This window comes from Micromonospora rubida (assembly GCF_009908295.1).
GTDB classification, from domain to species: Bacteria; Actinomycetota; Actinomycetes; order Mycobacteriales; family Micromonosporaceae; genus Micromonospora; species Micromonospora rubida.
In genome coordinates, this window is record NZ_JAAALO010000001.1 from 979,343 (window position 1) to 1,037,013 (window position 57,671).

The window sequence follows — 57,671 nt, forward strand, 5'->3', positions numbered from 1 at the left end:
CTCGGCAGCCGCCACCTGCTGCCCGTCCCCGGTCCCGGCCTGCTCGACAGCCCGAACCCGCCGCTCGACAGCCTCCTTCTTCTCCCGCACCTGCTTCCGCAGCTCCGGCAGCTCATCCACCCGGCTGGCGCGCGTCGCCTCGGCTGCGCTGAACTGGGTTCCCGCCTCTCGGAGTCCGGCCTCCGCAGCAGCCACCCGGACCGCCGCGCCCGCGTGTGCCTGCTCGACGGTCCCGAGGCGCTGACGTGCCTGATCGAGGGCGTCATGAGCCCGCTGGAGTTCACGGGCGGCCTGCTGCTGCCGCTGCCGCGCATCCTGCCGACCCGTGCCCTCCACACCCGAATCGGTAACCGCCGACGCCGGCGAGTAGAGCCGATCGGCGAAGTGGCGTAGCGCCGCGCCGGGGGCGGGGGCCGTGCCGGCTCCGAGCTCCCGGATCGCCCCGGCCCACCGCTCCCGCTGGGTCATGGGCTGCTCTCGCACCTCGCGCACCAGGGCAGTGACGGCGGCGTCGTCCACGGTGAGGCCGGCGAGCATGTTGCCGGTCAGACGCAGAATCCGCGCGTCGATGGCGGCCGCCGGGCCCGGCACGGAGCCCGCCAGGTTCGCCAACGCCGCCACCGCGGCGGGTTCGGCCAACTCCGGGCTGGTGAGCAGGTCCGTCAGCAGCCGATCCCGCCCGGTGAGCCCGTCCTCGGCCGTGGCCGGCGCGTCGGGCCGGGCCGGACCCCGCAGATACCGGTACGCGTCGTCCAACCGACCGTAACGGGCCAGGGTGAGCAACGCGTCCAAGGCCGCGAGGTGGGACTCGCCGGGCCGCCCGAGGCTCCTGCTCCCAAGCTCGTCGCGGGTACGGTCGGACAACAGCTCCCGCCCGTGGGTGTTCAGGAACTCACGCGACCGCCCCCAGTCGACGATCCCGCTCCAGCCGTCGAGCGCACCGAACATCGGAGGCATCGCATGATGCGGGACGACGGAGGGGTGGCCCGCCGAGGTCCCCGCGCTGGCTGACGCCGGCCCGGACCGCAGGGCCGCGATCAGGCCCGCAGCGTCGGAGACTTCTGCCCAACGCGCGGCCAGGTCAGCGGCGGTCAACCCGCCTGCGGCCGCCTCCAGCTCGGCCAGGGCACCGGGGGCGCGCGCGATCTCTCCGATCAGTCCGGCGATGCGGTGGTAGTCCATCTTCTTGACGACGTCGAGTGCCTCGCGCAGCAGCGCCACGTCCCCGGCCCGCTGTTCTGGCACCTCGTCGTGGAGGCTGGCCAGGGCTCGACTCCAGCCCCGCAGCCAGTCCTGCCCACGGCCGGGGTACGCGGCGGTCTCGACGGCCCGGAACGTCGCCACGGGACCGACCGTCGGGTCGAGGATGTCCGCCACGGCCCGCAGCATGCCGACGTCGTGGGAAGCGATCCACTGCGCCGAGGTCGCAGTGCCGGGCGGGGCGGCCTCCGCGAGGTCGGCCAGCGCACGCAGGGCAGCCGGGGACGGCAGGTCGCTCACCGCCGCGACGAGGAGATCGTGCCGGTTTCCCCGATCGCCCTCCTGGAGGTAGCGGTAGGCCGCCTCCGACTGGTCGGCGCGAATCGCGTCGAGCAGCGCTCGGTGCAGGTTCAGCACCGGGGCGTCGAGGCCGGACCGCGCCAGATCGGTTCCGTCGGCGCGCAGCACCGCCAGGTTGTCCATCGCGAACTGGCGCGAGGCCGCCCAGGCGCCGTCGTGCAGCAGCCAACTCGTGAACACGTCCGGCTCGACAAGGGTGACAGCGCCCGCGCCGGCAAACTCGCCGTGGAACTCCTCAGCGGTCAACGACCGCGTCGACGAACCCAACGGATCATGCACCAGGAAACCACCGTCGACCTGGACCCGCGCCGCGACAGCACCCTGCTCACGAGCGATCCACACCCCGGTCCCCGGCCGCAACACAGGCGGCACCCCGGGCAACGGCCCCACCGTGGCCCAACCGGCCCGCAACCCCCCGGCCCGCAAACCGTCGGCCAGACCCCGCCGCGCCCGACCGGCCCGGCCGTCGGCCGTGCCGCTGTCGTGCCGCCCCACGGAAGAAGCCGCACCCGCCCCGCCGGGCAGACCCTGGGCAAGCCACTGGACGGCGCCATCGTCGGCCTCCTCGCGCGCCCGGCGGATTCGCTCCTCCAGTTCGGGGGGCAGCACCGCAGCCGCCTCGAACTGCAGCGGAGTGCGCGCGAGCAACTCCTCGTAGATCCGCACCCGCTCCGCCCCGTCGATCGCGGCCGCGTCGGCACGCCGCACCAGCTCGGGGTCGAGCGCCCCGACCACCTGCTCCGAGGTGACCGGGGTGCGAGACGCGCCATCCTGCCGCAGCTGCACCACCCGTCCCAGCGGGTCGATCCGGTACCGGTTGACCGTGGGGCCGTCGGTGACCTCCAGGTCGAGGTGGGTGTTCAGCTCGAACGCCACGCCCCGGGCCACGGTGACCGGATCCTGGCCGAGCATCTCCAGTTCCTCGGTCGGCCCGAGGGGCGCCGAGCCGGGTGGGTGCGCCCGAGCAACCTGGGCGATGATCGCGGGGACGGCGGCCTCGAACTGACGCACGGTCGCGTCGGGCAGTGGGACGCCCGCTGCGGGCCGTGCGCGGTGCTGGGCGACCAGCCCGTCGTGATCCGCTACGGCCCGCTGCCCGTCGGACAGCGACTCAAGGTGGCCGATCGCCCAGCCCCGCACGGTCTCCAGGCGCTGCCGGGCCTGTTCGGCGGTGCTGGCGGTGAGCTGGATCGGGCCGACCGGGTCGTAGCGGTTGCCCAGCTCGTCGCGGATGAGCAGGGCCGTGTGCGCGGCCGCCTGGCCGGGGTCGAAGTCGCCGGCCTGGATCGTCTGGCCCGCCACCGGGCCCCTGGCCATCTCCACGGGCGTGGTCCGGACCAGTAGCCCTTCCAGGCCGAACGAGCGCGCGGTCGGTCCCGGCGCGGGCCAGGCGGACGGCGGCTGGCCGGTCCACTGATCCGACGCGGTCAGCCGGCGCTGAACCTCGTGCACCTCGTCGGCGAACATCTCCACGTACACGTCACCGGGAACCCAGCCGGTGCTGGGGACGCCGGCGCCGAACCGTTCCGGCCCCATCGAGGACAGCCCCCGGTCCGGCAGAAACGCGCGGTGGCGGTGCGCGACTCCGTCGAGCCTGAACCGGCCGCGCACCCGGACCAGGTAGACCGGGCCCTGCATCTTCAGCTGGTTCTCGCCGCGCCTGCTGTCCTCGTAGCTGGCACCGTAACTCATCGGCGCGGACCGGTTGCCGCCGGTGGTGATCTTGACCGTGGCGGTCCGGTCCCCCTGCGGACCGGTGCTGGGGCTGCCGATCTTCTTCGCGCCGTACGACAGCTCCGCGTCGACGTTTGGCCGCCACCGGTCGCGCGACTGGATGGCGGAGGTGAAGACCTGGAACTTCGCGTACCGCCCGGTGCCGGTGCTGTTGACGATCTTGCTGATGATCTCCAGGGAGTGCAGCGACGCGTACAGCCGCATGGCGACCCGGCTGTTCGACAGGCCGGCGGTGAAGAGGTGGGAACCGAGCAGGTACCCGTCCGCCGGTAGCGCGTTCGGCAGGTGGCTGTCGACGTTGACCCGGGACAGCAGCCCGGACAGCGCCATGCTGCCCCGATAGGCCGGGTCGTTGGCGGTCGCGCTGAGCAGGCGGGCCATGAGCGCGCGGGCGGCCGGGAAGAGGGCGTCGGCCAGCACCCCGCTGACGTAGGCGTCGTTGGGCAGGGACGGCAACGCACGTAGGTCCAGCTCCGTCGAGCGGGGCATCGGGACGGCCTCCGCCAGCCCCTTGGGCACCTTGAACTCGATCTGTGCCCGGTGCTCGGTCCGCGACTCGATCGGGGCGGGGGGCCCTCCGGCGACATAGGCGTTCAGCGCGTCCGACACGTCGACGAAGAAGTTGTTGATGGGCCGGCCCGCCATCTTCACCCGCCTGGCCTCCACCGTGACCATGGCGTCGGTGATCGCGCGGTAGTGGCCGCTCCAGTCGTAGACGGCCTGGTAGTCGGTTCCCTGCCTGGCATCCTTGACGCTGCGCCCCCGCTGCGGGGCGAACGAGAGCGAGGCGTGGCCCGGGACCGGCTTGCCGTCGCCCGTGTACCCGACGTCGGCCAGCACGGCGCTCAGACCCAGGGACCTGCCGAGGATGGTCGCGAAGGCCCTGATGGCCATCTTGTAGTTCTCGATGCCGTACTCGGCCACCCAGTCGGTGTAGCGCGGCCAACCTGTCAGGGTGGCCGACAGCTTCACCTCCACGATCTCGGCGGTGAGTGCGTCCCGGCGGCGGGCGAAGTAGAACATCACGCCGTTGTGCTGGTGCAGCATGTCGTTCACGAGGGCGTTGGCGCGCTGCCCCGCCATGGTGGCCTGGAGCGCGTCCGCGCCGCCCGGCAGGACGCCGATGGGCTGCCGGGCGGACGAGAACATCAGGATGCCCTGGTCGGCCCCCTCCGCGGGCCAGTCCTGGTGCCTGGGACTGAACATTCCCGGGGCGACCGCGTCGACCTGGGTGCGGACCGCGTCGAGCAGCGTCGTGGTGGACCTCGGCCCGCTGTCCGCCGCGGGCGCGTCGGTGAACAGGGTCATCTCGTCGATGCCCGCGTGACCCAGGGTCCGGTCCCCGGTGCGGGTCAGGTACGGGGGCAGGGTCAATTTGGCGAACGGGTTGACGTCGGGGGCCAGGTCGAGCCGGAAGTCCGTGACGAACCGCTCCCGACGCTGCGAGTCGAGCACGGCACCCCGCTGCTCCGGGTCGGCGTGCCGGACGGCGAGCGTCCGCGCCCACCTCTGGATCCGGTGCAGGGCCAGATGGGTGTCGAGGTCGAGGGGATCGGAGGCCAGACGATCGGTCACGTCCTGCCGCCACCGGCTCAGCAGCCCGGCCACCGTGTTGCCGCTGAGCGTCAGCTCCCCCCGGGCCCACCGGCCCAACGCATCCGTCAGCTGGACGTCGCTGACCGGCAGCCGGGTCGCGGCGTACTGCGCCAGCGCCTCGGGCTCGGGCAGCAGGAAGACCATGGTGCGCCCGGCGACCCGGTCGGCAGCCGGCACCTGAGACCGTTCCCAGACGAACCCGACTTCCTTCTTGCGCCCGCCGCGCATGCCGAAGTCGACCTGCGCCTCGAAGGCGTACGCGCGGCCGAAGGCCAGCTTGATCATTTCCAGGCCGCCCGCGCGCTTGGTCTCCGCGGTGGCGGACCTGCCCGCCTTCACGGACAACGACTCGCTGTAGCTGATGGTCCACTTGCCGGCCTTCCAGGCCAGGCTGATACCCGGCAGCTTGCCGGAGAACGAAGCCGACCAGTTGGCGGCGTTCACGATCTCCGCCTGGTACAGCTCGATCAGGCCGGTGACGTACTTGTCCACGGTCGCGCCGACGAACCGCGTGCCGTGGATGCGCTCCACGTTGATCGACAGGGCCGCCCTGGTCTGGGTGAGGAAGTTGGACTCGAAGAGGCTGTCGGTGCTGTACTCGCCGCGCAGCGCCTCCTTGAAGTGCGACTGGACGGCGATCGGGTTGGTCAGGCTCGCCAGCGGCTCGGCCATCGCCTGGCCGGCCCCGGCCAGGTCGGGGAACTGGCGCTGGGCCGCGGCGTGCAACCCGCTGGCGTCGAGGAAGTACAGCACGCTCTGGTTGAGCACGGCCGCATCGGTATCGGTGGTATCGGCCCGGCTGAACGTGGACGGGTCGGTGTTGAGGCTCAGCAGCGCGGCGCGCACGGTGCCGGCTATCGGCTCCGACCGGCTCACCCGGACGACGGGAACGGGGTTGCCGGCGGCGACGACGGAGCGGACGGCGCCGGCGACGGCCTCGGTGAAGCTGTCGGCGCGGGTGTAGCTGACGTCGTAACTGAATTTGTACGGCAGGGTGAACAACTGCACCCGGCCCGGGTACTCCAGCAGCTCGGGACGGTTCACGACACGGGTGACCCGTTCGGAGGCACCGATGTTGTGGCTCGCCGAGACACCGAAGATGTCGACCGCACGGAGCTTATCCACCGACGGCGGCGTGTTGACCTTCACACCGAACTCCGCCGACACGCCCTGGTTGCCGCTCGCGCCCTGACCGGCGATGCCGATGCCCATGCTCAGGTTGACCACGTGGTATTCGTCGGTCATCCGGTCGTAGTACGGCGAGTTGCCGTACTGACCGGTCCCGGGGGCATCCGGGATGTCCAGCTCCGCCCGGACGGCCACCTTCGCGGTCGACATCTTCCCGTTCACCCAGGCGTGCAGGGTGAAGGTCATCCCGTCCTGAGTCAGGGTGTCGAAGTGCGACTCCAGCCCTTCGTTGGAGACCATCTTGCGGAACAGGTCGAAGTTGTCGATCGCGGCGGTACGGTCGCGGCCGGTGACGACCTTCGCCCCGTGACGCGCCCGCTCGTTGAGCAGGGGCTGCCGCTCGTCGTCGTCCGAGGACGGTGGATCGTCGTCCTCGATGCGCGCCCACGGCCGGTTCCCGTCCGTGGTCAGGAACCCGTTCTCACTCAGCTCCCGCTGCAGGTCCGCCCTGAGTCGGGCCACCACGTCGCGCTCCACGTCGACCAGGCTCTGTCCCAGGCCGCGCCCCTCCAGCACGTGCCGGGGCACCTGGTTTCCGCCCACGTCCTCCGGATGCCGTCCGGTGTTGCGCAGGCGGTCACGCCACTGCTGGTACGGCACGGTCCCGGTCTGCTCGGTGGCGGCCGGCGCGGTCGTGGGGTCGGTGGCCGGGCGGAAGGCGTCGGCGTCGACGCCGAACCCGTGGTCGAACGCGTCCGGCTCGGCCAGCCGAATGACGGCCGATCCGTCGACCGAGTTGGTGCGCTCCGGTCCCTCCAGCGGGCTGAGGGAGGTCGCCACGTCCGCGGACAGCGTGAACTGGACCTCGTGGCCGCCGGTCATGCCGGTGTATCGGGACACCATCACGTTCAGGGACGGTTGGGCGAAGCCACCGCCGTCGTTGCTGGTCACGGCCGCCCCCACCCGGCCACTCAAGCCGACGGCGGCCTTCTTCCTGTACGTCTCCGGGTCCTTCTTGTCGCCCAGCGGCACACTGCCGCCGGGGCTGAAGCTCAGCCCGGTGGACTGCTGGAGGGTGAACTCCCCGCCGTGCCCCACGATCGCGGTACGCACCTTCTCGATGTGCGCCTTGTCGCTCGTGGAGCCCACCCGCGCGGATCCGGCGCGGTCGGCGTACACCTGGATGACGGCCGCCGCCGCCCCGTCGTGATGGAGCGTGAACCGGTAGCCCATGGTGTCCACGGGTTGCTGCTCGGGATCGGCCTCGGGCCGGTGGTTCATCGCCTCGTCGAGATGGGAGTCGAGGTTCCACAGCTTGCGGTGAAGTTCCCGGCGCATCGGATCGCCGACGGACCGCACGTTGTCGAACCCGTCAGCCACCAGTCGCCGCAGAACGTGATCGTAGAGCTGCGTCAGTCCGGTCATGTTGCTGGCGAAGAAGGTCGCCGGCAGCTTGGCCCGGTTGGCCGACAGGTCGTCCGGCAGCTCTGCGGTCACCTGCGCGCCGGGCGCGGTCAGCAGGCTCTTGGGGACTGCGACGACCAACCGGGCGTTCTCCTGTCCCGTGGTCGGCGCGGACAGTTCCGCCGCCGTCCACCCCCACCCGTCCACGCGTGTCTCCAGGGACCACCCGGGAAGGTAGGAGTAGAGCATCGAGTCCTCGCGGTTGTCGATCACCCGGCCCTTCTCCGCGTCGAGGATGTGCGTGGTCTTCTGGTCGGACCGGTTGATGGTCGCGGTGCCCTTGAGCCCGAGCTGCCCGGTCGGGGTCCACGGCAGGTCGAAGGTCCCGTCGAGGCGCAGGCGGGTGGCGCGCATCGTGCTGCCCTCGGTCTGGCTGTGCGCGCCGACCTGGAAGTTGCCCTGGGTGAACTGGTTGGCGTGGAAGCGACCGTCCTCGACGGTGGCGTGCCCCTCCTCGGTGTCGTCGACCGACGCCCCGGGCGCGACCGTGTCGTACGAACCGGCGGGATTCTCCACCCGACGCGGGTCCACGGGGTTCAGGTGGATCCGCACCTCCATGCCACCCAGCGGGAACAGGTGCCCGTCCTGGCCGACCATGAACTGGTAGTTCTCGAACAGGGTCTCCCGCAGCAGGTCCCACTCGTTCGGTGGCACCTCGATTCCCTGGCGCGTCGCCTCGGCCCGCAGCGTCGCCTCGATCCGCGCGACGTCCGGCAGCTCGGCCTTCAGCCCGGCCATCGGAAGAGTCCGCGGGTCCGGAACGGCCGTCGGCGACGGCTCGGCAGGCACAGCCGGGGTTTCCGGGCCGATGCTCTCCGAGCTGCCGAACACCCGCACGACCTGATCATCGGCGGGCACCCCGGACAACACGTCCGCGACCAGGCCCGCGACCTCACGCGGAACCGGCCCACCAGCGGACTGCACCACTACCACGACCTTGTCCGACTCCACCGCCAGCGCATCCGCCGGCAACGTCGCCGCAGTCGTGCCGTCCTCGGCGAAGAGGATCACCCCGTCGCGCGACTCGACCGTCCAACCGCGCCCCACCCCGTAGGCGCCGGTGGGAGTCGGCCGCAGGCCCAGCGGTGCGGGCAGCGGGAACGCCGCACCGACCGGCACCCGGTAGGTGTGCGCGGCGGCCGGGAACGTCTGACGACCCCGCGCATCGACCGGCACCAACCCATCCACGCCTCCCGCCGGCCGCCCCAGCACGGCAGCCGGCAACACCAACTCAACGGAACCACCGAACCGCTCCCGCAACCGATCGACCAGAACATCCACACCAACATCGGCCGGAACGTGCGCGGGTGCCAGGAACACCTGCAACGCCTCCGCGCGCTCCGGCCCCAACGCCAGCCGCACCGCCTCCACCACCGCGACCGGATCAGCCACCGACCCGTCCAACACCAGCCGAGGCCGCCCCACATCCACCAGATCCGACCAACCCAACCCCACGACGTCGTCCCCCGGCCGCGACCCGGCATGGGCCAACACCCCACCCGCGACGAAAGTCAACCTGACCCCGTCGGGCAACCCCTCCACCGTGCCCAGATCAAACGCGCGCCGGTCGAGCCCGACGCCCGAGGTGGTCAGACCGGACACCGCGCCCGCCGGCATCGCCGCGAAGATCCGACCCACCCGATCGCGTACGCCGGCGGGCAGTGCGGTCCCGCGCTGCCCCAGGAACACCTCCGGGTTCGACACGGGGCCACCGCCGCCCGGCAGCAGACCGGCGTCGGGCAGCGCCTCCCGGGCCGCCTCCAACAGCCCCTCGGGCCCGACCCACAGGTGCGTGCCCCCCTCCCAGGCCACCCAGCCGTCACCCAGCTCGTAGACGCCCGGCGACCGTTCCACCAGCCCGTACGGCGTCGGTCGCGTGTCGGCGGCGGCATCCGACAGGAACAGGTAACGGTCAGGACGCCCGCCGAAGAAGGTCACCACACCGTCGGCGTCCAACGGAACAATCCGCGGATGCGACACCGGCACATCCGACAACGCCACCCGAGGAATCGAAAACACCGCAGAATGCTTCTCCCCCAACACCTCCCCAGCGAACTCCAACGCCCGACCCACACTCACCCGCTGACCCTCCGGCCAGTGCAACACCGCCCTCGTCACATCCTGCGCCCGCAAACCAGCCAACGCCGCCCCAAGACCCACCGGGTCCAGCACCGACGAATCGAGCACCGACGGATCCAGCAGAATCGCCGGGCCGGACCCGACCGGCAACGGCACCCGCGAACTGACCGAGCCGGACCCGGCAGCGCCGTCGTGCAACAGGGTCCCGCCGACCGCCCGCTGCAACCGCAGGCCCTTCGGCAACCCGGCCGCCATCGCGACCAGCAGCGCGTCGGGGACGCCGTCGATCTGGTTGGTCAGGTTGCTGTTCGACGGCGTGAAGGCGACCGCGTCGTCGAGGGACGCGGCGGCGGCGTGCGGCGTGGGGAGTTCGTAGCCTGAGAGGGTTCGGGTGACGGGCGGGTGACCGGGCGTGGTGTGACGCCAGGTGCCGGGCCGGGTGAGGTCGAGCTGGGGGCGGCCGGTGGGGCTGTGCGTGGCCGCGGTGGTGAGGACGCGGCCGCCGGACGTGGTCCACGCGGTGTGGCTCGGTGCGGTCACCCCGGTGATGCCGGGCTGCTGGGCGAGGCGGACGTCGTAGGTGTCGGCGGCCACCTCGCAGGAGACCAGCACGATCCTCTTGCCCTGCGCACGGGGATCCTGGTTGATCCGGGCCGCGAGCTGCTCCGGCGTGACGCGCATGTTGTCCACGACGACCCCCTCCGGGGTGCCGTGCGCGAAGACCAGGTACTCGTCGGGGTGTACGGGATGGTTGCGGGCGGCGGCCCAGTTGTCGGCCTGGTCGGGGTCGAGCAGAGCGAGCCCGGCGGGAACCTGGGTGACCGGCGGCGCGCTGGTGTGGGTACCCAGAACCGTCGTCGCGGCCCAGTGCGCGTGGCCGGTCGTGTCCTGCCGGCCGGCTGGTGCCGGCTGCGCCGCCTCGACGTACCAGATGTCGTCCGGCCGCGCGGTGTCGCCGGCCCGGCCCTCGGCCCAGGCGCTGAAAGCCTGCAGACTGCCCTCGCGCACCTGACCGAGGGACGGGACATACCACCGCAACCCCCCGGTGGGAAGCACCACCCCCACCGCGACCGCACCGGCGGCCACGACCACCACCCGGGTACCCGGCCGCGGATCGGCCGACGGCTGCCGAGCCGGCTGCCCCACGACAAACCCCGGCTCCGCGCTCAACAAACCCGCCATGACCTGCGCCCGCTGCAACGGCGTGGCCGCCGCCACCCAGACCGCCGCCACATCGTCCGGACGAGAAGCATCCACCGACCGGCTCGGCGAGACACCCGCGGGCGCCGGCCAGACCTCGACACTCAGGCCATCAGCGAGCTGAGCGACCCCGTCCGCGCCCGTCGGCGGATCCGGCAGCACCGCCCACCGATACGCCAACAGCCCCTGATGACGATTCACGTTCTCCAACAACGCGGCCACGTCGTCACCGAAGTCGTGCGACGACTCGACCTGCGCCTCGTGCAGAATCTCCAACCGCTCCCGAACCGCCGGCCGCTCATCGTGCACGCCCAGGTCGGCCCGAACAGACTGCGGCAGATACCCGAGGGCCTCGTCCATGGTCTCGGGACGGCCGGCAGCGTTCAGCCGCACCACCTCCCCACCGGGATAGGCGAGGTACGGCCGCAGCCGCTGCCGACCGGCGTCACCGACCCGCAACTCGACCATGACGCCGAGACTCCGAGCGAGGTCCCGCGCGAGCCGAACCCGATCCAGGGCCAGCACGCCCTTCTCGTCCGACTCGGGACTTGCCGCCCCGGGCTCCGGCCGCACCGAAGTGGCGGTCAACACCACACGGGCCGGAGGCGAGCCACCATGCTCCACCCGCAGCCGGCGGGCCAGCTCGGCCACCGCGGCCGACGGGTCGTAACCAGACCGGACGACATCGGCCAGCGCCGCGTCCACATCCGTTACTGACCCGGTCAGCGGGCTCGGCGGCACCGCCAGGTCGACCTCGGTCTGTGCCGTCTCCCAGGCCGTCTCGCGCACCGCCCTGGCCTGGTCGAGCACCTCGACGGTGTGGACGTGCGCATCCAGCGAGGTCTCCCGGGCCCGCAGGTCCTCCCGGGCATCCTGCACCCGCGTGCGCAGGTCCGGCATCTTCCGCTCAAGGTCACGGAGGACGCCGTCGGCCCGCTCGATCTCTTTGTTCGCCTCGCCGAGCGCCGTCTGGGCGGCGTCGAGTTCCCGCTGCGCCTGATCACGGGCCTGCTCAGCGGCCGCCAACTGCTGCGCGTCCCCGGTCCCGGCCTCCTTGACGGCCCGAGCCCGCTGCTCGACGATCGCCGCCCTCTCCCGCACCTGCTCCCGCAGCCCCGGCAGTTCACCCGCACGTGCGGCGCGCGTCGACTGCGCCGCACCGAACCGGGCCTCGGCGTCGCTGAGGTCAGCCTCCGCGGCGGTGACCCGGGCCTCCGCGCCCAGGTGCGCCTGCGCGGCCTCGCGTTGGCGCTGACGCGCCTGGTCAAGAGCGTCATGGGCCTGCTGGAGCTCGCGGGCGGCCTGCTGCTGCCGCTGCCGCGCATCCTGCCGAACGGTGCCGTCCGCACCCGAATCGGAGACCGCCGGCACCGGTGCCGGCGAGTGGAGCCGGTCGGCGAGATCGCGTAGCGCCGCGCCGCGAGTCGGGTTCGTGCCGGCGCCGAGCTGACGGACCGCCCCGGCCCACCGCTCCCGCTGGACCCCGGACCGGCCCCCGCGCACGTCACGCACCAGATCCGTCACGGCGGCGTCGTCGACGGTCAAGCCGGCGAGCATGTCGCCGGCCAGACGCAGAATCCGCTCGTCGATCGCCGCCACCGGACCCGGCACAGAGCGGGCCAGATTCGCCAACGCCGCCACCGCGACGGGCTCAGCCAGCTCCGGCGTGCCGAGCAGATCCGTCAGCAGACGATCCCGCCCGGTCGGCCCGTCCTCGGCCGGCGCGTCGGGCCGGGCCGGGCCCAGCAGATACCGGTACGCGTCGTCCAACCGACCGTAACGGGCCAGGGTGAGCAACGCGTTCAAGGTGACCAGGTGGGCGTCGCTGGGCTCGTGGACGCCCCTCCTCTCCAGCTCGCTGCGGGTGCGGTCGGACAGCAACTCCTGCCGGTGGGTGTTCAGGAAATCACGCGACTGCCCCCAGTCGACGATTCCCCTCCAGCCGTCGAGCGCCCCGAACATCGCCGGCAGCACGTGATGCGGGGCGTCGGGCGGCAGACCCATCGAAGCTCCCGCACCGGCCCGCGCCGGCCCGGACGAAAGGGCCGCGATCAGAGCCGCGCCATCGGAGGCATCCTCCCAACGCGCGGCCAGGTCGGCGGCGGTCAACCCGACCGCCGCCGCCTCCAGCTCGGCAGCGAAGCCCGCGTCGTGGCGCGAGGCGTCCTCGATCAGAGTGTCGACGTGGTGGTAGTCCATCCGCACGACGATGCCGAGCCCGTCGCGCAACAACGCCACATCCTTGGCCTGCTGGTCTGACACCTCGCCGACCATGCCGTCCAGGGCCTGTTCCCAGTCCTGGCTGCCCACGGCTTCCCAGCCCTGCATCCAGTCCTGCTCGCGGGTGGGGTATACGGCGGCCGCGACGGCCCGGAACGTCGCCACGGGGCCGACCGTCGGATCGAGGATGTCCGCCACGGCTCGCAGCATGGCCGCGTCGTGGGAGATGCTCCACTGCGCAGCGGGCGGGGTCGTGAGCGGGGCGGCCTCCGCGAGATCGGCCAGCGCGCGCAGCGCGAGCGGAGACAGCACCGACCCGCTCACCGCCGCGACGAGGAGCCGGTGCCGAGTCTCCGGGCTGCCCTCCGCAAGGTATCGGTAGGCCCGGTCCAGCTGGTCGAGGCGGATCGCCTCAAGCAACGCCTGGTGCGGGTCCAGCATCCGGCCGCCGGGGCCAGGTCCCCCCGCCTGCCCCTCGGACAGCACCGGCTGGGGCCGCTCCCGCACCAATTCCGACGCGGTCTCGTCGGCGCGCAGCACGCCAAGATTCGCCTCGGCGAACGCTTGCGATCGGCCCCAGTCCCCGTCGTGCAGCAACCAACTCGTCAACACGTCCGGCTCGACAAGGGTGACAGCGCCCGCACCACCGAACTCGCCGTGGAACTCCTCAGCGGTCAACGACCGCGTCGACGAGCCCAACGGATCATGCACCAGGAAACCACCGTCGACCTGGACCCGCGCCGCGACAGCACCCTGCTCACGAGCGATCCACACCCCGGTCCCCGGCCGCAGCACAGGCGGCACCCCGGGCAGCGGCCCCACGGTGGCCCAACCGGCCCGCAACCCCCCGACCCGCAAACCGTCGGCCAGACCCCGCCGCGCCCGACCGGCCCGACCGTCGGCCGTGTCGCTGTCGTGCCGCCCGACGGAAGAAGCCGCACTCTCCCCGCCGGGCAGACCCTGGGCAAGCCACTGCCGGGCACCGTCGTCGGCCCTCTCCCACACCCGGCGGATCCGCTCGTCCAGCTCGGACGGCAACGCGTTCACCGCCTCGAACTGCAACGGGGTGCGCGCGAGCAGTTCCTCGTAGATCCGCACCCGCTCCGCCGCGTCGATCGCGGCCGCGTCGGCACGCCGCACCAGCTCGGGGTCGAGCGCCCCGACCACCTGCTCCGAGGTCTGCGGGACCCGCGTGTCGGCCGGCACCTGCACGACCCATCCCTGCGGATTGATCCGGTACGTGCCGGTCCCGGTGACCAGGTCGAGGTAGGTGTCCAGCTCGAACGCCACGCCCCGGGCCACGGTGACCGGATCCTGGCCGAGCATCTTCAGCTCGTCGGGCAGCGCGAGCGGCGGAGAGCCGGGCAGTTGCGCCCGAGTGACCTGGTCGATGATCGTGTCGACCGCGGCCTCGAACCGATGCACGGTGGCGGCGGGCTGCGGGACGCCCGCAGCCGGCACCAGGAGCCGCTGGTTGACCAGGTCGGTGAAGCCGGCGGACTCGCGCTGCGTCTCGGGCAGGCCCCTCAGGTTTTCCAGGGCCCAGTCCAGCACGGTCTGGTAGCGCAGCCGGGCCCGTTCGTCGGTGTTGACGGTGAGCCGGATCGGGCCGACCGGGTCGTAGCGGTTGCCCAGCTCGTCGCGGATGAGCAGGGCCGTGTGCGCGGCCGCCTGGCCGGCGTCGAAGTCGCCGGCCTGGATCGTCTGGCCCGCCACCGGGCCCCTGGCCATCCCCGCGGGCGTGGTCCGGACCAGTAGCCCCTCCAGGCCGAACGAGCGCGCGGTCGGCCCCGGCGCGGGCCAGGCGGACGGCGGCTTGGAGCCCTCGGCGTCCCACGAAATCACCTCGCCCATCCGGCGCTGAATCTCGCGGACCTCGTCGGCGAACATCTCCACGTACACGTCACCGGGCAGCCAGCCGGTGCTGACGGTGTCGGATCCCGTCGCGGACAGCTCCGGGTTCGGATTCAGGGGATTCGGGTAGTGGCGGTGCGAGAACGCGCCGAGCTTGAACCGGCCACGGAGCCGGACCAGGTAGACCGGGCCCTGCATCTTCACGTGGTTCTCGCCACGCCTGCTGTCCTCGAAGCTGGTGCCGTGGCTCATCGGCGCGGACCGGTTGCCGCCGGTGCTGAACGTGAGCTTGGCGCCCTTCGGGCCGGCGCTCTCCTCGCCGAGCTTGACAGGGGGGAACGACATGTCCCCGTCGTAGTTGGCTCGCCAGCGGTCGCGGCCGTGGATGGCGGCGGTGGTGGCCTGGAACTTCGCGTACCGCCCGGTGCCGGTGCTGTTGACGATCTTGCTGATGATCTCCAAGGAGTGCAGCGACGCGTACAGCCGCATGGCGACCCGATTGTCCGGCCTGTTGGCGTTCATGAGATGCGAAGCCAGCAGGTAGCCGCCCTCGGCCACGTTCGGCAGAATGGCGTTCACCTGCGTCCGGGACAGCAGCCCGGACAGGGCGACGCTGCTCCGGTAGGCCGGGTCGTTGGCGGTGGCGTCGAGCAGGCGGGCCATGAGCCCGCCGGCGGCCGGGAAGAGGGCGTCGGCCAGCACCCCGCTGACGTAGACGTCGCCGGGCAGGGGCGGCAACGCGCGCGTGTCCGGCGTCGTCGAGCGGGGCATCGGGACGGCCTCCGCCAGCCCCTTGGGCACCTTGAAACTCAGCTCTGCCCGGTACTTCTTCGGCTCAGGCGGAGGGGAAGGCTCGTTGACCAGGCTGGTCAACGCGTCTGCCACGTCGACGAGGAAGTTGTTGATGGGCCGGCCCGCCATCTTCAGCCGCTTGACGTCGATGGTGATCGAGGCGTCGGTGGTCGCGCGGTAGTGGCCGCTCCAGTCGTAGACGGACTGGTAGTCGGTGCTCTGCGCGGCGCTCTTGACGGCGCGCGATCGCTGCGGGGCGAACGACACCGAGCCGCGGAGCGGAACCGGCTTGGCCGCAGGGTTGAAGCCGATGCCGGCCGGCGTGAAGTTCAGGCCCTTGGACCTGCCGAGGATGGTGGCGACGGCGCTGATGGCCATGTTGTAGTTCTCGATGCCGTACTCGGGCACCCAGTCGGTGTAGCGCGGTTGGCCTTCCAGGGCGACCGACAGCTTCACCTCCACGATCTCGGCCAACAGGCGGCCTCGGCGGTACGCGAGATAGAACCGCACGCCGTTGTGCTGATTCAGCATGTCGTTCACCAGGGCGTTGGCGCGCTGCCCCGCCAGGGTGGCCTGGAGCGAGTCGAGGCCACCGGGCAGGGCGCCGATGACCTGCCCTTCGGGCGAGGCCCACACGAGGCTCCAGCCCGCGTCCCGCTCGGGAATGCTGTCGTGGCGGGCGCCGAGAAGGTCTTTGGCGACCAGTTCGACCTGGTCGTAGACCGCGTCGAGCACCGTCTTGGTGGCCGCCGGTCGGCCGTCCGGAGACGGCTCGGTGAACAGGGCCACCTCGTCGATCCCCGCGTGACCCAGGGACCGCTCTCCGGTCCTGGTCAGGTACGGGGGCAGGGTCAACTTGGCGAACGGGTTGACGTCGGGGGCCAGGTCGATCCCGAAGTCCCTCGTGAACCGCTCCCGACGACGCGGGTCGAGCACGGCACCGCGCTGCTCCGGGTCGGCGTGCCGGGCGGCGAGCGTCGACGCCCACCCCCGGACGCTGGGCAGGGCCAGCTGGGCGTCGAGGTCGGCGGTGCCGGTGGCGACCCGCTGGTTCACGTCCTCCCGCCACCGGCTCAGCAACCCGGCCACCGTGTTGCCGCTGAGCACCAGTTCCCCACGGGCCCACCGACCCATCGCATCCGCCAGCTGGACATCGCTGATCGGTAGTTCTCCCGAGGCGTACCGCGCCAGCGCCTCGGGCTCGGGCAGGAGGAAGACCATCGTACGGTCGGGGACGGCGGTGGTCCTCGCCTTGGAACTCTCGACAACGGAGACGGTCTCGTGCTTGACGGCGCTGCGAACGCTGAAGTCGACCTGCGACTGGAAGGCGTACGCGCGGCCGAAGGCCAGTTTGATCATTTCCTGGCCGCCGGCGTGCTTGAGCTCCTCGGCGCTGCTCCAGCCCCACTTCGTGGCGAGCGACTCGCTGTAGCTGGGGCTCCACCCGTCGGCCTTCCCGCCGAAGGACAGACCGGGCAGTTTGAGGGACACGCCGCGCGACGAGTTGGCGGCGTTCACGGTCTCCGCCTGGTACAGCTCGATCAGGCCGGTGACGTACTTGTCCACGGTCGCGCCGACGAACCGCGTATCGTGGATGCGGTCCGCCTTGATCGACACCGCCGCGTTGGTGCCCGTGATGACGCCGGACTCGAAGAGGCTGTCGGTGCCGTACTCGCCGCGCAGCGCCTCCTTGAAGTGCGACTTGACGGCGATCAGGTTGGTCAGGCTCGCCACCGGCTCGGCCATCGGTCTACCGGCCTTGACCAGGTCGCCGAGCTGGCCCTCGACCGCGTCGTGCAGCCCGGTGGTGTCGAGGTGGTACACCACCCCCTGGGCGAGCACGTCCGCCTCGGTGTCGTTGGGGTCAACCTGGCTGAACGTGGACGGGTCGCTGTTGAGGTCCAGCAGCGCGGCACGCACCGTGCCCGGCAGGCTGTTCGTGGGTGGGACGTCGGCGGCGTCCGCGTCGCTGTAGCTGATCGTGTAGCTGAATCTGTACGGCAGGTTGAACAGCTTCACCCGGCCGGGGTACTCCAGCAGCTCGGGGCGGTTCACCACCCGGCTGACCCGTTCCGACGCGCCGACGTTGGCGCTGCCGGAGATACCGAACAGGTCAATCGAACGGAGACCCTTCACGGACGTCGGCAGGTTGAGCTTCACCCCGAAATCACCCGAGAGGCCATGGCTGCCGCTCGCGCCCTGACCGCCGATGCCGATGCCCATGCTCAGGTTGACCACGTGGTACTCGTCGGTCATCCGGTCGTAGTACACCGAGTTGCCGTTCGCGTCGACCTCGTCGGTGAACCCGCCGCGCTCCGGATCCGCCACCGCCCGGACGGTCACCTTCGCGGTCCGGGTCGTCCCGTTGCGCCACTTGTGCAGGGTGAAGCTCATTCCGTCCTGGGTGAGGGTGTCGAAGTGCGACTCCAGCCCCTCGGTGGAGACCATCTTGCGCACCAGGTCGAGGTTGTCGACAGCGGCGGTGGGGTCGTAGCCGGTGACGGTTTGCGCGAGGCGCGTCCACCGGTCCGTCGCCTCGCCCGACCACGGCTGGGCGTCGTCCGGGATCAGGTATCCGCTCTCGGTCAGATCCCGCTTCAACAGCGTCCCGAGTTGCGCCACCAGCTGCCCGTCGACCTCGACCAGGCTCTGTCCCAGCCCGTGCCCCTCCAGCACGTGCTGTGGCAACCGGTTACCGCCCACGTCCTCCGGATGCCGCCCGGTGTTGCGCAGGCGGTCACGCCACTCCTGGTACGGCACGGTCTCGGTCTGCTCGGTGGCGGCCGGCGCGGTCGTGGGGTCGGTGGCCGGGCGGAAGGCGTCAGCGTCGACGCCGAACCCGTGGTCGAACGCGTCCGGCTCGGACAGCTGCACCACGGCCGATCCGTCGACCGCGTCGATGCGCGTCGGTCCGTCCGTCGACGAGTTCGAGGTCGTCACGTCCGCGGACAGGCTGAACCGGACCTCGTGGCCGCCGGTCATGCCGGTGTATCGGGACACCATCACGTTCAGGGACGGTTGGGCGAAGCCACCGCCGTCGTTGCTGGTCATGGTCGCCCCCACCCGACCGCTGATGCCGAGCGGAAGCCACTTCAAGGGCGAAGTCGCACCGGGGCTGAAGCTCAGCCCGGTGGACTGCTGGAGGGTGAACTCCCCGCCGTGCCCCACGATCGCGGTACGCACCTTCTCGATGTGCGCCTTGTCGCTCGTCGAGCTCACCCGCTCGGACTCGTAACCCTGGGCGTACACCCGGATGACGGCCGCCGCCGCCCCCTCGTGATGGAGCGTGAACCGGTAGCCCATCGTGTCCAGGGGCCGCCGCTGGTAGGCGGGCCAGTACCGGGTGTTCATCGCCTCGTCGAGATGGGAGTCGAGGTTCCACAGCTTGCGGTGGAGTTCCCGGCGCATCGGATCGCCGACGGACCGCACCCCGGTGAAGCCGCTTCTTTCGAGCTCCCCCAGGATCCGATCGTAGAGCCGCGTCAGTCCGGTCATGTTGCTGGCGGAGAAGGTCGCCGGCAGCTTGTACCGGTCGATCGACCGATCGCCCGGCAGCTCTGCGGTCACCTGCGCGGTGGGCGCGGTCAGCAGGTGGTCGGGGACCACGACGACCAGCCGGTCGCCTGCCCTACCCGGCAGCTCGACCGGCGTCCACGGATTGTCCCGCAGCCCGTCCGCGCGCGTCTCGACCAGCCACACCGGACGGTACGAGAACACCGTCGAGTCCTCGCGGTTGTCGATCACCCGGCCCTTCTCCGCGTCGAGGATGTGCGTGGTCTTCTGGTCGGACCGGTTGATGGTCGCGGTGCCCTTGATCCCGAACTGGGTGGCCGCGCTCCACGGCACATCGAAGGTCCCGTCGAGGCGCAGGCGGGTGGCGCGCATCGTGCTGCCCTCGGTCTGGCTGTGCGCGCCGACCTGGAAGTTGCCCTGGGTGAACTGGTTGGCGTGGAAGCGACCGTCCTCGACGGTGGGGTGTCCCTCCTCGGTGTCGTCGACCGACGCTCCGGGCGCGACCGTGTCGTAGGAACCGGCGGGATTGTCCGCCCGTTGCGGATCCTCCGGCGTCAGGTGGATCCGCACCTCCATGCCACCCAGCGCGAACAGGTGCCCGTCCTGGCCGACCATGAACTGGTAGCCCTCGAACAGGGTCTCCCGCAGCAGATCCCACTCCTTCGCCGGCACCTCGATCCCCCGGCGCGTCGCCTCGGCCCGCAGCGCCGCCTCGATCCGCGCGACGTCCGGCAGGTCGGCCTTGAGCCCGGCGAGAGGGAGGGTCCGCGGGTCGGGGATCGCCGTCGGTGACGGATTGACGGGCGCGGCCGGGGTGTCCGGGCCGACGCTCTCCGGATTGCCGAACACCCGTACGTCCTGATCGGCGACGGGCACGCCGGACAGCAGCTCCGCGACCACGGCCGCGACCTCTGCCGGGATCGGCCCACCGGCGGACTGGACCACGACCGCGACCTTGTTCGACTCCACCGCCAGCGCATCCGCCGGCAACGTCGCGGGGTTCGTGCCGGCCTCGGCGAACAGGACCACGCCGTCGCGCGACTCGACCGTCCAACCGCGCCCCACCCCGTAGGCGCCGGTGGGAGTCGGCCGCAGGCCCAGCGGCCCGGGCAGCGGGAACGCCGCACCGACCGGCACCCGGTAGGTGTGCGCGGCGGCCGGGAACGTCTGACGACCCCGCGCATCGACCGGCACCAACCCATCCACGCCTCCCGCCGGCCGCCCCAGCACGGCAGCCGGCAACACCAACTCAACAGATCCACCGAACCGCTCCCGCAACCGATCGACCAGAACATCCACACCAACATCGGCCGGAACGTGCGCGGGCGCCAGGAACACCTGCAACGCCTCCGCGCGCTCCGGCCCCAACGCCAACCGCACCGCCTCCACCACCGCAACCGGATCAGCCACCGACCCGTCCAACACCAGCCGAGGCCGCCCCACATCCACCAGATCCGACCAACCCAACCCCACCACGTCGTCCCCCGGCCGCGACCCGACATGGGCCAACACCCCACCCGCGACAAAGGTCAACCCGACCCCGTCGGGCAACCCGACCACCGTGCCCAGATCAAACGCGCGCCGATCCAACCCGACACCCGAGGTGACGAGGCGCGACACCGCGCCCGCCGGCATCGCCGCGAAGAACCCAGCCAACTGATCCCGTACGCCGGCGGGCAGCTCGGTGCCGCGCCAGCCCAGGAACACCGACGGGTCCTGCCGGACGCCACTGCTGTCCGGCAGCAGACCGGCGTCGGGCAGCGCCCCCCGGGCCGCCTCCAACAGCCCCTCGGGCCCGACCCACAGGTGCGTGCCCCCCTCCCAGGCCACCCAGCCGTCACGCAACCGGTAGACGCCCGGGGACAGCTCGGGCAGCCCGTACGGGGTGGGTCGCGTGTCGGCGGCGACATCCGACAGGAACAGGTAACGGTCAGGACGCCCGCCGAAGAAGGTCACCGCACCGTCGGCGTCCAACGGAACAATCCGCGGATGCGACACCGGCACATCCGACAACGCCACCCGAGGAATCGAAAACACCGCAGAATGCTTCTCCCCCAACACCTCCCCAGCGAACTCCAACGCCCGACCCACACTCACCCGCTGACCCTCCGGCCAGTGCAACACCGCCCTCGTCACATCCTGCGCCCGCAAACCAGCCAACGCCGCCCCAAGACCCACCGGGTCCAGCACCGACGGGTCCAGCAGAATCACCGGGCCGGACCCGATCGGCAACGGCACCCGCGAACTGACCGAGCCGGACCCGGCAGCGCCGTCGTGCAACAGGGTCCCGCCGACCGCCCGCTGCAACCGCAGGCCCTTCGGCAACGTGGCGGCCATCGCGACCAGCAGCGCGTCGGCGGACGGAGCCGGCACGGCGGGTGTCGGGGTGACCTCCGGCGGCTGGCTCGTCTCGGCGGGCACGGCGGCGTTGAAGTGGTTGTAGACGCTCGGGTTTCCCGGGTCGAGCGCCACGTGGTAGAGCGTGACCGGATGGCCGGTGGACGGGCCGTACCCCTCACCGGCCACCGGTCGCACCTCCGGCGCGCCGGCCTGCGTGGAGGGGACGGTCTGCAGGATGGTGAACCGGCTACCGGTCGCGTGTGCCAGCAGGGGGGCCAGGAACTCCCCGACCGGAGCGCTCCAGTTGGCCGACCAGCCGTCGACGGCCGACCCCACCCGGGAGAGCTCGTCGCGGTCGAGCGGGCGCTCGGGGTCGACCAGCGCGGCGGTCAGGAAGGCGCGGGCGTCCTCCAGGCTCAGCTCGTCGGCCGGAAAACCCCGGCCGTTCAGGTTGACGAAATCCAGTTGCCGTTGCGGCACGTCCGTCTCGGCACCAGGGTGTGGGCCGCCCGATGCGATCGCAGCGTCACGCGCTTCCTGGTACCGCTGCCGGATCCGCTCCGGGGCCAGGAAGCCGGCGTCCGTGACATGGCCCCGGCCCAGCTCCCCGAGCCGCCCCAGCACCTGCTCGCGGCTGTGCCTCGTCACGTCCTGTTCGACCTGCTCCCGGAAGTTGACCCGTTGACGGAGCACGTCCGCCGGGAGCTGACCGGCGTTGGCGTCGAGGTAGTGGCGGACATGGGCCTGCAGCAGCCGGGTCACCCGCCCGACCGGGGATAACGGGGGCACCCGCGAACCGACCAGCCCGGTCACGGTGGCACGCACCCGGGCGGGGTCGGACAGGAACGTGCCCAGGTCCGGGGTGAGGCTCGTGCCCAGCACGTCGCGGACCAGGACCGGATCGGCGGCGATGAGAGAGTACAGCAGACAGTAGCCGTCGCCCGGCACCGCGAACATCGGCGTCGGGCCGCTCTCCGACACCGCCGCCGCCTGGCCGGACATCCCGGGCGGGGTGTCCACGCCCTCGTCCCAGAACGCGGCCACGCTGCTCGGGCCCTGCGCGGCGCTGGCGGCACCGGCCGGGCGGTGGACCGGGCCGTGGCTGCCGGCCACCCCGGCGTAGTGCGGGGCCAGCGTCTCCACGATCTGCCGCAGATCGGCCTCGGTGACCGGCAGCTCCGCGTCCGGGTGGTGGTGGCCCATCAGCGCCGACTCGGCGTCCACCATCGTGGGGTCACCCCGGCGCGGTCGCGGGGCGCGGTGATCGACGGCGCCGAGGAAGTGCAGGACCTCGTGCGCGTACGACGCCGGCGGCTGCCCCTGCGCCCAGTGCGCCTGGTCCGTCCGGCTCGCCGGCGTCCCGACCGTGACCGTGGCGTGCGCCTGCCCGGGATCGTCGACGAACCGCACGTCGACCCGCATCGGCACGTCCACCGACGGCAGCCGGTACCCCGGATCGTTCAGGTACCGCTGCACGCCCTCGCGGGTGGCCTGCCTGACCGCGTCGAGGGCGGCGTCCGGCTGGCCGGTCAGGTGCAGCCGGACCTCGAACACCCATGCGTCGGGCCGGGGCACCAGCGCGTACCGCACCGCGACCCGCTCGCCGCCGTCCGGCGGGCGGGTGACGGTGGAGCCGCTGACGTCGAACGCCTCCCCGGTCCGCCGCCAGCGCTCGGCGTCGATCTCGACCGTGCCCACGGCGGGAGGGGGTGGCGTCGTGCCGGCGTCCGGGGCGAACAGGGAGCGGTAGCCGTCCAGCCACTCCCGCTGGAAAGCCTCGGCGAGTTTCCCGCCGCCGACCGGGTCGGCCGAACTGACGCCGCCGACCGGGTCGACGTCGTGGCGCTCGGCCAAAGCGGTGAACTGGGTGCGCGCGGCCTCGGCCGCCTGCGCCGCGTGCTGCTCGAGCGTCACCGGCCCGAACGGGGTCCCCGTGGCCCCGGCCGCGGGCGCGTGGGGGACGGAGGCGACCCGGGCGGGCAGGTCCCCGGTCGCCTGCTGGACCACGTTCACCACCGTCTGCACGTGCGGGGCGAGCGAACCGCCCGGGGTCAGCAGCGGTGCCGTGCCCAGGATCGCGTCGAGGCCGCGATCGACCTGGAGCCGTACCTGTTGGGCCGCCGCCTCCCGCACGGCGGACGGCACGGGTGTGCCGGCGTCGAAGTACCTGTCGACCTGGAACTGCGCGGCCAGTTGCGCCGCCGACCGCAGTGCCTGCCGGTCGAACTCCGCCGGCAGGGCGGCCATGATCTGCTGCGGGGACGCGCCCGAGCGGGCCACCGCCTCGACGATCCGCTCCACCGCCTGGTTCCGGACACCGGCCAGGTGCTGCTCGGTGAGCAGGTTCCGGGGCAGGTCGAGGCCGGTCAGCAGCGTGGCGACGGTCGGGCCGCCGAGCCACCGGGTGAAGATGGTCTCGACCGGCACCGGGAGCGCGGCGATGGCCTGCCTCGCCTGCGCGAACTGCGCGGCCAGGGTGTCGTACCTGTCGACGAGGTCCTGCTGCAACCGCTGCCACCCGTCGACGCGGATGTCGGTGGCGGCGACCCAGCTCGGCACCGACACGAGCGGCACCGGACCTAGGGTGGTCGTTGTCGGGCCCAGCGTGATCGGCACCGGAACTGGTCCCTCGGTGCCCGGGGGAAGGGTCGATCCGCGGGACAGGTGGGCTGCCGGGTCCGGGGCCGGTGACCGCACGGACGTGCCCCGGGCCGTTGGCAGCACAGGCTGGCCCGTCGAGGAGAAGGCGGTGCCGCCGGGCAGTTGCAGCCGTGGCACGTTCGGCATGAACCCGAGACCCTGTGCGCCCCGGCGTCCGCCCTTGCCGAGCCCGGTCGCGGCCATTCCGGTGCCGGACTCGACCGCACCGGAGACGGCGTCGCCGCCGGCGTTGCCGGTGTCGTACTTGTGGTCGACGATGAGGCTGGCGCCGACGCCGCCGCCCACCTCAAGGCTGATCTCGAAGGCCGGCCGCGTCGTCAGCCCGACGATCGGGCCCCGCCACGCCTCCTTCACGCCCAGCTTCGTCAGTCCGCTGCCGAACGCGGCGGTCCCCTTACCGAACAGCGGCACGGCGGCCGTGCTCAGTGCGGCCACCGCCAGCCCGTACAGGGCCTGCTTGCCGATCGCCCCCCAGTCCAGACCGGACCGGATGCCGTCGGCCATCTGCGAGAGCTGGGCCAGCAGCGCGGAGCCGGGCATGAACAGCATCTGCATCGCCGTGCTGCGCGCCGCGATGCGCACCAGCGTGGAACGCAGCACCGTCTGGATGATGGACCGCGTCGTCGCCACCCGAGCCGCCGCCGACGCCGGGGAGAAGAACGCCTCGACCGCGGCGATCGCGAGTTCCGCCATCATGAAGCTGAACATGATCAAGGTCTGGCGCTTGAGGTAGTCCATCTCGACGGCGTAGCCGCGCATCGCCTCGGCGGTCTGGTCCTGAATGCCGGCCACCTGGAGCAGGAAGGCCGGGCTCGTCGCCACGAACGGCGCGGTCTGGGCGACGAACCGGGCGGCGGTGTTCCCCTCCACCGAGGCGCCCACCGCCCGGATCGTCTGGACCAGATTCGGCCCCAGCAGGTCGCGGACCCGATCCGCCAGCGCACTCAGGGCAACCGCGTCGCGCAGCAACATCCCGACGTTCGCGCGGGGCAACCGGCTACCGGTGAACACCTCGAGGGCGCGCATCGTCCCTTCGTCGACCTCAACGATGGGACCGCCGGCCGTGATCATCGTGGCACGTACCCTTTCTGCCGAACGCCGGGAAAGATCCGAGGGACCTCAGCCGTGCCGGCTGCCGCCGCCCCATCCGCCGGCGATCTCGCTGTTGCCGGACTCGGTCTGCTCACCGATGCGCCGCACCAGATCCAGCTTGTCGCCCTGCAGACCCACCGACTCACCGAGTTGGACGTAGGCCGGGAGCACGTACTCGGCCATCATCTTCCGCACGGCCTCGCGGACCTGCATCGTGAACTCGTCGTCGGCGGGCGCGCCGGCGGCCCACCGGCACGCCGCGATGTCCACCAGCGGCGTGAGGGTGTTCTCCAGGTCCGTCCGGAACTGGCCCAGCAGCGGCACCCGCTGGGCGAGCGCGTCCCCGGAGAACTCGATCGACCCGCTCATGCGGTCCTCCCCGCGCCCGGCGACCCGTCGCCCGCGGCGCTGACCATGCCCACGATGCCCTCGATCAGCTCGTCGACCGAGGCCGCCTGGCGCGCGGTGTCGTGCAGTCGGGGCAGATCATCGGTCAGCGCGGCGGTGCTGGCCATCAGCTTGCGCTGGGCGTCGTCACGCGCCCGCCCGGCGGTCTTCACGATCAGGTCCGCCAGCTCGGCCGGTGCGAGCCGACGGTACGCGTCGCCGTGGAAAGTGAGCTGCTGAAGCTCACCCTGCCCACCCACGGTCACCGACAGCAGCCGCTCCTTGTCCCGGACGGTGATCTTCGCCTGCTGCACCTGCTGGCGTACGCGATCGGACGCGGCCTGGACCTGCTCCAGCGCCGACCTCATCTCGGCCAGCAGTTCCTCATCCCCCAGTGATCCCATCGGGCACCTCCTCTGTAAGCCTCACGCCCGAACCGGGGCGCCGGGTTCACCCGGCGCCCCGGCTGATCACCGTCCCCGGTACGGGCGGCGTTCGTCCTGCGTCGGGTTCCGCACGTCGCCGGACGTCGGGTACTCGTCGTCCTCGCCCCGGTTCGGCTTTCCCCGCCGGCCGATCACCGCGGGCGCGCACTCCGGATCGGTCCCCCAGACCCGCTCGTCCTCCTTGAGCCAGGTGTTGCGCTGGCGCTCCCGGTCCTGGTTGCCCCCCATGCCGGGGCCGCCCATCATTCCGGGCATGAAGGGCATGCCGCCGCCCATCTGCGCGGCCGCGTTCGATCCGCCGGGCAGGCCGGTGTTCCCGACCGCGCCCGGCACGCCACCCACCCCCTTGCCGATGCCGGCGGTCCCCGCCCCGCCGGGGGCCAGGCCCAGCCCGGCCTGGCTCAGCCCGCCCGGTGTGCCGGACACGCCGGGCACCGAGGACAGGCCGCCGGTGCCGACCACCAGACCGGGAATGGTCGGGTGTGCCCCCGCGCCGGGCAGGCTCACGTCTCCGATGACCATGTCCGCACCGGTCTTCGGCGGGAGCGGCGACACGTCCAGGCCGTCGACCTTCGTCGGGAACTTGCTGGTGTCCACCGGGGACGTCGGCCAGGTCTCCAGCTGCTGCAGGCCCCCCACCGCGTTCGGCAGGTTGAGGTTGGCCCGCTGCGCAGCGGTCAGCGGAGTCTCGTCCAGCAGCCCGGCCCGCCGTAGCGCGTCGAGCTGCGCCGGGGTGAGCTGACCCAGCATCGGGTTCTCGCCGGCCGGGACCCCGAGGCCGTTACGGCGCAGGAAATCTGCCTGCTCAGGGGTAAGCGGCACGTTGTCGAGCAGTCCCGCCGAGTCCAGCTGTCGGAGCTGATCCGACGTCAGCCCGCCCAGCGACTGCGGGGAGGACCCGACACCGCCGCCGTTGGTGAACGGACTCGACGCCTGGAACCCGGCACTGCCCGGAGCGTTGGCGAACGGATTCAGCCCGAAACTCGACGCCCCACCACCCGGCGTGTTCGCGAACGGATTCAGCCCGAAACTCGACGCCCCACCACCCGGCGTGTTCGCAAACGGATCCAACCCGAAGTTCGCCCCCGCACCACTCGGCGTATTCGCATACGGATTGCCGACGTTGGCGAACGGATTACCGACGTTCGCAAACGGGTTACCGACGTTCGCAAACGGATTGCCGACGTTCGCAAAAGGATTACCGATGTTGGCGAACGGATTGCCGATATTCGCGAACGGATTGCCGATGTTGGCAAACGGATTGCCGATATTCGCGAACGGGTTGTACCCGTTCGGCCCGGCGGCCTGGTTGGGCATCGGCAGGGGCGGCACCGGATCCGGGGCCGTGACGGTCAGCTGGTTGCGCGCACCCGTGAACGCCGTCACCAGTTTCGCCGCCTCGGTGAGCACGGGCGCGAAGGTGGTGATGAGGTTGTCGACCCATTTCTGGCGCAGATGCACCTCCAGCCTGTTCCACTCGCCGAGGTTGAACGCGTCGAACGGTTGCCAGCCCAGCCATCCCGGCGGGGTCCAGAGCACCGTGGGCTCGTTCGCGTCGCCGTTCTCCTCGAACGTGTACTTGCTCGCGGCGTCCGAGTACTGGGTGCCGAGGTTCCACGCGTTCGAGGGGTTGTTCCCGCTGTCTCCGTACTGGAGGGTGCTGCCGTTGAACATGGCCGCGATGACCCGGTACGGATGCTGCCAGGTGCCGATCGGGGTGATCTGGGACCACGTGCTGGTGGCGGTCAGCAGGGCCTTGACGAACGCCTCGGACGCCGTGACCATCGAGCTCAGCGCGCCATCCCACCGCTTGTTCTGGGTCTGGATGTCGCTGAGGTAGTGGTTCGCGGTGAGCACTCGGTGGTACCAGGCCGACTCCGCGGAGCCCTTGAATTCGGGGCTCTTGATGTTCACCTGCTTGACCTGGGTCGACAGGGTGCCGGAGATGCTCGTGGCGCGGGTGGTCAGGAAGGTCAACACCTGCCGGACGGCCTGCAGCGAGTCCGGGTCGAACGAAGTGCCCCTCCCCGCCACCTGGGGAATCTCGTTGCGCACCCGCTCCCAGGCGGTGCCCAGGGCGATGACCGGGTTGGCCGCGCCATTGACCGTCGCGTTCGGATCGTCGGTGTTGCGTTCCTGCCCCTGCTTGTTGTCTCTGTTGGTCACTCCCACCCACACCGTCACGCGGGTGATCTTCTTCGTGGCGCCGGCTGAGTCATACCACCGGTAGAAGGTGACCGCGTCCTTGTTGTACTCCGGCGCCCAGCCGCCGGTGTGAGTGAGCGTGGACGACTGCGCGATCAGCCAGGACCCGGAGCCCCTGACGGCGGCCGGCCGGAAGGCGCCGTTGATCGCGCTCTTGCCCGCCCCGGACTGGCCGCCTCCGCTGCCGGAGGATGTGGCCAGGCTGTGCTGTCCGGGCGCGCCGCCGAGCACGAGACCGAGGATGCTCTCCAGGACATCCTCGATCGTACTGATGTTGGTCATTACTATCCCGCCGACTTGGGCATGAAGTACTCGAACTGCTCGGCGCTGAGCGTGCTCAACTGCTCAGTGGCTTCGGAGTCGGCCAGCAGGAACTTGACCCCGTGCTCCAGCGTGTAGATCTCCCCGCGCGCGCTCTTGATCCGCCCGGCCACCCCCGACCGGACACCGTCGATCGAGGCCACCACGTCCACCGCCTCGGAGAAGTTCGCCCCTCCGAGCCTCATCACGAACGGCTTGGTCAGGTCGACGTTCGACTCCGGAAGATTACCGTACTTGAAGACCTTGCCGTACAGCTCGTCGATGCTGTCCACCTGGTCGGAGTAGGTCTTCTGCAGCTTCTTGAGGTATTCCTCGTTGATGACGATCGGATTGTTCTTCATCGCATTTCCTCCCAGCGGAAGTCGCGGCCCGGTGCCCCGATGCAGGCCGGCGCACCAGACCGCGACGCGTCCGGACGTTGGGGCCTAACTGAAGATTGCCGTGCCTCTGTTGTCGCCGTTGACGTAGGCGTGAATGATTTCCTGGAGGCGCTGCTGGCCAACGCCCAGGGCCGCCTTCATCTCGATCTGGCCCTGGTTCCACTGTGCCTGGGCAGCGGCGTAGGCCTCGGGCGCCTGGCCGTTGTTGGCCACTGTGAACCGCTGCACCGAGACCTGCAGCGCCTGCAGCGAATCATCCAGCTTGCCGGTCACCGCGACGAGTTCCTGAACGACCTCCGTCGCCGCGGCGGGATTGATGTTGTAGTTGGCCATCCTCGGCCTCCTTCACGTTTCGCTGTCAGATGGGTAGGCGGGTCGGCGGGTCCGGCGTCAGGGCGTGGCCCATCCGCCGGCATACGAGGTGGTGGTGTCCTCGGTCGAGGCCGTCAGGTTCGAGTAGGTCTGCATGTTCTCGTTGAGCAGGTCGAGGCTCTGCCGGACCCGCTGGAAGCCGGCCATCCACTGGTCGATGGCCTGTAGGAACTTCGGCGCGGCCGCGTCGCTCTGCCACTTCATGAGGAGCTCGGCGCGCGCGCTCTCGACCGCCGCCGCGATGTTCTTGCACTCGCCCTGGGTGGTGTTGAACTGGCTGACCATGCCGGTGATAGTCGCTTGATCAGCGACAATTCCCCCTGCTGCCATGCTGCTCTCCCTGTCTGCGCTCCGGCGATGTCCCATCGCCGGTCGGGTGGGTGATGTGTTGTGCGGTGCCCCGGGGGGGCCGGTGGGATCGGCTTCGTGGAGCTGGCGGCGTCACCCCCCTCCGGGGCGGACCAGAGCGGGGCCGGTCGGCAGCAGGCCGACCAGCGCCGGTGGCATCACGACGGCCTGCTCGGGCGCGTACCCCAGGGCGGTGAGGTCGGCTGCGGCGACCTGGTACCTGACGCCCCGCTCGTCGACGAGGGTGTTCGGCGGCTGCTGCGCCGGCCAGGCGGGGGCCTCGCCCGCAGGCCGCAGCAGGGCACCTCCGCCCGGCGCGACCCGCACCGTCGCCCGGGGTTTGGTCCCACCGCCGGGCTTGGCCTCCCCGCCGGGCTTGGCCTCCCCGCCGGGTGTGGTCTCCCCGCCGGGCTTGGCCCCGCCGCCGGGTGTGGTCTCCCCGCCGGCGGCCGGCGGCACGGCGACCCTGGTCGTCAGCACGACCGTCGGCCCGTCCTCGGACCGGCCCGTGAACTCCAGGCAGACCGCGGTGCCGTCCGGGGCGGCCCGGGGCTTCGGCGGGGTCGCCGGCAGCGTGGTCAGCGGACGGGCCAGGGTGCGCCGGGGGGTGGCGGCCAGGTCGGCCGGGGTGATGGTGGTCTCCCCGGAGGAGCCCGGCCGGGCCCGCTCCAGCAGGTACTCGGTGGCAGTCAGCGGCGCCAGCCCGTCGGTGGTCATCAGGTACTGGCCGACCGTCCCGTTACCCAGGTCGACGCGGAACAGGTCACCGACCGATGTCCGCCGGCCGGCCACCGTCGGCCCGGGTCTGCCGGCGTCCGGAACGACCGCCGGGCCGGCGCTGCCGGCGAGCGGGATCAGGTCGATCCAGGACGGGGCGACCGGCACCGGGGCCGACAGCCCCAGCCCCAGCACGTCGGCCACCCAGGCCTGGCCGAGCAGCAGTCGCCGCCCGCCCCACAGCAGGTACGTCCGCTCGGCCGCGATGACCGTCAGGGCCTCACCCGGGTCGAGGGGGGCCGGGGCCGCGGGTACGTCGATGTCCACCACGACCCCCGCGGCGCCCTGGTCGCAGACGCGCCACACGCCCTGGTTGATCCGCTCCGGCGGCAGGACCTGCGGCCCGCCCGGCGTGCCCACGGGCTCGCCCCTGGAGACCTTGCCGAGCTGGGACGAGTCCACCGTGATCGGGGTGAGCCGGCTACCGGCGAGCAGCGTGGCCGTGGCGAGGTCGTGCACCGGCCGCAGCTGGCCGGAGACCAGCACGTACCGCGCTCCGGTCGAGGCGTCCACGACCAGCATGCCCGCCTGCTGCCACTTGGTCGAGCCCGACGACCCGGGGAAGATCGCCCAGATCGCGACCACGCCCAGCAGCAGGACCCCGAGCAGCACACCGACGAGGGTGCCGGTGCGGTCCCGCCGGGTCGGCGACTCGGAGGTCTCCGGTTCGGCCCGCACCAGCGCCCCGGTCACCCGGGCCATCATGTGCCGCTGCGCATCCACCTGATCCCGACGGGAGGCCATGTCAGCCCACCCGTGCCCGGATCACCGCGATCACACCCATGATCACCACAGCCGTCGGCAGCAGCGCGGCGACCGCGACGGTGTGCGTCCAGTCGCCCAACCGGCCCCAGATCGGATTGAACCGTCGGCGGCTGGCCATCCGGGCAGCCGCACCGCAGACCAGCACGAGGGCGAGGCAGAAGCCGATGGCCGACAGCGCGGCCGACGTGCCCCGGCCACCGGCTGCGGTCACGCACCAGACCACCATGGCGACCAGCGCCGGGCCGGCCAGCGCCAGCCGGTGCCAGGTGCTGGTCATCGCGCGGGTGACGAGAATCTGGGCGGCGGCGGCCAGCCAGGCGGCCAACGGGGCGGACCAGCCCGGCGCGGTCACCAGCCACACCATCGCGACCCCGGAGACCAGCCCCAGCACCGTGTAGAGGGCGGTCATGAAGTGGTCCGCGAGGGCGGCCCCGTCGAGCACGTCGGCCGCCGGGTGCGGCTCGATGTCCTTCTGCAGCTCCGCCGGTTCGACCGGCATCTCCGGCAGGGTGAAGCCGGCGAGCTTGAACGTGGCCGCCGGCACGGCCAGCCGCAGCACCGTGGTCACCGTGACCAGGACCGCGGCGACCGCGGTCCAGCCCAGCCCGGCCTGCTCGCGCAACAGGCCAGCAGCCGTGACGAGCAACCACAGGCACGCCAGCCCGACGATGACCGGCCACCTGCCGGTTTGCGGAACGACCAACAGGCACACCAGCAGCGCGGTGACCGCACCGACGGTGGCCCCCACGAAGATCAGCCCGGTCAGGGCCGATTCGGCCTCGGCACCCGAGAGCTTCTGCGCGACCACGTCGAGGGCGACGAGCACCGTCGCGGTCACGCAGGCGCCGCCCAGGATGCCGGCCAGCACCCGGTCGGCCAGCCTGTGGGCCACGGCGTACGCGGCGGCGCAGCAGAGCACCGCCGAGGCCGCGAGCAGCACCGTGCGGCTCCCGTCGTCCCGCCACCCCTGCATCGCAGCCAGACCCGCGCCCAACCAGACGGCGAACAGCAGCAACGCGGCCAGCCGGGTGGTCTGCGGACGCCACAGCCCGGACCGCTTCTTGATGCCGGCCGAGACGCCGTCGATGAGATCGTCGTAGGCCAACGGCGGAATCTGGTCCGTGCGGGGACGCACGTAGACCATCTCCCCGTCGAGCAGCTCCAGATCGGCGACGGTGCGCGACTCGTCCAACGCCGGCCCGCCGAGCCGGCGCGCGATCCAGCCGCTGTGCTCCAGCCCCCGGTCGGCGAGGTCGGGGCCGAGTGCGCTCAGCAGGGCCGGCATCATGTCGGCCAGCGGGATGTGGGTGGGTAGGCTCACGTCGACCTGGCTGGTCGGTCCCACGACCAGCAGCCGACAGAGTTCCCCGCGATCCTGGCTCATATCTCTAGCACGCCTGGCTCTCGTACGGAGTTCACCGTCTCGGCGGGCAGCGGTGGCATGTCACCGCGCCGTCCGCAGGCGGGCCGGGACGGTCCGCGCGCCCAGGAACCAGAACTCCCGGCCGGTGCCGGCCTCGGAGCCGAACCAGATGTCTGGTTCGGCGGTACGGTCCAGCAGCGCCTCCGCCTCGGGCGGCAGCGCGACGACATCCAGGGTCTGGTCCTGGTTGCGCCGGCGGTCGGTGACCGACGTGACCGCCCCGAGGTCGGTGCTGAGGTCCCCGAAGGCGAGCAGCAGCGCGGTCCACGCCAGGTCCGGGTCCGGCAGCCCACGGATCAGCGGGGCGACGGCGGTGAGGGCCAGGTCCCCACCACGCGACAGGTACTGCCAGCGCAGCAGGTTCACGCAGTCGATCAGCGTCGGCAGCGGATCCGGGTCCAGGCAGGCGACCGGTGGCTCGCCGGTCACCGGCGGCAGCCAGCTCAGCTCGCTGTTCCCGCGCACCGCGGGCGCCGGCTTGACCAGCTCGGCGGCGGTGATGCCCAGCCTCGCCAGCAGCCAGTGGTGGACCCGGCCGGTCCGTCCCGGGGTGACCGCCCAGGTCCACGTCGCCGGCTCACCGACAAGGCTGGCGGGCCGCTCCGGCTCACCGCCAGGACCGGGGCCGGGCTGCGCGGGCTCACCGGCGGCGAACATCGTCCGCTGGTCCCGCAGGTAGTTGTACCGCGCGCCCTCCAGCCACAGTGCCAGCGCGGGATGCCCCGACGGCGCCAGGATGACGTCGTTGAGGACGATCTCGTCGGTGAGCGCGTTGAGGGTGAACCCGTGCGGCGACGCGGCGACCCGGTCGAACAGCGCCGGCAGCCGGGTCGGCCCGTCGGCGTCCGGCCGGCCCCGCCACCGGCCACGGAACAGCCGGTACCCGTTCCCGCCGCCGCCCGACCCGGCATCGTCACCCGGCACGGCGTCGTTGGTCGGCACGGCGTCGTTGGTCGGCACGGCGTCGTTGGTCGGCACGGCGTCGTTGGTCGGCACCGCCTCGTCGGCCGGCACCGCGTCGGCACGGTCGGGGCCGCCGGCCGCCTCCTCGGGCGGGGCCGCGACGTCGGGCAGGAAGTGCAGGTCCCCGTCGGCGTACAGGCCGCCGAAGCGGTGCACCACCTCGACCCGCAGGTGGTCGCTGGCGGCCGCGAAGGCCTGCGGCGACCGCTGACCCAGCTCCAGGGCGAACGGGGTGTGCAGGGTCATCGGCGCGCTCGCGTGGAACACCTCGGACACGTTGACCAGGTGGATGCCGTGGGTGGCGGCCCACGCGAGCAGGTCGCGGACCGGGGCCAGCGGGTCGGGCCTGCCGGGTGGGTCGGGCCGGGCGGGCGGGGGCACGCGGGCCGCGTCGAACCGGGCGCGGGGGATGTCGGTCCACAGTACGAAGTCGACCTCGCCGGCGTAGTGGGCGGCGGCGGCACCGTAGTTGACCCAGAAGCTGTTCGTCGCGGGCAGCGCCCGGCCGAGCCAGATGCCGTGCACGACGTGCGGGATGACGGTGGTCTCCGGCAGCGGTGGCGTCTGCTCCGGCTGCCCCCAGCGCCGGTCGGAGCCGGCCCGCGCGTACGTGCTGACCCGGCCGGCGTCCGCGGCCAGGGCGTCGGGCGTCAGGTCGGCGGCGCGCGGTGCGGCACGGGTCATACTGATCCGCCGCAACAGCGGCGCGACCAGGTACGGCGGCAGGCGGCGCAGGTCGACGCCGGTGAGGAAGCCCGGCGCGTCGGGCGCGCGCCGGGTGTGGAAGATGTCGCCGCCGATCCAGCGGCGAGCCAGGTTCTCCTCGACCGACCAGGTGTACAGGCCGGGGTAGGTCAACTGGCGCAGCCAGCCCAGCAGCGCCCCGTCGCACGGCCACGCGGTCGGCACGGCCGACGGCCCGGGCAGGCAGGCCACGGTCCGCAGCCGCCGCGCCAGCTCCTCCGCCGCCCCGGAAACCGGACGGGGCGGCGGCGGGACGGCAGCCGTCCGATCGGGCCCGGGGACCAGATGGGGCGGCGGGGCGGCGGCGACAGCAGCGGCAACGGGACGGTCGGGCCCGGGAGTCGACGGTGTGCCCGACGGGCGCGGGCGGGTGCCGGTGCGCGTCATCGGTCCGAGCTGGTCTGGTCGGCGGGGGCCGGGACCAGGGCGGTCTGGATCAGCCGGCTGCCGCGCCGGGTGCACAGCTGGGCCCGTCCCGGCGGCAGCGACCGGGGCTTGGTGCTGCCCAGCAGCGGGCCCTCGGTCGGTGGGCAGGACAGGGCGACGTCCGGGGTGTTCAGCTCCTGGATCCGCCGCAGCAGCGGGTCCATCGACAGCCGCATCGCCCCGGCGGCGGCCCGGGCGACGACCACGTGCAGGCCGATGTCGCCGCCCTGGGGAAGCAGCGGAATCAGCCCGGCCAGCGGGTTGTCGTGCCCGGCCAGCAGCTCGTAGTCGTCCACCAGGACGAACAGTTCGGGGCCGCTCCACCAGTCGCGGGCGCGCAGCTGCTCCGGGGTGATGTCCGGGCCTGGCACCCGCTGCGCCAGCCCGGCGAGCGCCTCCCCCACCGTGTTCCGGGTGCTGTCCGGGGAGACCGAGTAGCCCAACCGGTAGGCCTCCGGGATGTCGTCGAAGAGCTGCCGCCGGTAGTCGACCGCCATGATGCGGGCCTGCGCCGGCGTGTGACTCGCCGCGACCGCGCGGGCCACCAGGCGCAGCAGGTTGGTCTTGCCGCTCTCGGTGTCCCCGAGCACGGTCAGGTGGGGCATCGCCCGGAAGTCGTGCCACACCGGCGCTAGCCGATCCTCGTCGACCCCCAGCGCGACGCGCGCCGGCTCCGGCGTCGGCAGTTCGTCCATCGGGAGTGCCAGTGGCAGCGTCCGGACCTCGGCGGCCCGCTCCCCGGGCCAGTTGTCCACGATCGCCGACACCAGTTCCTCGGCTGCGGCGTCGAGCCCCTCGGCCGACTGGACGCCGTCGATGCGGGGCAGCGCGCCCAGGAAGTGCAGCTTCGACTCGGTCAGGCCGTGACCGGGCCGGCGGGGCACCTGCGCCGCCGCGCGCAGGTCGATCCCGGACTCGACCGGGTCACCCAGGCGCAGCTCCAGGCGGGTGCCGATCTTGTCCCGCATGGACATGTGCAGCTCGGACCACCGGCTCATCGTGCACATCACGTGGATGCCGTAGTTCAGGCCCCGCCCCGCGATCTCACGGGCCATCTCCTCGGCCGCCTCGAACTCCTGGCGCAGCGTGAACCATCCGTCCACCACCAGGAAGACGTCGCCGAAGCGGTCCTGCGGGATCTTGCCGGCCGCCTGGGCCTGCCGGTACATGTCGCGACCGTGGATGCCCAGCTCCGCGTACCGGCGTTCCCGGTCGACCAGGATCGAGCGGACCTCGGCCACCGTCCGCAGCACCCGCTCCGGCTGGTGCCGGCCGGTCACCCCGCCGATGTGGGGCAGGCCGGCGAGCCCGGCCAGGGACCCACCGCCGAAGTCGATGCAGTAGAACTGCAGCTGGTGCGGGGAGTGGGTCAGGGCCAGCCCGCACACCAGCGACCGCAGCAGGGTGCTCTTGCCGCTCTGCGGCCCCCCGGCGACGCCGACGTGGCCGCCGACACCGCCCAGATCCACCACGAGCAGATCGCGCAGCTGCTCGAACGGCTTGTCGATGAGGCCGAGCGGCACCCGCAGGTACGTCTGCCGGCCCGCGTCCACCGGGCGCAGCCCGTGCTCGGGATCGGGCAGCAGCGGCGGGAGCACCTCGTCCAGCGTCGGCGCGTGCTCCATGGGCGGCAACCAGACCTGGTGAGCGGGCGGCCCCTGGTCGACGAGGCGGTCCACCAGCGCGTGCAGCACGGTGGTGCCGGTGTCGACCGGCTGGTCCGGCGTCTGGTCCGGCACCTGGCTCACCGGCGGCGTCGAGAACGACAGGGGCCGGGCGGTGAACGGGACGACCTGGCTGGCGATCACCGCGTGATGCAGCTTGACGCCGCGTACCCGGTGCGGACCGGACACGTACGCGGCCTTGAACCGGGTGATGCTGGTGACGCTGGAGCGCAGGTATCCGTTGCCCGGCTCGGCCGGCAGTTCGTAGGCGTCCGGCACGCCGATGACCGCCCGCGACTCCATCGCGGAGAAGGTGCGCAACCCGATGCGGTACGACAGGTGCCCCTCCAACTGGTGGATGCGGCCGTCCTCCAGCCGCTGCGAGGCCAGCAGCAGGTGGACCGCGAGCGACCGGCCGAGTCGGCCGATCATGACAAACAGCTGGATGAAGTCCGGATTCGCGGCGATCAGCTCACTGAACTCGTCCACGATGACGAACAGCGTGGGCAGCGGGTCGAGGTCCATCCCGTCCGCGCGCGCCTTCTCGTAGTCGCGCACCGAGCTGAAGTTCCCCGCCCGGCGCAGCAACTCCTGCCGGCGGATCAGCTCCCCGTGGACGGCGGCCTGCATCCGGTCGACCAGCGCGGCCTCGTCGGCCAGGTTGGTGATCAGCGCGGACACGTGCGGCAGCCGGTCGAGCCCCACGAACGTGGCGCCGCCCTTGAAGTCCACGAGCACGAAGTTGAGCGTCTCGGAGGAGTGGGTGGCGGCCAGGGCCAGCACGAGGGTACGCAGCAGCTCGCTCTTGCCCGACCCGGTCGCGCCGATCAGCATGCCGTGCGGCCCCATCCCGCCCTCGGCCGACTCCTTGATGTCCAGGTCGATCGCGGAGCCGTCCGCCGCCACCCCGATCGGCACCCGCAACCGGTCCACCGCTGCCCGACCGCGCCACAGCTCGGTGGGGTCGAACTCGTCCAGATCGGCGATGTTCAGCAGGTCGGGCAGGTCGAGGACCGCGTTGAGCCCGCTGGAGGGCTGCTCGCCGGTGACCTTGGTGCCGTGCCGGGCCATGATGCGCGCCAGGGCCCGCAGGCGCACCGGGTCCAGGCCGTCCGGAGCGGCGAGCCGGGTACGCACCTCCCGGCCCACGTGGTCGCGCTCCACCATCTGCACGTCCGTTTCGGACACGTCCAGATTGAGCACCTGCTCGTCCCCCGCCGCGCCGCGCCCGCCGAAGTCGATCAGGACCGCGTTGCGGTATCCGGAGACGACGAGCCGGGCGCCCGGCGGGATGACCCCGCCGTCGCAGACCACGACGACGAACGGCTCGTCGCGCGAGGGCTGGGCTTGGCCGTCGTACCGTGATCGGGCCGCGAAGTCGGCGCCCAGCAGCCGCTCCACCTCCTCCAGCGTGCTGCCGCACAGCCGGACCGCACCGGCCGCGTCGGCGTCGGAGGCGTGCTTGGCGTGCGGCAGCCACTTGACCCACTCCCACTGCGGGGCCTGCTCGGCGCCCACGCACACCGCCAGGCGCAGCTCGTCGGGGGCGTGGAAGGTGACGAGCTGGGCGAGCATGGCGCGCACCATGCCCAGCGCCACGTCCCGGTCGCCGCCGATCCGCACGTGCGCGAACCCCGACAGGCACAGCGCCACCGGCTGGTCGGGCAGCGTCGCGTACGCCTTGATGAACCGCCGCAGGGCCTTGGCGCAGACCGGTTCCAGGTCCTCCACCGGCTTGCTCTCCACCGGGGTGATGCGCACCGCCAGGCGCTGGGAGCCGGTCCCGATCCGGATCTCGGCGAAGTCCGGGTGGGTCGGCCGGCGCTCCCACAGCCGACTGGTCATCGCCAGCGACCACAGCGACTCCGGGTGCGGGTGACGCCAGGCCAGCGCGCCCCGCTGCTTCTCGGCGTACTCCCGAACCTGTTGGCGGGTCTGCGACAGGTAACGGAAGTAGTCGCGACGGTCACCGTTGATCTGGTCCTTGCGGTTGCCGGAGGTCATCGTCATCTGCATGGCGACCATGCCCAGCATGCCGCCGCCCATCATCACGATCATGACCATGCCCATCGGGCTGTCGAGCGTGCCCCGCCCGAAGAACATGAACATCATCCCGCCGCTCATCAGCAGGGTGGGCAGGACCATCCCGACCGAGCGGAACCCGCCGGGCTGGGCCTCCGGGACGACCGGAGGCTCCTGCAGGGCGATGTCGCCGTGCGGGAGCTCGGGTCCGTTGCGGCGGGCCGGCCGCCGGTAAGGTTTGGTGCTCACACTCAGAACACGGATCCGGGGCGCGAAGGGTTTGCCGTACCGGCATGTTCGTCGAAATCCATCGACCCGCGGCCCGGTGCGGCCGGCCCGCCGGGCACGGTGTGGCGGCGCCGGCCAGGCCGGCCAGGCCGGCCGACGCCGCTCGTACGGTCGTGGTCAGGCCGCCACGGCCGCCCGCACATCCGCCGCGCACAGCTGCCGCATCTCCTCCACCGTCGGCGCGACGCCGCCGCGCAGCCGGTTGGCCTGCTTGGTGATGGCCCGCTCCAGCAGCTGGCGGGCGTACCGGCCGTTGCCGAAGGTCTCGTCCCGGGTCAGGCCGTCGAAGTGCCGGTACAGCAGCGGGATGCTGTCGTTGCTGAAATCGAAGCCGCCGTCCCGGGCCAGCGTCTGCAGCACGGAGACGAGCTCGGACGCGGTGTAGGAGGCGAACGGGATCTGACGGCTGAACCGCGAGGCCAGGCCGACGTTGTTGGCCAGGAACCGCCGCATGTCACCGGTGTACCCGGCGGCGATCACCACCACGTCGTCCCGGTGGTCCTCCATCAGCTTCACCAGCGTGTCGATCGCCTCGCGGCCGAAGTCGTTGCCCTCACCGGCCAGCGCGTACGCCTCGTCGATGAAGAGCACGCCCCCTCTCGCCCGGTTGAAGACATCGGTGGTCTTGACCGCGGTGTGCCCCACGTACTGCCCGACCAGGTCGGCCCGGGAGACCTCGACGAGCTGACCGGTCCGCAGCACGCCCATCGCGTTGAGCAGTTGCCCGTACAGCCGGGCCACGCTCGTCTTGCCGGTGCCGGGCGCACCGGCGAAGACCAGATGCCGGGAGATGGTCGGGGTGGGCAGCCCGGCCCGGTTCCGGGCCTCGGTGGAGGTGATCAGGTCGATGACGTCGGCCACCTCCCGCTTGACGTCGTCCAGGCCGACCATCGCGTTCAGCCGCCCGAGCAGGTCGTCGACGACCTGCCGCCGGCTGGCCGGCTCCGGCTGCGCGGCCGACGACTCGCCCAGATCCTCCGGCAGCAACCGGGCCAGCTCGATGTCCGGGGTCCGCGGGTTGTGCGACAGCCGGTACGCCTGGCGCCCCAGCATGTCCTCGAAGACCTGCCGGGCCAGTCTCGCGTTGCCGAACGTCTCGCTCCGGGCCTGCTCGGAGAAGTGCCGCACCAGGGCCTGCCGCGTCTCGTACTCCAGCACGTAGTGATGGGTGCGGCACAGCCGTTCGACGATGGTGGCCAGCTCGTCGTCGGAGTAGCTGTCGAACTGGATGGTGCGGGAGAAGCGGGACTCCAGACCGGGGTTGGCGGCCAGGAACGTCCGCATGTTCGGCGCGTACCCCGCGACCACCACGACGACCTCGTCCCGGTGGTCCTCCATCAGCTTCACCAGCGTGTCGACCGCCTCACGGCCGAAGTCGTGGCCGCCGTCGGGCGCGAGGGTGTACGCCTCGTCGATGAACAGGACGCCACCCAGGGCCTCCTCGAACTTCGCCGTGGTCTTGACCGCCGTACCGCCGACGTGCTCGGCGACCAGGTCGGAGCGGGACACCTCCACCAGCTGCCCGCCGGAGAGCACCCCGAGCGTGGCCAGAACCCGGGCGAAGATCCGGGCCACGGTGGTCTTTCCGGTGCCGGGCGGCCCGGCGAACACCAGGTGGCGGGACATGGGCGGTACGTGCAGCCGGGCCTCCCGCCGGCGCTTGGCGATCTGGTTCAGCCCGACCAGGGTGGCGACCTCGCGCTTGACCCCGGCCAACCCGACCAGGGCATCCAGCTCAGCCAGGAGAGCCGCCACGGCGTCACCCTCGCCCCCGCCACCGGGCGCCCCGTCGACAGGGGGGCCGGCGGCCGGATTCCGCGACGGGTCCGGCCTCGGGTCGGCGCCGGTCGGGACGGGCGGCGCGGTCGGCATGGTGTCATCGGGCACCGGCGGCTCCCGCCACGCGTCCGCGCCGGTGCCCCCCAGGCCGGCGTGGGGCGCGGCCGGTGTGGCCGGGGAGCCGGATCCTGCGGCCGGCGGGCGACCGGCGGGCCGCGCCGGCAGCTGGACCGGCAGGGCGTTGTGGCCGGCGTCGACGTCGATCACCTCGATGGCGGCCCTCGGGCTGGGCGCGTCCACCGCGACGCCGCCGTTGCCGCGAATCACCCCGCCGCGCAGCCGGACCGGCAGGTCGGTCTCGACGAGGACCCCCGGTCCCTGGTTGCCCACGATCTCGCAGTCGGTCGCGTCGACCGTGCTGCCGGAGCCGGCCCGCACGCCCGGACCCCGGCTGCCGCTGATGCGGCTGCGGGACACGGTCACCGCGCAGGGCCCGCCGGCCAGCACGCCCGCGCCACCGGAGTCCTCCACCGACAGCGAGGACAGCTCGGCTCGGGCACCGCCGGCCACCTCCACGCCGATGCGGCAGCCGGTGAACCGGGAGTTGAACAGCGCCGTGGCCGCGGTGCCCGCGACCCGGGCACCCGCGGCGCTGGCACCGGTGACGTGACCGTCCTCGAATCGGCCGCCGCCGCCGGCGGCGTGCAGACCGTACCGGACCCCCTCGATGGACAGGCCGGTCAGGTGCGGGGCGGCCTCCTCCTCGACCGCGACACCGATCGCGCTGTCCCGCACGCTGACGCCGTCCAACCGCGCCCGCGAGTGACCGGTCAGGAAGACACCGGCGTCGGCGCATCCCACCACCGCCCCACCGGCCAGTTGCGGTGCCGCCTCGTCGGTGACCAGCACCCCGGGCGCACCGGACTCGCGGATCTCGCAGCGGCTCAGCCGCGGCGCGGAGTTGCCCACGCAGCGCAGCCCGTGGCCGCGGGCGCGGGCGATCAGCGACCCGGACAGCGTGGGCGCCGCGTCGGCCATCGTCACGACGGCGTGCGCCCGGGCGTCCAGGATCTCGCACCCGTCCACCACCGGGGTCGCCTTGTCGGAGACGAGCAACCCGACCTCGCCGCCCACCACGGTCGTCCGGATCAGGTGCGGCCGGCTGGCCTGCTGCGCGACGACCGCGTACTGCCCCACCTCGTCGATGCGGCACCCCTCCAGCCGGGGGGCGCTCGAACCGACGGCCAACAGCGCCGCCTCCCCGAGCCCGGTGAAGGTGCAGTCCCGGAACACCGGTTCGCAGGCACCGGCCACCATGACGCCGCAGCGGGCGATGTCGTGCAGGCGCACACCGGTGTAACCGCCCGAGCCGGACTCGTGGATGACGCCGGCGCCGCCGGTGTTGGTGACCGAGCCCCCGGCCATCTCCACCGCGCCACCGCAGACGTGAATGGCGGCCGGCCCGACGGCGTCGACCCTGCATCCCTCCAGCCGCAAGCGGCCGGCGGCGACCTGCAGCAGCGGCAACTGCTCGTCGCCGCCGCGAATGACGATGTCCCGGATCAGGATCTCCCCACCGGCGGCCAGTACCGCCCCGCCGGGTGGCACCTCGATCGTGACGGTGCCAGGGCCGTCCTCGGCGACCAGGACGACGTCCCGCTGGAACAGCGGCGCCTCGCGGTACACCCCGGGACGCACCGCCACGGTGTCGCCGGGGGCCGCCGAGGCCAGGGCCCGGGAGATGTCGGCCAGGCATCCGGTGTCCCTCGCCGACACCGACAGCACGCTGGTGGTCACGGTCTCACTCCTTTACGCGCCGTCATGGCCGTCGTCGCCCCCGGTACGGCCGTCACGGGGCGGTCCGTGCCGGTGGAACCCGGCCGGGTCGCGAACCGGCGGTTTTCGGCGTCGAACCCCAGCGGCCACGGCAGTGGTGTCGAGGTTTGTGCCCGATCCGGTCGGGCGGCGAGGGCCTCGCGCAGCTTCCGGGCCACCCGATCGTCGAACGCGCTGTCGGGACGGTCGAGGGCCATCTCGCGCAGCAGCACGCAGGGCGTACCGGCCGGTCCGGCTGCTTCGACGCCGAGCACCGCGAACCGGGAACCTGCGGCGAACATCGCCCTCCCCCTGCCGGAGGCCACATCCTGGGGGGCTCGCAGCTGGTCGAGGCGCCGCGCGGTGGCCGACCAGATCGCGTAGAGCGGTCCGGCGCCGGCGGCGCCGCCGGTCAATGACATCTCGGTGAACGCGGGCTCCACCACCACCTCGCCGGGGCGGTAGAGGGCCGCGACGTCCAGCCCGGCCGGTGCCGCACCGTAGACAGGTGCGCCGACGGCGGGTAGTTGTACCAGCCCCGCGCAGGCGCACCTGGCCAGCATCTGGACGTCCTCGTCGGGCGGGGCCGTGCCGCGCAGCGCGCCGTTGACCCGCTCGCCGACCCCGTCGAGCAGGGCCAGGACCGCGACGAGCCCCGCCACGGCATCATGCGACCCGGTCGCGCTGCGCAGCCCGGGATGCAGCGACAGCGCCCGGGCCACGGTCCGGGAGTGCGCCTGGAACTTCCACCCCAGCGCGGACCGCATCCGCTCACGGTCACCGTCCTCGGTCCCGGCCCGGACCGGCAACCAGGACAACCCCGCGGGCCGGCGCTCACCCGAGTCGAGGCCGGTCGCACCGACCGGCCGGCGCTCACCCGACTCGACCCTGGTCGCACCGACCGGCCGGAGCGGCCGGATCGCGGCCGGGTCGAGGCGGATCGGTGCCACCGGACCGGGCGGACCGAGGCCGGACGCCGTCGGCGGAAGGACCGGCTCCACCGGCCGCAGCGCCGCCGGGGCGAAATTGGTCGCCGCCACCGGACGGGACGGTTCCGCCGGCCGCGACCCACCCAGGCCGAGGCCGGTCCCGACGGTCTCGGCAATCCCGACGGTCTCGACAGTTTCGGCGGTCCCGGGAGTCCCGGCGGTCTCGACGGGCTCGACGGGCTCGACGGGCTCGACGGGCTCGACGGGCTCGACGGTCGGACGGGACGACGGGCCTGCGGCGTCGATGTCACCGTCGGCCGTGGGGCCGGTGATCGACGGCCGCTGGCTGCCCAGTCCCGGCCGGGGCGTCTCGACCGTTGGCAGTGCCACCGGATGGACGCCGAGGTCGATGCGGGGGATCTCGACCAGCGGCATCGCCAAGGGCCGCAACCCTGGCGGCGGCGCCGGGACGGGACCGGAAGCCGGCGACGGGGCCGGGCCGGGAGCCTGCGGCAGGGCTGGGCCGGGAGCGGGCGGCGGGACTGGGCCGGAAACCTGCGGCGGGGCCGGGCCGGACACCGGCGGCGCCACGGCGTCCGCCCCCTCCCCGAGCGCGGGGCCCTGGTACACACGCATCGATCCTGATGCGGGCAGGACGCGGCCCACCGGCTCCGGCCCGTCGCCGTCGGCTCCGGGTCTCCAGCACCAGAACTGTCCGTCGGCGAGGGCGCGGCCGAAGGTGAAGCGGACACCGGCGTCCGATGCGTAGACCGGCGCGCCCAGGTCGACGGACAACTGGCGCAGCAGCGGTCCGGCGCCGTCGGCCGGCGCCGATGGCTGGGTGACCAGCAGCACGGGCCGGCCCCGCCAGTTGGGGCAGCGCCAGACCAGGTTGGCCAGTTCGGCCGCGGTGAGCGACCGGCCGCCCAGCCGGAAACCGGTCGCGTTCGCCTCGACCGCGACGCTGAACCAGCCGGCCGGCCCGGGGGTGATCGACCCCGGCACCTCCCACGGCCCGGGAGCCAGCACCAGGGCCCGCGAGCCGGCATCCGCCGCCCGGATGCGCGCCATCGCAGCCCCCATCACCTGCGACGCGTGGCGCAGGTACCGTCCTACGCCCCGGTCTCCCCCAGGCGGGCCGGTCGGTGGGCGTCCCCAGGACGACGGCAGGGGCGAGCGAGCCGCCAGCCGCATTGCCAGGTCGGCAGGCAACTGGCTCACGGTTGCACCGGACGTTCCGCCCCGGTCTCCGGGTCAGCTCCGGCCGGCTCGTCCGACCGCCAGGGGTTCGGCGGGTCCGACGACTGGTCCGGGTCCAGCGGGCCCTCACCGGGGTCGGGTGGCTGCCACACGGCCTCACCGGACCGGCCGTCGAACAGGTGCACGAGCGCGCGGTGGACGGAGATCTCGTCCAGCGGCTCGGCCGGCTCGGCGAGGCCCGGCCCGCCCAGGTGCGCGGCCAGGTCCGGGTCCGGCGCGAGGCCGTAGTTCTCCAGGTAGTAGGTCACCGCGTCGCTCCAGACCCAACTGCCGTCGGTGCGCAGGTGCAGCGGCACGATGTCGCCGCGCTCGGGCGCGAGCACGTCGGCCATCTGGGCGCTGCTCCACGTGATGACCACGGCCGAGCTCAGGGCGGCGATCAACTGGTCACGCTCGGCGCCGTCGGCGATCACCGGTCGATTGGTGGTGAACCACGGGCCGCGGACCGGGTCCACCCCGTCGAAGACCCGGGCGGTCGTGATCGGCGCCGCCGGCCTCGACGCCCACAGCAGGGCGCCGCACGAGCGGGCCAGGGTCTGGTAGAACGGCACGTCGAGCCCGGCCCAGCAGACCTCCACCTGGGCGTCCGCGTCGCCGGCCCCGGCCATGACCCGACGTAGCCGGACGGTCAGCGAGGGCATCGATTCCAGGGTGTCGTCGACGCTGACCACCGCGACGCGTACCGGCTCCTGCCATGGCCGCGCGTTCGACGGCATCCGCCACGAGTGCCAGACCGCGCGCATACCGGGGACGCCCGACGCCTCGGCCACGAGCGCCCGCTCCACCGCGTCGAGGCCCTCCGGCGGCTCGCCGGTGCGGTCCAGCGGCCGTACCACCAGCCCGGCTTCGTCCGCACCGGTCGGCAGGGCCGAGCGGAACAGCCACGGGGCCGACGGGCGCTCCCCGCGCAGCTCCTCCAGCGCCAGCGCGAGGTCGGTGCCCGCGCCGCCACGGATCAGCTCCACCCGCAGCAGCTCGATCTCGTCGCCGGCGAGTTGCAGCGGCTGCGAGACCGCCTCGAAGGCCAGCGCCTGCGCCACGTCCCGGCGGCGGCCCTCGGCCAGCCAGCCACGGATGTCGGTCAGCAGCCCGTCCTGCAACGTTCCCGCCAGCCGCAGCAGCAGCACGTGCAGGTTCGCTTCCGCCACCTCGTCGCGGTCATCGCCCCGCGCAGTGTCCGGCGACAAGTCCACGTCCACGGTTACCGCCCCTCCTTCCCGCGCCCGGATTCATCTGTGGCACGTCCCCGGGGGCCGGATGGGTTCACCGGGCCGCGAACGTGACCGCCTACTTGTGCCGCCACCACGACTCGGTGCTGGTGCGGTCGTACTGCTGGAAAGCGGTGTTGACCTGGCGTCCGTGCACGATCATCCCGGCGTACCAGGTCCGGGCCACGTAGTTGAACGGGCCCATGTCGACCGGACCGGCCTCGCGGGCGTTGGAGGCGCAGAACTCGAACACGTCCCGGCAGAACTCCAGGACGGTCTCCCGCCGCCCACCCGCGATTCCGGCGTTGAGCAGCTGGATGCCGCGGTTGGTCGACAGGAACTCCAACAGCTTGGTGCTGCCGCCGTGCTGGTAGACCATCCACGGGATGCACAGCGGCTGCTGCTCGTCGCCCAGGTACAGCCGGTCGTCCATCTCCGGGAAGGGGTCGCGCAGCATTTCGACGTCGGTGCCGTCGACGCACCACACCTGGTCGATCTGGGGGTGTTCGCGCAGGTAGCGCCAGTAGCAGAGCCACCGGTGGAAGTACGGTGAGGTGCCGGCGCCACCGGCCGGCACCCGCACATGCGTCACCAGATCGGTGTCCGCGACGTCGAGGCAGTCGTGCAGGACGACGAGCCGGCGGCCATGCCGCTCGACGGAGCGGCGCAACTCGTCCAGATCGCCGTAGTCCGGCGTCCAGGCCGTGCCGCGCTGCGGGTCGGGCTGCGCGGTCAGGTACGTGGTCAGGACCACGCCGTGGGTCGCCGCCGCGCCCACGGCACGGGTACGGAACTCGCGGTACTCGGCCGACTGGTAGCTCGCCTCGGACCGCGTCTTGAGGTCGCGTACCAGATGGAAGCGCTCGACGGCGGGCACGCTGGAGCCCACGGCGGTGCGCTCGTCGCAGCTGAAGATGAGCTCTTCGCTGCCCACCACGTCCGCGAACCGGAACGAGGTCAGGCCGGCGTTGTAGATCCGGTTGGAGATGTCCACGTGTTCGTACCCCCACCGGCCGTACCGCGTGTCGTACCCGCCCACGCGGTCCAGCACCCGCCGCTCGAGGTAGAGCATGCAGCCCCGGGGATGCGTGTACGCCTTGAGCTGCTCGTCCCGATAGACCTCGGTCGAGTCGGTCAGCCGGCCCGCCGGGGTGTCGGTGAAGATGTACATCAGGTGCGGCTCGGGGCTCTCCAGGTACGGCCGCTCCCACCCGTCCACGAGCGGCCAGCAGTCGTCGTCGAACAGGAACAGGTGGGTGCAGCCCTGCTCGACGAGCAGCTCCAGGCACTTGTTTTTGGCCCGGGCGATGCCTGCGTTGGTGTCGAAGCGGAAGGTAGCCTCCTCGACCGGCTCGTCGCTGGCGTCGTCGACCACGACGATCGCGGCGCCGCTGGGCGCGTACTTGCGGATCGCCTCCAACGCCATCTCGAGCACGGCGCCCCGGTTGTGGGTCGTGATCCCGATGCCCACGGCCGGGAAGTCAGTGTCCTGCATGCCCACCTCTTCAGTCTGGGCGCCGCGGCGCCGTCACGCGAGCCCGATCGCCCGGGCGCGGTACCGGTCCGAGGGCCAGGCGGTGTGGGGGTCCTCCACATGGGTCACGGTGTCGCGGCTCCGCCGGGTTCACCGTTCGGGCGGTCGACCCGCCCGGTGCCGCAGAGGTAGGGACAGCCCTCCCCCCACCAGAGGGACAACCCCCTCGGGAACAGGGATCACCCGGTATCGGTGAACGGACGTTCAGCGGCACTGTCGAGGCATGACAGAACGAGTGGGGAGCACGCGACGGATGAGCGCCGTGGACGGCGACCGGCGCCTCCACGACCTGATGAGCGCCTATCAGCAGCCCCTGCTGAAGTACGCGCAGCGACTCACCGGAGGCGACGCCGCACGCGCCGAGGACGTCGTGCAGGAGGCGTTCCTGCGGGCGTGGACGCACATCGACCGGCTCACCGACGACCGGGGATCCGTGCTGGGCTGGCTGCGCCGGGTGGTCCACAACCTGGTGATGGACGGGTACCGCGCGCAGCGGTCGCGACCGGCCGAGGTCGAGATCGAGAACGCCGGCACGGTGGCCGCGCCGGACGTGACGGCCGACGTGGTGAACTCCCTCCTCGTCGAGCAGGTCCTGGGCGTGCTGTGGCCGCAGCACCGGGCCGCACTGGTGGAGACGTACCTCAAGGGTCGGACCGCGGCGGAGGTCAGCGCGGCGCTCGGCGTTCCGGTGGGCACGGTCAAGAGCCGGGTGCACTACGCGATGCGCGCGGTCCGGGCCGCCCTGGCAGATCCGCCCGACCGGGAGGATTACGCGCTGAGCGCCGCGTGACCCCGCAAACGTCACGCCCTATAGTCATCCGATGCCCCGCTCGACCGCGCGAGCCGGAAAGCCTCCCGGCACACCAGGCCCGCAGGAAAATGTGGCGCGGGTGGTCGAGGCGGTGCACGGTCTGCCGCCGGGGTCGCCGCCGGGGGCCCAGGCCGCGGCCTTGACCCGGGCGCTCGGTGAGGGCCTCGGCGCCGAGTCGGTCGCCCTCCACCTGCGGCTTCCCCTCCTGGCCGTCGACGACCCGGCCGAGGCGGCGGCCCGGGACGGCGTGCGGGAGTACCACTGGGGCCCCGCCGGCCGGGCCAACCCGGACCGGCCCGGTGACGGCCGGGAATCGGCAGCGACCGCGCCCGGGGGCACCACGAGGATCCGGCTCGACGACGGGCGGCAGGTCCTCGCCGACGTCTTCGTCCGCCCGGCGGAGGCCGGCGAGCGGCTACGCCGGTGGCCCGAGCTGCTGACGGTGACCCGCCTGCTGCTGTCGGACGTCCAGTCCCAGCTCCGCGCCGACGAGGCCGGGAAGCTGATCGGCCGCAGCGCCGCCCTGCTCGCCGACGCACGCTCGCGCGCCGCCGGCGAGATCGAGCAGCAGCGCTACCAGCTGGAGCGCGACCTGCACGACGGGGCCCAGCACCACATGGTCGCCCTCCAGATGTCGCTGGCCATGGTCGAGCACCAGCTCGGCGCAGGTGAGCCGACCGAGGCCGCCCACCACCTCGACCGCCTGCGGCAGCTGCTCGCCAGCACCGAGGAGGTCCTGCACACCACGGCGACCGGGCTGCTGTCGCTGCCCCTGGCCGACCATGGTCTGGTGGCCGCGCTGACGGGCCGGCTGGAGCCGCTGGGCACGGTCACCCTCGACGTCGACCCGCTGATGACCGGCCGGCGGTATCCGTCGGAGGTGGAGGCCACCGTCTACCTGGCCTGCCTGGAGGCGGTCAGCAACGCGCACAAGCACGTCCCGGGGGCCGCGGTCACCCTGACGCTGCGCACCTCCGCGCGGGGGCTGAGCTTCGAGGTGGCCGACACCGGGCCGGGATTCGACACCGGCGGGCGGATGCCGCTGCACTACCTGGCTGCCCGCCTGGGATCGGTCGGCGGCACGCTGAGGGTCCGGTCGAGCCCGGGCGAGGGCACCCGGGTAGCCGGGTTCGTTGCGGTCTGAGCCGATCCGTCCGGCTATCCGCAGACACGCGCGTCGCCAGCCGGTAGTCGGCCGCCGTCGACGACCAGCCGCTCGCACGCGCGGACCAGCACCGCACACGCGGCGCGAATGTCCGCGCACCGATCGGGGGCGATGCACTGGGCCCGCCAGAACGCGAGCGCCTGACCTGCCGCCCGGATCACCTGCTCCGCGTCGGCGTCACCGGTCAGACCGGCCCGGGACCGGGTGTCCGTCCCGTGCGCACCGAGCAGCCGCAGGGCGTCGTCGTGCCCACGCGGCAGCGTGATCCGCCAGCCCTGCAAAGCCTGCAACAGATCCAGCTCCGCCACCTGGTAGGCACCCGCCACGGCCGCGTCCACCGCGTGCGCGAGCTCGTCGTTCAGCTGCCCGGCGGCGTGGCAGGCCACCAGGGCACGCAGCGCCCATCGGGCGGCCAGCACCCCGGTCGCCGCCGGCAGCCGGGTCCGCAACGCCTCATCGACGGCGCGACCGCCCTCGGCTGCCGGATGCCAGTCGACGACCTCGTCACTCATCGTCCGCAGCCACTGCCGCGATCCGGAACTCGCGGCGGCGCCCTCGCGCATCGCAGAGATCACCACCGGGGAGAACCCGTCCCGGCCCGGTGCCCGCAGCACGGTGAGGAACTCCGACTCCGCGGCGCTGGCCGGACCACCCAGCGCGAGCAGGACCGCGTCCGGCAGCCCGTACGCCCCGTCCGACCAGCGGCGCAGCCGCACCGCGAGGTCGACGTCGACGCGGTCGCGGCAGTGCCCGAGGCGAAGGCCGCGCAGCGCGTCCGCAGGGATCTCGACCAGGATCCGGTCGAGGCCGGCCGCCGCGTCCGGCCACCCGACGCCGGACCAGTCGGGGGCCCGGACCGCTCGCCACGGTGGCGCACCGCGCACCGGGCGCAGGGTGATCCGCCGGTGCGGCCCGTACCCGTAACAGATGGGGACCCCGCCCGCCGCGTCCGGCGGCGCCCAACCGGTGTCCCCCGGAGGGCCGCACAGCACCCGCATCAACTGCTCCGACTCCGCCCCGACCACCACCACGCGGGCACGGCGGTCCTGCCGCCCGAGGGCGACCCGCACCGGCACGCTGTCCGAGGGCCCCTCCCGGCGATCCACGAGCAGGCCGAGCAGGCGGCGCACGGGAGCGCCGGCTGCGGTGTCCTCCCCTGGGAGGCCGTCCGGTGCCCCGGCTCGCCCGGCCGGCACCGGCACGGCGGTGCGCGCCGTCTCCGGCCAGTCCCCGCCGAACCGTTGCGGCAGCCGGATGCCCACCACGGTCGCCGCGCGTCCCGGTGCCTCATCGACCGAGAGCCGCCCGCCGAGCGCGGCCAGGCGGCGGGAGTCGTCCCGCAGGACCGCCGCGACGTGGGGCCGCTCGACCTCGGCCCCCTGCACCTGGATCGTCAGCACGTCACCGTCCTGGGACAGCTCGACGGACAGTGGCTCGTCGCCGCCACAGGCGCTCAGCGCCGCCATCGCCGAGGCTGCCGCCTGGTACAAGGTGGACTCGACCTCCCAGCTCTGGCGTCGGCCGAGTTCCCCGTGGAAGCCCACCGGCACGGACAGCGACGCGGCGATCTCCGCCAACGCCGCCGCGACCCCGCCACCGCGCAGGACCTGCGGATACACCCCGCGGACCACGGTCCGGAACCCCTCGATCATCTCGTGCAGGCCGGCGCGGATCGTGGCGGCGATCGTCTCGGCCTCGGGTGAGCCGCCGGTCAGCGCACCCTCCAGGGCGCGGGCATGGGTCAGGATCGCCCGCAGCTGCCGCTCCGGCGTCACGGTCACGGCCGTGGCGAGCCGGTCGCGCTCCACGGCCTGCACCGCGGACAGCTCCAGCCGGACGACATCGGCCTGCCGGGCCGCCCCCTCGGCCCGGCTCCGCGCGGCGGCGCCCGCCGCGCGGTTGCGGGCCAGGCGCAGCAGCAGCCCGACGCAGACCGCCGTCTCGCCCAGCAGAGCCGCCGGCGCGGACCGGGGCCCAGGCTGCTGCCGGTGGGCCAGCACCAGGACGCCGCACCGCGCTCCGCCGTCGGTCACGTCCACCGTCGCGGCGACGCCGGCCGAGGTCAGCAGCAGATCGGGGTCGTCGGCCCGGTCCGGTAACGCCGGCCCCGGCCCCCGGTGCCGGTGCTGCCAGGCGACGGCCGGGGTCCACTGCGGGCGGGCGGCATTGTCGGCCACCGGGAGCCACAGTGCCGCGTACCGCACTCCGTGGGCGTGGCCGAGGTCGCGCAGCAGCCTGCGCAGGGCCGGCCGGTACCCGCCCAAGCCGTCGTTCGCCCGCTCGCCGGTGGGCAGCGCATCCGACGAAGCCAGCCGGGCCAGGACGGTGAACGGGCCGGGCGAACGCGCCGGCCCGTTCACGGGAGCGGTGGTCCCAGGCACGCCGCTAGCCTGCCGTCCGGTCCGACCGCAGGTACGCCAGCACGGCCAGGACCCGCCGGTGGTGCGCCGTGGGCTCCGTGGACAGCTTCAGTTTGGTGAAGATGCCGGCGATGTGCTTCTCGACCGATTTGACCGACAAAAACAGCTCCTTCGCGATTCCCGCGTTTGACCGTCCCTCCGCCATGAGTCGCAGCACCCCGCGCTCCCGGTCCGTGAGGTTCGCCAACGGCCCCCGGGCCTGAGGGCTCGGCCGGTCCACCAGCTTCACCGCCAGGGCCGGCTCGATCACGAGTTCCCCGGCGGCGATGCGGACGAGCGTGTCGGCGAGCACGGCGACCCCGGCCACCTGGTCCTTGAGGCGGTACCCGATCCGCTCGGTCCCGATCTCCAGCAGCCGGTACAGGTAGTGGGCCTCGGCGTGCTGGGAGAGCAGCAGCAACCCCACGTCGGGGTGCCGCGAACGGACCCGTTGGGCGGTGTCCAACCCGCCGTCCAGGCCCGGCGGCATCCGGATGTCCATGACGGCCACGTCGACCGGCGTGCTGGCCAGCAGTTCGAGGAGCTGGTCGCCGTCGCCCACACAGCCGACGACCTTGTGGCCCGCGGCGGACAGCAGCAGTTGCAGCCCTTCCCGGAACAGTGCGCCGTCGTCGGCCACCGCTACCTCCATGGCCAGCCTCCCTATATCAGCGCCTGCGGTCCCGGGCCGCCGATGCGCCGACGTAGTGTGCTTATTGGGCATGACCGATTGTTTGCCCCGGTCGATTATGGATGGCCGTGACGGTCGCGACGAGGAGGACTGGATGTATGGGGTCGGCGTCGACTTGGGCACGAGTTTCGCCGCTGCGGCGATGGCGCACTCCGGGACCCTGGACATGGTGCGGCTCGGCGGGCAGGCCATGGTGACCCCGTCTGCCGCGTACCTCGACGAGAACGGCGAGCTGCTGACCGGTGAGGCGGCCGACCGCCTCGGTCTGCAGGATTCCAGCCGGGTCGCGCGCGAGTTCAAGCGGCGCCTCGGCGACCCCACCCCGGTGATCCTCGCCGGCGCACCGCACTCCCCCACCGCGCTGATGGCCGCCCTGCTTCGCTCCATTCTGGACGCCGTGAGCCGGGCCCGGGGCGGGCCACCCGACGACATCGTGCTGACCCACCCGGCTGTGTGGGGCCCGTACCGGCGGGAGCAGTTCACCGCCATCCCGCCCCTGGCGGGCCTGCCGCGACCGAACAGCCCACAGACGGAGGGGTCGCCGGGCCATCCGACGGTCCGGACGGTCACCGAGCCGGTGGCCGCGGCCACCTACTACTGCGCCACCCACCCCCTGCCCCCGGACGGCCTGCTCGCCGTCTACGACCTGGGTGGGGGGACGTTCGACAGCGCCGTCGTGCGCAACGGCCGGGGCGGGCTCGAGATCGTCGGCACCCCGGAGGGCATCGAGTGGCTCGGTGGCGCCGACTTCGACCAGGCGATCCTGGATCATGTCAACCGCCAGCTGGGCGGCGCCATCAACAAGCTCGATCCGGCCGACCCCGGCACCGCGGCGCTGCTGGCCGCCGTGCAGCGCGAGTGCGTGATGGCGAAGGAAGCCCTGTCCACGCGCCTGCAGGCGGAGATCTCGGTGCCCCTGCCCGACGGCGTCCGGCACGTGACCATCACCCGGGACACGTTCGAGAAGACGATCAACCCGTCCCTGGACGCCACGGTCGAGGCGTTCCGGCGGACCCTGACGAACGCCGGCATCACCCCGCAGGACCTCAACGCGGTCCTCCTCGTCGGCGGCTCGTCGCAGATACCGCGGGTCAGCGAGGTGCTGCGGGACACGCTCCGGCGGCCGCTCCTGATCAATACCCATCCGAAGCACGCGGTGGCGCTGGGCGCCGCCATGCTCAGCGCGGACGCCCTGGCAATGCGGTCGACTCCCACCGCCCCCGGACCCGAGCGGCGCACCGTCGTCGCCGCCGTGCTCCCGTCGGACCGTCCCGAGACAGGCGCCGCCGAGGTCGAGGCCGTCCCGGAGGTGTCGACCGTACTCGCGCCCGTCGTGGCGGCCGCGCCGGTGCTGCCGTCCGATGCGCCGGGAGACGCCGGAGACGGGTCCGCCGAGCCCGAACAGACACCGACCACGACCATTCCGGTACGGCGCCGGCCGAGGCCGCGGCACCTCCTGCTGCCCGCGGTCGTGGTGCTCGTCGCCACGATGCTGGCCGCGTCGTACGTGGCCCTGCCCGACCTGTGGAACGGCGGCCCGCCCGAGTGCGGCACCGCCGACGTGGCTCTGGGCCGGCCGGCCACCGCCTCGTCGACGGAGGGCGCCGGCTACCCGGCGGCCAACGCGGTCGACGGCGACACCACCAGCCGCTGGAGCAGCAGCACGTCCGGCGATCCGCAGTGGCTACAGGTCGACCTGGGCGGCCAGGTCGACGTGTGCGGCGTGTCGATCCAGTGGGAGAGCGCACACGCGACGGCGTTCCAGATCCAGCTGTCGACCGACGGCACGAACTGGACCAACGTCCACTCCACCACGACCGGCGAGGGCGGCAGGCAGAACCTCACCGTGTCCGGCACCGGCCGGTACCTGCGCGTGCACGGCACCGCCCGGGCCGGCGGCAACGGCTATTCGATCCGGGATCTCGACGTCCACACCACCAGCGGCTCCTCCGCCGCGAACGTCGCGCTGCCCGACGCCGCCCCCTCGGTCAGCGTGAGCCCGACCGGACCGGCCCCCACCAGGAGCGCCCCGCCCACACCAGCCCCGTCCACACCCGGCCGGATCGAATCGAGTCCGAAGGCGCCAACCCCGGCCAAACCGCGCCCGACCCCGTCCAAAGCGGTCCCCCCTGGCAGCACCAGCGTGATCCGGAGCGTGGCCACCGGGCTCTGTGTGGACAGCGACGACAACCCGGCGATGGCGGTGAACGGCGTAGCCCTGGGCGGACACGCCTTCGCCCGCAGCTGCTACGGCGGGGCCAGCCAGAAGTGGCGTGAGGGGCCGCCGCTGTCCAAGGACCCCACTCCAGGCCCAGGCTGGTACCGGCTGCTCGACGAGCTGACCGGCTTCTGCCTCGACAGCAACCACGACGGCACCATCTACACCCTGCCGTGCGCGAACCCGAACCCTTTCCAGCTCTGGCAGCGGGTGGCCAAACCGCGCCCGGCCACCGGGCCGGCACCGTCCGGCACGGTGGTCGCCTATCGCAACCTGGAAACCGGTCGGTGCATCAGCCTGGCCTCGTCCGACAAGAAGCTGTGGACCCGGCCGTGCCCATCGGGCAACAGTTGGCCGGCCGACATGCTGTTCCGGCGCTGATCGGCATGCCGTAGGCGGCGCTCGACGTGGTTCGCCGGGGTCCGCTGCCGACGGCGGGCCGGGCCGTACGACCGGTCAGGGGCTCAGTCGCCGGGGCCCGCGGGGGCGACGCCGTTGTCGACGAAGTCGAAGGTCAGGCCCTCGCCCGCGTCGCCCTCGCCCACCCGTTGGGCAGTCAGGCCCTGCCCGTCGACCGCGCGCAGGTAGACCTTGCCCTCGCCGCCGATGGTGTACGTCGGGCGGCCCTGATCCCTCTTCTGCGTCTTCTCGATGGTGAACAGCTGACCGGCGCGGCGGGAGTCGCAGGCGGCCGCCACGATCGTCGCCGGGGCGCTGCCGTTGTCGCGCAGGCCCATGCAGTCGGGCTCGCCGCCGTCGTGTGCCTTCGCGGTCCGGATCTGGTACCTGTTTTCACCGGCGGGCAGCAGCACGAACAGGCTCTTGTCCGTCTCGCCGTCGGTCAGGTTCAGCCGGCCCTTGGCGTCGACAGCCAGGATCGACTCGAACGACCCGACCGGCCGCAACACGACCTGCCGTTCACCCCGCAGGATCGGGTCGGCGCCGCCCGCCTGCGACCCGCCCTTCGGCCCTGAGCCGGTGGGCGAGGGCGTCGCCGGGGTCGCGCCGCTGTCGGCGGCGGGTGCCGATGTCGCCGGCGGGGCGGCGGAATTCCCGGCCTCGGGGGACGAGGTCGCGCAGGCCTGCGTGGATGCGGCGACGCCGACGGTCAGCATCGTTGCGGCAGCGGCACGAAGGACAGACGCGGGGCGGAACGACGGGCTCAGCATGTCAACTCCTTGGTGATCTCCATCAGGAGGCTAACCCGCTACCGGCCCTCGCGCAGGGCAGCCGTCACCCCGTCCTCAGCCCGCCCGGCGCGCCCTCGCGCGACCGGACGAGCTTCCCGCCGACGTACGCGCCGTTCTCTGCTGACCGCCTGTGGGCCGGAGACGCCGAGCACGTCGGCGATGTCCGCCAGAGGCATGCCGATCGCGCGGAGCAGCGTGATGCGGCGGGCGCGGTCAAGCTCCTCAGGACCGTAGTACCGGTAGCCGGTGCGGGCGTCGATGTGGGCCGGGGTCAGAAGCTTCCGCCCGTCGTAGAGGCGCCACGCCTTCGGACTCAGTCGTGACTGAATACGGCGACTCACGCGGGGATCGCAGAGCGCTACTGACGGTTACTGCCAGCCGTGGTGGCTGCCCAGTGAGCCCGTGACATGATTGCCCCCATGGGGAAGCAGCAGGACGTCGGCGGGCCCGATCGTCACAGCGGGTCAGATACCACCACCGGTGACAGCGCCGACGCGCGGCTCGCCCTCGCGCAGGACCCCGCAACGCCACAGATGACCCTCTTCGAGTTGGCGTCCGACCCGTCGGCCGTGGTCCGCAAGGCGGTCGCGGCCCGGGCTGACGCACCCGCGCAGGCACTGCGACCGCTGACCCGGGACTTTGATCGTCAGGTCCGGGAGGCCGTCGCGAGAAACCCTTCGACCTCGGTCGGCAATCTCCTGCGTCTCGTCAAGGACGCCGACCGATGGGTCCGTTGGGCGGTCGCCGGCAACCCGGCTTGTGACGAGTCGATCCGTCGGGTGATGTCCGAGGCATCCGACAAGGAGCTTCGTGGTCTCCTCGCGGAGACGCGGGAGTTGGAGCCTGAGCTGGCCGCCAGGCTGATCGACGACGTCTCACCCGAGGTACGGGAACGACTCGCCACCCACACCCACGACCCCGACGTGATCACCGCCCTGATGGCCGACCGCACCGCACGGGTGCGCAAGGGGGTCGCCCGAAATCCGCGAACCACCGCCGAGCAGCGCAGCGCGCTTGCCCAGGATCCCGTGGTCGACGTTCGCGCCGCGCTGGTCCGCTCGGTCGAACTGACCGAGGCGGATCTGGAACACCTGGTCAACGACCGTTCGGTGCAGGTCCGACTGGCGATGGCAACATCCGAGTTCATCCCGCCGCACATCCGGCAGGCCCTCGGCCGCGATCCCGACGAGATGGTGGCCGACGCGGCGCGGAATTCCCGCCCGACGGCCGGCAACTCCCCGGTGATTCAGGCCCCCCGCGTCGGTCACCGGCGCTCCGGGACCGGTCCAGGTCGACCGGGCGGCACAGCGCGCTAGGTGTAGTGACCATGAGCGTTGTTGACGGCGTGGCGGCTTGATACGAGGTGAGACCTCCGGCGAGGTGGAGCTTGTCGAAGGTTCCGCATCACCCGGGAGGTCCTCGTGCCCCACGCTAACGCACCCCTGACAGAGCGCGGCAGCCTGTCGTGGCGTGATCGTCTGCTGATTTGTGAGACGACACGCCGGCCGAGTCCCCCAAAATCAGCAAACGATCACGAAGTCCCATCCCAGGGGCGGGGCGGGGCGGGAACGCGACGCTGACGTCGCCGACCGGCGGGCAACCCCGCAGCGCTCCCTTTGCACTGCTGCCCCCGGCGCAACGCTCACGGAGCGTGATGGTTCTGTCGACCCCTCGTGCCGCCACCCGACGCGAGGCGACTGCGCGGCGCTGGCGCTGGTGCTGCACGGCAGGTGCTGGTGTTGCGGTGGCGGCAGCAGAGCAAAGGGGCGAGGTGGCATTACCCGCCCGGCACCCCAGCCGCGCGGACGGCGGGCCCCCTGTCCCACCTCAGCCGCCCACCCCCAACGGCTGGCGCCTACAACATGATCAGGGTCTTCGCCGCAGTTCATCGATCAAGCCGCAGCTGTG

Annotated in this window: 23 protein-coding genes (1 of these 23 cut by a window edge); 4 read left to right on the plus strand and 19 right to left on the minus strand. The window is 72.5% G+C overall.

All coding sequences use genetic code 11. The annotated features are described in order from the left end of the window. The 15 genes from GVV04_RS03700 to GVV04_RS03770 form a co-directional block, all read right to left on the minus strand. A protein-coding gene (locus GVV04_RS03700) for a hypothetical protein (protein ID WP_161684380.1) crosses the window boundary here: on the minus strand, positions 1–25,167 show its 5' portion. It extends 1,320 nt beyond the left edge of the window; 25,167 of the gene's 26,487 nt are visible here — the first part of the coding sequence; it begins with the start codon at positions 25,165–25,167; the stop codon falls past the left edge of the window. 93 nt (positions 25,168–25,260) lie between these two features. Continuing rightward, a complete protein-coding gene (locus GVV04_RS03705) occupies positions 25,261–25,602 on the minus strand; it encodes a hypothetical protein (RefSeq protein WP_161684382.1) in 342 nt (113 codons plus the stop codon). After that, positions 25,599–26,024, minus strand: a complete 426-nt coding sequence (locus tag GVV04_RS03710) for a YbaB/EbfC family nucleoid-associated protein (RefSeq protein ID WP_161684384.1) — start codon at positions 26,022–26,024, stop codon at positions 25,599–25,601. The genes GVV04_RS03705 and GVV04_RS03710 overlap by 4 nt, the downstream gene beginning before the upstream one ends. A 66-nt stretch (positions 26,025–26,090) precedes the next feature. Further along, positions 26,091–28,502, minus strand: coding sequence for a hypothetical protein (locus tag GVV04_RS03715; RefSeq protein WP_161684386.1), 2,412 nt, complete (start codon positions 28,500–28,502; stop codon positions 26,091–26,093). Between the two features lie 53 nt (positions 28,503–28,555). Then, on the minus strand, positions 28,556–28,933 hold the full coding sequence (locus GVV04_RS03720) for a hypothetical protein (protein ID WP_161684387.1): 378 nt from the start codon (positions 28,931–28,933) through the stop codon (positions 28,556–28,558). An 84-nt stretch (positions 28,934–29,017) separates the two neighbouring features. After that, entirely contained in the window at positions 29,018–29,305 is a 288-nt protein-coding gene (locus GVV04_RS03725) for a WXG100 family type VII secretion target (protein ID WP_161684389.1), read from the minus strand. Positions 29,306–29,362: 57 nt separating this feature from the next. Then, positions 29,363–29,710 (minus strand): WXG100 family type VII secretion target, encoded by a 348-nt coding sequence (locus GVV04_RS03730; protein WP_328822186.1) that lies wholly within the window; start codon positions 29,708–29,710, stop codon positions 29,363–29,365. A gap of 75 nt (positions 29,711–29,785) precedes the next feature. Beyond that, positions 29,786–31,213 carry a type VII secretion protein EccB gene (eccB, locus tag GVV04_RS03735; protein WP_161684393.1) on the minus strand — a complete coding sequence of 476 codons (1,428 nt, stop codon included), beginning with the start codon at positions 31,211–31,213 and terminating at the stop codon, positions 29,786–29,788. Between the two features lies 1 nt (position 31,214). Next, positions 31,215–32,618: a type VII secretion integral membrane protein EccD gene (gene eccD, locus GVV04_RS03740; RefSeq protein ID WP_161684395.1), complete on the minus strand. Its 1,404-nt coding sequence runs from the start codon at positions 32,616–32,618 to the stop codon at positions 31,215–31,217. Positions 32,619–32,678: 60 nt separating this feature from the next. Continuing rightward, positions 32,679–34,751, minus strand: coding sequence for a glycosyltransferase family 32 protein (locus GVV04_RS03745; RefSeq protein WP_161684397.1), 2,073 nt, complete (start codon positions 34,749–34,751; stop codon positions 32,679–32,681). Further along, complete coding sequence (gene eccCa, locus GVV04_RS03750) at positions 34,748–38,725, minus strand: type VII secretion protein EccCa (protein WP_161684399.1); 3,978 nt, start codon at positions 38,723–38,725, stop codon at positions 34,748–34,750. Before eccCa ends, GVV04_RS03745 begins: the two co-directional genes overlap by 4 nt. Before the next feature lie 156 nt (positions 38,726–38,881). Beyond that, the gene (locus GVV04_RS03755; protein ID WP_161684401.1) at positions 38,882–42,340 is read right to left on the minus strand and encodes a right-handed parallel beta-helix repeat-containing protein; all 3,459 of its coding nucleotides are present in this window, start codon (positions 42,338–42,340) and stop codon (positions 38,882–38,884) included. Then, entirely contained in the window at positions 42,337–44,358 is a 2,022-nt protein-coding gene (locus GVV04_RS03760) for a hypothetical protein (protein WP_161684403.1), read from the minus strand. Before GVV04_RS03760 ends, GVV04_RS03755 begins: the two co-directional genes overlap by 4 nt. 146 nt (positions 44,359–44,504) lie before the next feature. Continuing rightward, the gene (locus GVV04_RS03765) at positions 44,505–45,746 is read right to left on the minus strand and encodes a hypothetical protein (protein ID WP_161684405.1); all 1,242 of its coding nucleotides are present in this window, start codon (positions 45,744–45,746) and stop codon (positions 44,505–44,507) included. Positions 45,747–45,834: 88 nt separating this feature from the next. Beyond that, a complete protein-coding gene (locus tag GVV04_RS03770; RefSeq protein ID WP_161684407.1) occupies positions 45,835–47,250 on the minus strand; it encodes a glycosyltransferase family 2 protein in 1,416 nt (471 codons plus the stop codon). A 292-nt stretch (positions 47,251–47,542) separates the two neighbouring features. Between GVV04_RS03770 and GVV04_RS03775 the strand changes: the two genes are divergently transcribed. Continuing rightward, the gene (locus GVV04_RS03775; protein ID WP_235965559.1) at positions 47,543–48,079 is read left to right on the plus strand and encodes a sigma-70 family RNA polymerase sigma factor; all 537 of its coding nucleotides are present in this window, start codon (positions 47,543–47,545) and stop codon (positions 48,077–48,079) included. Positions 48,080–48,110: 31 nt separating this feature from the next. Further along, complete coding sequence (locus tag GVV04_RS03780) at positions 48,111–49,244, plus strand: sensor histidine kinase (RefSeq protein ID WP_161684408.1); 1,134 nt, start codon at positions 48,111–48,113, stop codon at positions 49,242–49,244. A 14-nt stretch (positions 49,245–49,258) separates the two neighbouring features. Here the strand turns inward: GVV04_RS03780 and GVV04_RS03785 are convergent, their stop codons facing one another. Together GVV04_RS03785 and GVV04_RS03790 are read right to left on the minus strand one after the other, a co-directional pair. Next, positions 49,259–51,646, minus strand: coding sequence for a hypothetical protein (locus tag GVV04_RS03785; RefSeq protein WP_161684410.1), 2,388 nt, complete (start codon positions 51,644–51,646; stop codon positions 49,259–49,261). Between the two features lie 4 nt (positions 51,647–51,650). Beyond that, a complete protein-coding gene (locus GVV04_RS03790) occupies positions 51,651–52,316 on the minus strand; it encodes a response regulator (protein ID WP_161684412.1) in 666 nt (221 codons plus the stop codon). Between the two features lie 133 nt (positions 52,317–52,449). Between GVV04_RS03790 and GVV04_RS03795 the strand changes: the two genes are divergently transcribed. Further along, positions 52,450–54,954: an Hsp70 family protein gene (locus tag GVV04_RS03795; RefSeq protein ID WP_161684413.1), complete on the plus strand. Its 2,505-nt coding sequence runs from the start codon at positions 52,450–52,452 to the stop codon at positions 54,952–54,954. A gap of 83 nt (positions 54,955–55,037) precedes the next feature. Here the strand turns inward: GVV04_RS03795 and GVV04_RS03800 are convergent, their stop codons facing one another. Together GVV04_RS03800 and GVV04_RS03805 are read right to left on the minus strand one after the other, a co-directional pair. Further along, entirely contained in the window at positions 55,038–55,742 is a 705-nt protein-coding gene (locus GVV04_RS03800; protein ID WP_161684415.1) for a hypothetical protein, read from the minus strand. A 38-nt stretch (positions 55,743–55,780) separates the two neighbouring features. Continuing rightward, a complete protein-coding gene (locus GVV04_RS03805) occupies positions 55,781–56,104 on the minus strand; it encodes a MerR family transcriptional regulator (protein WP_161684417.1) in 324 nt (107 codons plus the stop codon). A gap of 78 nt (positions 56,105–56,182) precedes the next feature. Here GVV04_RS03805 and GVV04_RS03810 point away from each other — a divergent pair, with 78 nt between their 5' ends. After that, entirely contained in the window at positions 56,183–57,079 is an 897-nt protein-coding gene (locus GVV04_RS03810; RefSeq protein ID WP_161684419.1) for a hypothetical protein, read from the plus strand. The last annotated feature ends 592 nt before the right edge of the window (positions 57,080–57,671 follow it).

Coding starts and splice junctions, on each gene's coding strand:
- GVV04_RS03705 (WP_161684382.1), bottom strand. CDS start 25,602: ATGAGCGGGTCGATCGAGTTCTCCGGGGACGCGCTCGCCCAGCGGGTG.
- GVV04_RS03710 (WP_161684384.1), bottom strand. CDS start 26,024: ATGGGATCACTGGGGGATGAGGAACTGCTGGCCGAGATGAGGTCGGCG.
- GVV04_RS03720 (WP_161684387.1), bottom strand. CDS start 28,933: ATGAAGAACAATCCGATCGTCATCAACGAGGAATACCTCAAGAAGCTG.
- GVV04_RS03725 (WP_161684389.1), bottom strand. CDS start 29,305: ATGGCCAACTACAACATCAATCCCGCCGCGGCGACGGAGGTCGTTCAG.
- GVV04_RS03730 (WP_328822186.1), bottom strand. CDS start 29,710: ATGGGACATCGCCGGAGCGCAGACAGGGAGAGCAGCATGGCAGCAGGG.
- eccB (WP_161684393.1), bottom strand. CDS start 31,213: ATGGCCTCCCGTCGGGATCAGGTGGATGCGCAGCGGCACATGATGGCC.
- eccD (WP_161684395.1), bottom strand. CDS start 32,618: ATGAGCCAGGATCGCGGGGAACTCTGTCGGCTGCTGGTCGTGGGACCG.
- GVV04_RS03745 (WP_161684397.1), bottom strand. CDS start 34,751: ATGACGCGCACCGGCACCCGCCCGCGCCCGTCGGGCACACCGTCGACT.
- GVV04_RS03760 (WP_161684403.1), bottom strand. CDS start 44,358: ATGGCGCGCATCCGGGCGGCGGATGCCGGCTCGCGGGCCCTGGTGCTG.
- GVV04_RS03770 (WP_161684407.1), bottom strand. CDS start 47,250: ATGCAGGACACTGACTTCCCGGCCGTGGGCATCGGGATCACGACCCAC.
- GVV04_RS03775 (WP_235965559.1), top strand. CDS start 47,543: ATGAGCGCCGTGGACGGCGACCGGCGCCTCCACGACCTGATGAGCGCC.
- GVV04_RS03780 (WP_161684408.1), top strand. CDS start 48,111: ATGCCCCGCTCGACCGCGCGAGCCGGAAAGCCTCCCGGCACACCAGGC.
- GVV04_RS03790 (WP_161684412.1), bottom strand. CDS start 52,316: ATGGAGGTAGCGGTGGCCGACGACGGCGCACTGTTCCGGGAAGGGCTG.
- GVV04_RS03795 (WP_161684413.1), top strand. CDS start 52,450: ATGTATGGGGTCGGCGTCGACTTGGGCACGAGTTTCGCCGCTGCGGCG.
- GVV04_RS03800 (WP_161684415.1), bottom strand. CDS start 55,742: ATGCTGAGCCCGTCGTTCCGCCCCGCGTCTGTCCTTCGTGCCGCTGCC.
- GVV04_RS03810 (WP_161684419.1), top strand. CDS start 56,183: ATGGGGAAGCAGCAGGACGTCGGCGGGCCCGATCGTCACAGCGGGTCA.